This is a genomic window from Eubacterium segne, from assembly GCF_014287775.1.
Taxonomy (GTDB): Bacteria; Bacillota; Clostridia; order Lachnospirales; family Lachnospiraceae; genus Eubacterium_G; species Eubacterium_G segne.
This window is the reverse complement of sequence record NZ_JACOOZ010000006.1, coordinates 173,015-230,685: the sequence shown is the minus strand read 5'-3', so window position 1 is coordinate 230,685 and position 57,671 is coordinate 173,015. Positions and strand designations below refer to the sequence as shown.

General features: G+C 35.5%; 45 protein-coding genes and 1 tRNA gene (2 of these 46 running past the window's edge). 6 read left to right on the top strand and 40 right to left on the bottom strand.

Annotation, left to right across the window (positions count from 1 at the left end):
• From rnr to gap, 8 genes are all read right to left on the bottom strand, one after another.
• On the bottom strand, nt 1-904 hold the beginning of the coding sequence (rnr, locus tag H8S00_RS09930; RefSeq protein WP_186840492.1) for a ribonuclease R. Its footprint begins 1,223 nt before the window's first position; the window shows 904 of its 2,127 coding nt (coding positions 1-904); the start codon lies at nt 902-904; its stop codon lies off the left edge, out of view.
• A gap of 76 nt (nt 905-980) precedes the next feature.
• Nucleotides 981-1,235, bottom strand: a complete 255-nt coding sequence (gene secG / locus H8S00_RS09925; protein WP_366459764.1) for a preprotein translocase subunit SecG — start codon at nt 1,233-1,235, stop codon at nt 981-983.
• Between the two features lie 249 nt (nt 1,236-1,484).
• Nucleotides 1,485-2,756: a phosphopyruvate hydratase gene (eno, locus tag H8S00_RS09920; protein WP_118590046.1), complete on the bottom strand. Its 1,272-nt coding sequence runs from the start codon at nt 2,754-2,756 to the stop codon at nt 1,485-1,487.
• Nucleotides 2,757-2,836: 80 nt separating this feature from the next.
• Nucleotides 2,837-4,147, bottom strand: coding sequence for a CapA family protein (locus H8S00_RS09915; protein ID WP_021953903.1), 1,311 nt, complete (start codon nt 4,145-4,147; stop codon nt 2,837-2,839).
• A gap of 70 nt (nt 4,148-4,217) precedes the next feature.
• Nucleotides 4,218-5,762: a 2,3-bisphosphoglycerate-independent phosphoglycerate mutase gene (gene gpmI, locus H8S00_RS09910; RefSeq protein ID WP_118590048.1), complete on the bottom strand. Its 1,545-nt coding sequence runs from the start codon at nt 5,760-5,762 to the stop codon at nt 4,218-4,220.
• A 78-nt stretch (nt 5,763-5,840) separates the two neighbouring features.
• Complete coding sequence (gene tpiA, locus H8S00_RS09905; protein WP_118590050.1) at nt 5,841-6,590, bottom strand: triose-phosphate isomerase; 750 nt, start codon at nt 6,588-6,590, stop codon at nt 5,841-5,843.
• A 170-nt stretch (nt 6,591-6,760) separates the two neighbouring features.
• Nucleotides 6,761-7,966, bottom strand: a complete 1,206-nt coding sequence (locus H8S00_RS09900) for a phosphoglycerate kinase (protein WP_021953900.1) — start codon at nt 7,964-7,966, stop codon at nt 6,761-6,763.
• Nucleotides 7,967-8,062: 96 nt separating this feature from the next.
• A complete protein-coding gene (gene gap, locus H8S00_RS09895) occupies nt 8,063-9,079 on the bottom strand; it encodes a type I glyceraldehyde-3-phosphate dehydrogenase (protein WP_118590052.1) in 1,017 nt (338 codons plus the stop codon).
• A gap of 321 nt (nt 9,080-9,400) precedes the next feature.
• On the opposite strand from gap, the gene H8S00_RS09890 reads away from it, so the two are divergent.
• A complete protein-coding gene (locus H8S00_RS09890; protein ID WP_021953898.1) occupies nt 9,401-10,168 on the top strand; it encodes a histidinol-phosphatase HisJ family protein in 768 nt (255 codons plus the stop codon).
• A gap of 61 nt (nt 10,169-10,229) precedes the next feature.
• Here the strand turns inward: H8S00_RS09890 and H8S00_RS09885 are convergent, their stop codons facing one another.
• Nucleotides 10,230-11,354 (bottom strand): cysteine desulfurase family protein, encoded by a 1,125-nt coding sequence (locus H8S00_RS09885; protein ID WP_118590056.1) that lies wholly within the window; start codon nt 11,352-11,354, stop codon nt 10,230-10,232.
• A gap of 87 nt (nt 11,355-11,441) precedes the next feature.
• On the opposite strand from H8S00_RS09885, the gene H8S00_RS09880 reads away from it, so the two are divergent.
• Complete coding sequence (locus tag H8S00_RS09880) at nt 11,442-12,962, top strand: putative polysaccharide biosynthesis protein (RefSeq protein WP_186840491.1); 1,521 nt, start codon at nt 11,442-11,444, stop codon at nt 12,960-12,962.
• On the opposite strand, the gene H8S00_RS09875 is transcribed toward H8S00_RS09880, so the two are convergent.
• Nucleotides 12,959-14,704 carry an ABC transporter ATP-binding protein gene (locus tag H8S00_RS09875; RefSeq protein WP_118590060.1) on the bottom strand — a complete coding sequence of 582 codons (1,746 nt, stop codon included), beginning with the start codon at nt 14,702-14,704 and terminating at the stop codon, nt 12,959-12,961. The genes H8S00_RS09880 and H8S00_RS09875 overlap by 4 nt on opposite strands.
• Nucleotides 14,705-16,432, bottom strand: a complete 1,728-nt coding sequence (locus H8S00_RS09870; protein ID WP_118590062.1) for an ABC transporter ATP-binding protein — start codon at nt 16,430-16,432, stop codon at nt 14,705-14,707.
• 217 nt (nt 16,433-16,649) lie between these two features.
• Between H8S00_RS09870 and ptb the strand changes: the two genes are divergently transcribed.
• From ptb to H8S00_RS09855, 3 genes are read left to right on the top strand one after another with little or no spacing between them, the layout of a single operon-like run.
• On the top strand, nt 16,650-17,561 hold the full coding sequence (gene ptb / locus H8S00_RS09865; protein WP_021953893.1) for a phosphate butyryltransferase: 912 nt from the start codon (nt 16,650-16,652) through the stop codon (nt 17,559-17,561).
• A gap of 11 nt (nt 17,562-17,572) precedes the next feature.
• Nucleotides 17,573-18,637 (top strand): butyrate kinase, encoded by a 1,065-nt coding sequence (gene buk / locus H8S00_RS09860; protein WP_021953892.1) that lies wholly within the window; start codon nt 17,573-17,575, stop codon nt 18,635-18,637.
• A gap of 18 nt (nt 18,638-18,655) precedes the next feature.
• A complete protein-coding gene (locus H8S00_RS09855) occupies nt 18,656-18,853 on the top strand; it encodes a PspC domain-containing protein (RefSeq protein WP_021953891.1) in 198 nt (65 codons plus the stop codon).
• A 76-nt stretch (nt 18,854-18,929) separates the two neighbouring features.
• On the opposite strand, the gene H8S00_RS09850 is transcribed toward H8S00_RS09855, so the two are convergent.
• From H8S00_RS09850 to H8S00_RS09715, 28 genes are all read right to left on the bottom strand, one after another.
• On the bottom strand, nt 18,930-20,294 hold the full coding sequence (locus tag H8S00_RS09850) for an NCS2 family permease (RefSeq protein ID WP_118590064.1): 1,365 nt from the start codon (nt 20,292-20,294) through the stop codon (nt 18,930-18,932).
• A 169-nt stretch (nt 20,295-20,463) separates the two neighbouring features.
• A complete protein-coding gene (locus tag H8S00_RS09845) occupies nt 20,464-20,853 on the bottom strand; it encodes a hypothetical protein (RefSeq protein WP_186840490.1) in 390 nt (129 codons plus the stop codon).
• Between the two features lie 93 nt (nt 20,854-20,946).
• Complete coding sequence (locus H8S00_RS09840; RefSeq protein WP_436233077.1) at nt 20,947-21,990, bottom strand: electron transfer flavoprotein subunit alpha/FixB family protein; 1,044 nt, start codon at nt 21,988-21,990, stop codon at nt 20,947-20,949.
• A 28-nt stretch (nt 21,991-22,018) separates the two neighbouring features.
• Nucleotides 22,019-22,807 (bottom strand): electron transfer flavoprotein subunit beta/FixA family protein, encoded by a 789-nt coding sequence (locus H8S00_RS09835; protein WP_021953887.1) that lies wholly within the window; start codon nt 22,805-22,807, stop codon nt 22,019-22,021.
• A 15-nt stretch (nt 22,808-22,822) separates the two neighbouring features.
• Nucleotides 22,823-23,980, bottom strand: a complete 1,158-nt coding sequence (locus tag H8S00_RS09830) for an acyl-CoA dehydrogenase (protein WP_021953886.1) — start codon at nt 23,978-23,980, stop codon at nt 22,823-22,825.
• A gap of 33 nt (nt 23,981-24,013) precedes the next feature.
• Nucleotides 24,014-24,886 (bottom strand): 3-hydroxyacyl-CoA dehydrogenase family protein, encoded by an 873-nt coding sequence (locus tag H8S00_RS09825; RefSeq protein WP_118590068.1) that lies wholly within the window; start codon nt 24,884-24,886, stop codon nt 24,014-24,016.
• 88 nt (nt 24,887-24,974) lie between these two features.
• Entirely contained in the window at nt 24,975-25,766 is a 792-nt protein-coding gene (locus H8S00_RS09820) for an enoyl-CoA hydratase-related protein (protein ID WP_186840489.1), read from the bottom strand.
• Between the two features lie 83 nt (nt 25,767-25,849).
• Nucleotides 25,850-27,034: an acetyl-CoA C-acetyltransferase gene (locus tag H8S00_RS09815; RefSeq protein WP_118590070.1), complete on the bottom strand. Its 1,185-nt coding sequence runs from the start codon at nt 27,032-27,034 to the stop codon at nt 25,850-25,852.
• 278 nt (nt 27,035-27,312) lie between these two features.
• Nucleotides 27,313-29,592: a transglutaminase-like domain-containing protein gene (locus H8S00_RS09810; RefSeq protein ID WP_118590072.1), complete on the bottom strand. Its 2,280-nt coding sequence runs from the start codon at nt 29,590-29,592 to the stop codon at nt 27,313-27,315.
• 11 nt (nt 29,593-29,603) lie between these two features.
• The gene (locus tag H8S00_RS09805; protein WP_186840488.1) at nt 29,604-30,728 is read right to left on the bottom strand and encodes a DUF58 domain-containing protein; all 1,125 of its coding nucleotides are present in this window, start codon (nt 30,726-30,728) and stop codon (nt 29,604-29,606) included.
• 2 nt (nt 30,729-30,730) lie between these two features.
• Entirely contained in the window at nt 30,731-31,672 is a 942-nt protein-coding gene (locus H8S00_RS09800) for an AAA family ATPase (RefSeq protein WP_118590075.1), read from the bottom strand.
• A 21-nt stretch (nt 31,673-31,693) separates the two neighbouring features.
• Nucleotides 31,694-32,539: a DUF975 family protein gene (locus tag H8S00_RS09795; protein ID WP_021953879.1), complete on the bottom strand. Its 846-nt coding sequence runs from the start codon at nt 32,537-32,539 to the stop codon at nt 31,694-31,696.
• Between the two features lie 88 nt (nt 32,540-32,627).
• On the bottom strand, nt 32,628-33,653 hold the full coding sequence (locus H8S00_RS09790) for a branched-chain amino acid aminotransferase (RefSeq protein ID WP_118590077.1): 1,026 nt from the start codon (nt 33,651-33,653) through the stop codon (nt 32,628-32,630).
• A gap of 93 nt (nt 33,654-33,746) precedes the next feature.
• Nucleotides 33,747-36,050: an ABC transporter permease gene (locus tag H8S00_RS09785; RefSeq protein ID WP_118590079.1), complete on the bottom strand. Its 2,304-nt coding sequence runs from the start codon at nt 36,048-36,050 to the stop codon at nt 33,747-33,749.
• Entirely contained in the window at nt 36,040-36,924 is an 885-nt protein-coding gene (locus H8S00_RS09780; protein ID WP_118590081.1) for an ABC transporter ATP-binding protein, read from the bottom strand. The genes H8S00_RS09785 and H8S00_RS09780 overlap by 11 nt, the downstream gene beginning before the upstream one ends.
• Nucleotides 36,921-37,295 (bottom strand): GntR family transcriptional regulator, encoded by a 375-nt coding sequence (locus H8S00_RS09775; protein WP_021953875.1) that lies wholly within the window; start codon nt 37,293-37,295, stop codon nt 36,921-36,923. The genes H8S00_RS09780 and H8S00_RS09775 overlap by 4 nt, the downstream gene beginning before the upstream one ends.
• A 265-nt stretch (nt 37,296-37,560) precedes the next feature.
• Nucleotides 37,561-37,782 (bottom strand): phosphopantetheine-binding protein, encoded by a 222-nt coding sequence (locus H8S00_RS09770; protein WP_021953874.1) that lies wholly within the window; start codon nt 37,780-37,782, stop codon nt 37,561-37,563.
• A gap of 134 nt (nt 37,783-37,916) precedes the next feature.
• A complete protein-coding gene (gene ligA, locus H8S00_RS09765; RefSeq protein ID WP_118590085.1) occupies nt 37,917-39,869 on the bottom strand; it encodes an NAD-dependent DNA ligase LigA in 1,953 nt (650 codons plus the stop codon).
• 11 nt (nt 39,870-39,880) lie between these two features.
• A complete protein-coding gene (locus H8S00_RS09760; RefSeq protein ID WP_118590087.1) occupies nt 39,881-40,648 on the bottom strand; it encodes a pseudouridine synthase in 768 nt (255 codons plus the stop codon).
• A 24-nt stretch (nt 40,649-40,672) separates the two neighbouring features.
• Nucleotides 40,673-41,299: a thiamine diphosphokinase gene (locus H8S00_RS09755; protein ID WP_158576904.1), complete on the bottom strand. Its 627-nt coding sequence runs from the start codon at nt 41,297-41,299 to the stop codon at nt 40,673-40,675.
• A 125-nt stretch (nt 41,300-41,424) separates the two neighbouring features.
• On the bottom strand, nt 41,425-42,249 hold the full coding sequence (locus H8S00_RS09750) for a hypothetical protein (RefSeq protein ID WP_118595014.1): 825 nt from the start codon (nt 42,247-42,249) through the stop codon (nt 41,425-41,427).
• A gap of 48 nt (nt 42,250-42,297) precedes the next feature.
• Nucleotides 42,298-42,369: transfer RNA gene (locus tag H8S00_RS09745), tRNA-Arg, on the bottom strand.
• A 68-nt stretch (nt 42,370-42,437) separates the two neighbouring features.
• On the bottom strand, nt 42,438-43,448 hold the full coding sequence (locus tag H8S00_RS09740; RefSeq protein ID WP_186840487.1) for a DUF5688 family protein: 1,011 nt from the start codon (nt 43,446-43,448) through the stop codon (nt 42,438-42,440).
• A 152-nt stretch (nt 43,449-43,600) separates the two neighbouring features.
• Nucleotides 43,601-46,282 carry an ABC transporter ATP-binding protein/permease gene (locus H8S00_RS09735; RefSeq protein WP_186840486.1) on the bottom strand — a complete coding sequence of 894 codons (2,682 nt, stop codon included), beginning with the start codon at nt 46,280-46,282 and terminating at the stop codon, nt 43,601-43,603.
• Nucleotides 46,283-46,521: 239 nt separating this feature from the next.
• Nucleotides 46,522-50,496: a glycosyl hydrolase family 18 protein gene (locus H8S00_RS09730; protein WP_186840485.1), complete on the bottom strand. Its 3,975-nt coding sequence runs from the start codon at nt 50,494-50,496 to the stop codon at nt 46,522-46,524.
• A gap of 242 nt (nt 50,497-50,738) precedes the next feature.
• On the bottom strand, nt 50,739-51,383 hold the full coding sequence (deoC, locus tag H8S00_RS09725) for a deoxyribose-phosphate aldolase (protein WP_118589315.1): 645 nt from the start codon (nt 51,381-51,383) through the stop codon (nt 50,739-50,741).
• Nucleotides 51,373-53,208, bottom strand: coding sequence for a translational GTPase TypA (typA, locus tag H8S00_RS09720; RefSeq protein ID WP_021953864.1), 1,836 nt, complete (start codon nt 53,206-53,208; stop codon nt 51,373-51,375). Before typA ends, deoC begins: the two co-directional genes overlap by 11 nt.
• A 126-nt stretch (nt 53,209-53,334) precedes the next feature.
• Complete coding sequence (locus tag H8S00_RS09715) at nt 53,335-53,964, bottom strand: YigZ family protein (RefSeq protein ID WP_021953863.1); 630 nt, start codon at nt 53,962-53,964, stop codon at nt 53,335-53,337.
• A gap of 185 nt (nt 53,965-54,149) precedes the next feature.
• Between H8S00_RS09715 and H8S00_RS09710 the strand changes: the two genes are divergently transcribed.
• Nucleotides 54,150-56,702: a transglycosylase domain-containing protein gene (locus tag H8S00_RS09710; RefSeq protein ID WP_186840484.1), complete on the top strand. Its 2,553-nt coding sequence runs from the start codon at nt 54,150-54,152 to the stop codon at nt 56,700-56,702.
• 72 nt (nt 56,703-56,774) lie between these two features.
• Here the strand turns inward: H8S00_RS09710 and H8S00_RS09705 are convergent, their stop codons facing one another.
• Nucleotides 56,775-57,671, bottom strand: the 3' portion of a protein-coding gene (locus tag H8S00_RS09705; protein WP_186840483.1) for a sodium-dependent transporter. 474 nt of this gene lie beyond the right edge of the window; the window shows 897 of its 1,371 coding nt (coding positions 475-1,371); its start codon lies beyond the right edge, outside the window — the gene reads right to left on this strand; its stop codon occupies nt 56,775-56,777.

Genomic DNA, 57,671 nt, shown 5'->3' with positions numbered 1-57,671 from the left:
CAAGAGGAGAATTTTCTACTACATAATGAGACACGTCAGCAATATGAACTCCTAAAGTATAAATACCATCTTCCTTTTTAAGGGTTATGGCATCGTCTAAATCCTTTGCATCCTCTCCATCAATTGTAACCGTCTGCCAGTCCCTGATATCAAGTCTGTCTTCTTTATCCTTTTCCTGTACCTCTTCAGGAATATTTTCAATTTGTTCCATCACCTCTTTAGGATATTCACATGGTATGTTATATCCCTTTACAATTGAAAGAATGTCAACTCCCGGGTCGTTTACATGTCCTAAAATTTCTATGACTTTTCCTTCCGGTTTTCTATCCTTTGAACCATAATCAGTGATTTTCACCACTACTTTATGTCCCTGTACAGCCCCCATGGTGTACTTTCCCGGAATATAAATATCACTTGATATTCTATTGTTATCAGGAAGCACATATCCAAAAGATTTATTTTTCTGGAAATATCCCACCACTTCACTTATTTCGTGAGATAAAACTTTTATAACCTTTCCTTCTTTTCTCTTTCCTGTAGAAAAAGGCTCTACCGCCACTAAAACAGTGTCATGATGAAAGGCTCCTCCAATATTTTTTTCCGGTATGAAATAATCTTCCTCTTCACCTTCTACCTCCACAAAACCAAAACCTTTTTCATTACTTATAAAAATTCCTTTTACATAGGTTTCTTTTGGCAGGCTATATTTTCCCCTTTTGGATATGGTTATTTTTCCTTCGTTAACCAGCTCAGACAATACAAAATCCAACAGTTTTCTGTCTTCTTTTTTTACATTTAATATTACTGCTAACTCTTTAAACTTCATTGGTACATAATGCTTATCATTCATAAGACTCATAAGCACCTTTTTCTTTTCTTCTATTATGTCTTTATATTCTGCCATTCAATATCCTTTCTCAATATATAGAAAAAAGGTGTAGAAATCTACACCTTCATCAGTCAGTCATTTTTAATTAATCTTAATAATTGATAAATCCCATATTAAGAATTATAGAAATTACAAAGAATAAAACTACGCAAACCTTAGTAGCTTTTTCAAGCTTACCTTCCATTGAACGTCCTTTGTTCTTTCCCCAATATGATTCAGCAGCGCCACTAATAGCTCCTGTAAGACCTGCCTGCTTTCCTTCCTGAAGTAAGATAACTACTGTTATAATTAAACAAATTATCATAAACACTACTGTTAATACTCTTAATAATGTCAATGTCCACACCTCCTCTATATTTCTTTATGGAAAACACCACACGCTTCCCCTCTAATTCGTATCAAACATTGATTATCTTAACATATTAAGGTACTAAAATCAAGTATAAATTGTGGAAGGATCAATCCATGAATTGGACAACATTTACGAATATATCGCAAATGAGAAATTAGCTCCTGAAAATGCCCAAGGACAAAATCTGTAAAACAACTCCTGTTTCCAGGAGTTGCCTTCTCAGCGGACAATTGATATATTTTTCTAAATACCCATCTGCTCTTCAATTCTTAATAACCTGTTATATTTAGCCGTCCTCTCTCCCCTGCAAGGTGCTCCGGTTTTTATATACCCTGTATTTAATCCTACTGCCAAATCAGCTATTGTTGTATCTTCACTTTCCCCGGAACGATGGGACATAATGGCAATATATCCCATATTTTGAGCCATCTTTACTGCATTTAAGGTTTCCGTTACTGTTCCTATCTGATTTGGTTTAATTAATATTGCATTGGCACATTTATTTTTTAATCCCCTTTTAAGTCTTTTAACATTAGTAACAAACAAATCATCTCCAACTAAACGGATTTTATCTCCTAATTTTTCCGTGATTTTCTCCCAGCCTTTCCAGTCTTCCTCATCTAAGGGATCTTCAATGGAAAAAATAGGATACTTATCTGAAATTTCTTCCCACATTTCTATTAATTCATCTGTATTCATCTGCTTGTTTTTCTTTGGCATAAGATACTCTCCCACCTGATTTGTTTTCCACTCGGAAGCTGCCACATCAAGGGATATTTTAAAATCTTCATTAGCCTTGTATCCTGCATTTTCTATAGCTTTTACAATAATATCAAGGGCTTCTTCTTCCCCTGACAAATCAGGGGCAAATCCTCCTTCATCTCCTACTGCCACTGATAATCCCTTGGATTTCAGTATTTTTTTCAGACTGTCATAAACTTCTGCACACCATCTAAGCCCTTCCCTGAAACTGTCAGCTCCAACAGGCAAAATCATAAATTCCTGTACATCAATATTATTTGATGCGTGGGCACCACCATTTAATATGTTCATCATTGGAACCGGCAGAGTTTTGGCACTTATTCCTCCCACATATTTATATTCAGGAATATTTAAAGCTAAAGCACAGGCCTTCGCATTTGCCATTGATACTGCAAGTATTGCATTAGCCCCTAATTCTCCCTTATTTTCAGATTTGTCCAGATTCATTATAATATGGTCTATTTTATTTTGATTTAAGGCATTTTCTCCTTCTAAAGCAGGATATATTTCCTCATTAATGTTTTTTACTGCTTTTAATACACCTTTTCCACCATACCTTTTTTCTCCATCTCTTAATTCCACCGCCTCAAATATACCTGTAGATGCTCCTGATGGAACAATGGCACATCCTGTATATATTTCTCCCGGCATTCCCAAAGCCTTTACGGTAACTTCCGCTTCCACTGTAGGATTTCCCCTTGAATCCATGACTTCCCTGCCCTTTACATTTACTATTTTCAAATATTTATACATAAAAACCTCCCATTGCGTTAAATAATTACCAGTAATTATTTTGTACATATGAGAGGTTTTTATCCAATTTATTATTTTTTTTATTCTATCACCCAGTCTCCAAAAACTTCCTGGGAAAGTTTTGTTAAATCCGTGTATGTCACAGGATTTGACCACTGTATACTGTGTCCCTGCAACATGTCCTGTGAATATTCAGACAGTCTATATGTATATTGCTGTCTTATCACTCCCTGAGACTTCCCCCACACATAGTGATTAACTGTAGGAACGACTCCTGCCTTCTTTTTTAATATTCGTATACCTTTCTCATCTTTTCTAATGGTTAGCTTTGCCATTCCTCCTAACAGCGTTTTCCAGTTTTCCTGTCCGGAGGTGTAATTTCCAAGGGAATAATAGCATAATGCCGAATTTCCGTTATCAGATTTAATCCATTGAATTTTTTCAACTACATGAGGATGGGTTCCTATTATTAAATCTGCTCCTGCTTCAACCATCATCTTCGCCCACTTTTCCTGCTCCGGTATTGGGTCCGGCTGAACATATTCCTGCCCCCAATGGGGAAGTACAATGGTAAAGTCTGCTATCTGTTCAGCTTTTTCTATATCTGACTTTACCTTATCCCAGTGGGCATCATCTAAAAGATTTACAAGATATCCTTTATCCTCAGGCAATTTAAAGCCATTTAAGCCATATGTATAATTAAGAATGGCAAACTTTATACCCTTACACTTAAATATGGGAATGGTATTGTATTCTTCTTCATTTTCATTAAGTCCCACCATAAGAACTTTCTTTTTATGTTTTTTCCAATATTTAATACAATGTTCTATTCCTTCTACTCCCGTATCATAGGAATGATTTGATGCCTGCTGCACAATGTTAAACCCTGCATCCATAATGGCTTTTCCCATGCTGTCAGGGGTGTTAAAGCATGGATAACCTTTATATTCAAACTTGTCTCCACCAAGTATTGTTTCCTGATTTATAATAGCTATGTCTGCTTTTTTAAAATCCGGCTTCATTTTTTCATACACACTTGAAAAATCATAGGTTCCATCGCTTCTTTTAGCTGTATATAAAACCGAATCACTTACCAAATCGTCTCCAACCGCAATAAGGGTAACATCTGTCTTTTCTGCCTTTACTTTTTTTGTGGTTTCTTTTTCCTTATTATCTGTAGTTTCATTTTTTGTGTATGCAGGAGTAGCCATTGCCTCTTTTACATTATTATTTTTCTTTTTCCCTGCAATACCGGCTGTTACAGCTGCTGTTATTACAAGGCATATACTTAATATGCATATAGCAACTCTTTTTGTGTTTAATTTTTTCCTTCTTATATACCTGGAACGATACCGGGTATAATTCATTTTTGCTTTTTTTCTTTTTTTCATTGCATTCCTTTTAATATTAAAGGCGTGGCAATTTTATAAACTGTCACGCCTCAAATCATATATAATTTAATTATTTTTCAATTAAAAGTGATTTTCCTGTCATTTCCTTTGGCTGTTTCATTCCCATAAGTTCAATTAATGTAGGAACAATATCAGCTAACACACCATTTTCTCTTAATGTGTATTTAGGATCTGCATTAACCAAAATAAATGGTACAGGATTAGTTGTATGTGCTGTATATGGTTCTCCTGTTTCGTAGTCAATTAACTGCTCTGCATTACCATGGTCTGCGCAGATAAATAACTGTCCGTCAACTTCTTTGATAAATTCAACCACTTCACCAACACACTCATCAATAACTTCTATTGCCTTAACCGCAGCTTCCATAACTCCTGTATGACCTACCATGTCAGGGTTAGCAAAGTTTGTTATAATCACATCGTATTTTCCACCTGTAATCGCCTTACAAACTTCATCACAAACTGTATATGCGCTCATTCTAGGCTTCTTGTCGTATGTTGGAACATACTTAGGAGATTCAACTAATATTCTGTCCTCTCCTTCGTTTGGTTCTTCCACACCACCGTTAAAGAAGAATGTTACATGGGCATATTTTTCTGTTTCAGCTATTCTTGCCTGTTTTAATCCATTAGCTGCGAGGAATTCACCAAATGTGTTTGTTACTTCTACCTTCTTAAATGCAATTAACTTATTTGGAATAGTAACATCGTATTCTGTAAAGCATACAAATACTAAATCAAGCTTCTTTTCTCTGTTAAATCCTGTAAAGTCATCTGCGCAGAAAGCTCTTGTAATCTGACGTGCTCTATCAGGTCTAAAGTTGCAAAATACCACCGAGTCACCGTCTTTAATAGTTGCTACAGGCTGTCCGTCTTTAGTAATAACTGTTGGAAGCATAAATTCATCTGTTACATCCTTTGCATAAGAATCCTTTATAGCTGCAACCGGGTCAGTTTCCTGTACCCCTTCACCCTTTGTCATTGCCACATATGCCTTTTCTTCTCTATCCCAGTTGTTATCTCTGTCCATTGCATAATAACGTCCTGAAACGGTAGCTACTTCACCAACACCGATTTCCTTCATCTTTTCAACTAACTGTTCCATATATTCAGCAGCTGATGATGGAGGTGTATCTCTTCCGTCTAAGAATGCATGAACATATACCTTGTCTAATCCGAATTTCTTTGCCATTTCAATTGTGCCATAAATATGTGTGTTATGACTATGCACACCACCGTCTGACAATAATCCGAAAATATGAAGTGCACTGTTGTTATTCTTGGCATTTTCCATTGCCTTTACAAGCTCTTCATTTTCAAAGAATGTTCCGTCTTCAATTTCTTTTGTGATTCTTGTAAGTTCCTGGTAAACAATACGTCCTGCACCCATGTTAAGATGTCCAACCTCTGAGTTACCCATCTGTCCATCAGGAAGACCTACTGCTAAACCACTGGCATAACCTTTAACGTATGGATACTCAGCCATAAGCTTATCCATATTAGGTGTATTTGCCTGTAAAACAGCATTTCCTTCTACTTTATCATTTAAACCGTAACCGTCTAATATCATCAATACCGTAGGTTTCTTGCTCATTCTATTTCTCCTTTATTCTCTATAAACCCATAACAGAACGCCGGTTACATCCGGCGTCCTGTATGTTTAGACAATTTATTATTTGTTATAGTTTACAATCTTTCCAAAATCCGGCTTAAGGCTTGCACCGCCTACTAAACCACCGTCAATGTCAGGTTTAGCTAATAACTCAGCTGCATTTCCGGCATTCATTGATCCGCCATACTGAATTCTGATTGCTTCAGCTGTAGCTTCATCATAAACTTCCTTAATGCATTCTCTGATTGCTGCACATACTTCTTCAGCCTGGTCAGATGTTGCTGTCTTACCTGTTCCAATAGCCCAGATTGGCTCATAAGCGATAACTGCTGTCTTAGCCTGATCTGCTGTTACATTTAAGAAAGCAATCTTAATCTGCTGACGAATCCAGTCAATTGTAATTCCCTGTTCTCTCTGTGTAAGAGATTCTCCACAACAAATGATTGGTGTAATACCATGTTCAAATGCCTTAAGAACTTTCTTATTAACTGTTTCATCTGTTTCAGCAAAGTATTCTCTTCTTTCTGAATGTCCGATAATAACGTATTTTACTCCAATATCTGTAAGCATGTTAGGAGCGATTTCTCCTGTATATGCTCCACTTTCTTCAAAGTACATATTTTCTGCACCAATGCTGATGTTAGTATCCTTTGCTGCTTCAATGGCAGGAACTAAATCAATAGCAGGTACGCAAAATACTACGTCTACTTCGTCATTTGCTACTAATGGCTTTAATTCATTTATTAATGCAACTGCCTCGCTAGGAGTTTTGTTCATTTTCCAGTTGCCTGCAATAATCTTCTTTCTCATGTTTATGTCTCCTTTATATGTTAACACTTTTTCCATTCCTTATTGACGTTCCACGTCAATAAGCACGCTGGCATTCGCCAGCTTCACAAAAATAAATCTATGAACAAATGAATGCAAGCATTCATTGTTCTTGATTTATTTTTGTGTAAATGGACTCATTTGCCTTAGCGTTATTTGTCGTTTGCTGCTACAACACCTGGTAAATCTTTTCCTTCAAGGAATTCAAGTGAAGCTCCACCACCTGTTGAAATGTGAGTCATCTTATCGCCGAATCCAAGGTTGTTTACTGCTGCTGCTGAATCACCACCACCGATGATTGTTGTTGCATCTGTGTCAGCTAATGCCTGAGCTACTGCTACAGTACCTGCTGCAAGACATGGGTTTTCTGAAACGCCCATAGGTCCGTTCCAAACTACTGTCTTAGCATTCTTTACAGCATCTGCAAAAAGTTCACGTGTCTTAGGTCCAATATCAAGTCCTTCCTTGTCATCAGGAATTGCATTAGTTGGAACTATCATTGTTTCAATTTCTGCGTCAATAGGATCAGGGAATCCGTCAGCTGCAACTGTATCAATAGGAAGTAATAATTTCTTTCCTAATTCTTCTGCCTTCTTAATCATATCAAGGCAGTAATCTAACTTAGTATCATCAACTAATGAAATACCAACGTTTCCTCCCTGTGCCTTAACAAATGTGTATGCCATACCACCACCAATAATAAGTGTATCGCATTTTTCAAGTAAGTTGTTAATAACATTTAACTTATCAGCAACCTTAGCGCCACCAAGAATAGCTACGAAAGGTCTTACAGGATTGTTTACTGCATTTCCAAGGAAATCGATTTCCTTCTGCATTAAATATCCAACTACTGCTGTATCAACATATTTTGTAACACCAACGTTTGAGCAGTGTGCTCTATGAGCTGTACCAAAAGCATCATTTACAAATACATCACAAAGTGAAGCTAATTCCTTTGAGAATTCGTCTCCGTTCTTTGTTTCTTCTGCTCTGTAACGTGTATTCTGAAGAAGAACTACGTCTCCATCCTTCATAGCTGCTACAGCTGCCTTAGCATTTTCACCTACTACATTGTCATCTGCTGCAAACTTAACTTCCTGTCCTAATAATTCTGAAAGTCTTACTGCTACAGGTGCAAGAGATAATTCAGGCTTTGGCTCTCCCTTTGGTTTTCCAAGATGTGAGCAAAGTATAACCTTTCCACCATCATTAATTAATTTCTTGATTGTAGGAAGTGCTGCAACAAGACGGTTTTCGTCTGTAATAACACCTTCCTTTAAAGGTACATTAAAGTCACAACGAACTAAAACTCTTAATCCTTTAACATTAATATCATCAACTGATTTCTTATTAAGCATATTTGTGCTCCTTTCATATAACAAAAGGTCCGGCCCTAAAGCCGGACCCATTTGGATCTAATTTAAATATTAGAGAACTTTTATAATACTTATTAATTAAGCAAGTTCTGAGAAGTATTTAATTGTTCTAACCATCTGGCTTGTGTATGAGTTTTCATTGTCATACCATGAAACAACCTGTACTTCATAAGTATCATCGTCAACCTTTGATACCATTGTCTGTGTTGCATCGAATAATGAACCATATCTCATTCCTACGATATCGCTTGATACGATTTCGTCTTCATTGTATCCGTAAGATTCATTTGAAGCTGCCTTCATTGCTTCGTTGATTCCTTCAACAGTAATGTCTTTTCCCTTAACTACAGCTGTAAGAACTGTTGTTGATCCTGTAGGAACTGGAACTCTCTGTGCAGAACCGATTAATTTTCCGTTTAATTCAGGAATAACTAATCCGATAGCCTTTGCAGCACCTGTTGAGTTAGGAACGATGTTAACTGCTGCTGCTCTTGATCTTCTTAAATCACCTTTTCTCTGTGGTCCGTCAAGAGTCATCTGATCACCTGTGTAAGCATGAATTGTTAACATGATACCACTCTGGATTGGAGCGTACTTGTTAAGTGCATCAGCCATAGGTGCTAAACAGTTTGTTGTACATGAAGCTGCTGAGATAATTGTATCTTCCGGCTTAAGTGTTGTATGGTTTGTATTGTAAACGATTGTAGGAAGATCATTTCCAGCTGGAGCTGAAATAACAACCTTACGAGCACCTGCATCGATATGAGCCTGAGCTTTTGCCTTAGATGTATAGAAACCTGTACACTCTAAAACTACGTCTACATTAAGCTCGCCCCAAGGACATTTTGAAGCATCTGCTTCAGCGTAAATCTTGATTTCCTTACCATCAACGATGATAGAGTCTTCTGTAGCTGAAACTGTATCAGCCTTTTCGTATTTACCCTGTGATGAATCATACTTTAATAAGTGAGCTAACATCTTAGGACTTGTTAAGTCGTTGATAGCTACTACTTCATAACCTTCTGCTCCAAACATCTGTCTGAATGCAAGACGTCCGATACGTCCAAATCCGTTAATTGCAACTTTAACTGCCATTTGATTTTTCCTCCTAAAAATAAGAATTTAAAAATTTTTTGTTAATCTTCATTAACCTAAAACTTATTTTACATAATTCATTTACAAATATCAAGGTGTTTTTGTGGTTTTTATTGGTTTTTTGTTAAAATTTTGTCAAGAAATCCATAATTGCACTTAAAAGTAGATTTTTATTGGTATTTTTGTTATATTTTTCTAGGTGTAAACAAAATATTTTCACCGGCTGTTTTTGTTATTAATGCAAAAGCCTGATTGTTTTAACAACTGATATTTTGCTTATTTTTTCATTTTTTATTCATGCACACTAATAAAGGAGTTTTTATGTATTCAGATTATCATGTTCACAGCAGTTTTTCTTTTGACAGCGAGGAAACTTTAGATAATATTATAAAAAAAGCAGTTTCTTTAAATATGAAACAAATTGCCATAACAGACCATCAGGATTTTAACTGGCCTGTTAAAGGAGAGTCACCTTATATTGATTTTAACAGGTATTTTGACACATTAAACCATTATGCAGACAAGTATAAAAACAAAATTCAGATTCTAAAAGGTGTGGAACTTGGCATTACAATGGATAATGTCCAATTATGCAGGAAGCTTTTACATAATGTAAACTTTGATTTTGTTATAGGCTCCTGCCATGTGGTTGACAATATGGACCCTTATTATTACAGTTTTTGGGAATCCCACACCGACAGGGAGGCTTTTGAATTGTACTTTTCCACCCTCCTTGATGCTTTGCATAGTTTTAATTCCGTTGATACCTTAGGTCATTTGGATTACATAGTGCGATACAGCCCAAATAAAGATGCTAATTACTGTGTTTTTGATTACATGGATGTAATTGATGAAATATTAAAGTTTATTATTACTCACTATATAAAGTTGGAAATTAACACAGCAGGACTTGCTAAGGGTCTTGATTTTCCAAATCCTCACACAGACATTATAAAACGTTACACTGAACTTGGTGGAAAATATGTGACGATAGGTTCTGATGCCCACAAGGCTTGTGATATAGGTTTTGGTTTCAACAAAATAGAGGATATAGCTAACAGATATAATTTAAAGATTTATGAGAAATAATTTATGTAAAGCTACGTGGCTGTATGGATTTGTTCCTATGGCACACGTAGTTTTTCTTTTTTTACCTGCTTCTTAACATTTTTATGTTTTCCTTTAATCTGTGAATGGTGTAATCAATTTCTTCCTTTGTGTTATCACTGCACAATGTTATTCTTACAGTTCCATAAGCAAATTTCTCCGGTACACCTATTGCAGATATTACATGGGATGGTGCATCTGAACCTGAGGAACAGGCCGAGCCTGATGAAATACATATGCCGTCATTATCCATTAATACTACTAACGAGGTACCATCCACTCCTGCAATGGTAAAATTGGCATTTCCCGGAAGCCTTCTTGCCATACTGCCGTTTAATTTTATATACGGTATTTCACTTAAAACTCTGTTTATAAGATAATTTCTTAAATTAGTTTCCTTTTGCACTCTATCATTAAAGTTAGACATCACTTCCTGTAACGCCCCGTTCATTCCAGCAATGCCAATTACATTTTCCGTTCCTGAACGTTTTCCTCTTTCCTGTCCCCCTCCATAAATAAGGGGGATCATTTTTTCAGGATTTCTCACATATAAAAATCCCACTCCCTTTGGTCCATGAAACTTATGGCTGCTGGCACTCATCATGTCAAGATTCATTTTCTCCACGTCTATGGATACATGCCCAAAAGCCTGAACTGCATCTGTATGAAAAATTATATTATGCTCCTTAGCAATCTTACCTATTTCTTTTACAGGCTCTATTGTTCCAATTTCATTGTTGGCAAACATAATTGAAATAATTGCCGTGTCATTCCTTATATTTCGTTCCACATCATCAGCATTTACCACTCCCTGACTGTCTACGTTTAGGTAAGTTGCTTTCATTTTATCCTTTTCTAACTGCTGACACTTATTTAAAATTGCGTGATGTTCGATTTTTGATGTTATTATGTGTTTTCCGTTATTTTTTGAGTTTTCTAATGCCCAGTTATCGGATTCAGTTCCTCCGGAGGTAAAGAAAATATTTTCCGGTTTGGCATTTATAAAATCTGCTATGTTTTTTCTGGTTTCTTCAATAAGTTCCTTGGACATTTTTGAAAAAGCATACACTCCTGACGGATTAGAATACACTTCATTTATATAAGGCTCCATTGCCTTTATTGCCCCATCGCTTATTTTTGTAGTTGCTGCATTATCCAGATATATCATGGCCTACTCCTTTATTTATTTTATGTTAATAGCATTTTTTCCCATTTTGTGAATAAATTGTATAAATAATTATTGCTATGTGTTGCTATGTCAGTAAAAAATCAAATTATCAAAGGTACAATTATTCTTACCCTTGCCAGTGTTTTAAGCAGGGTAATAGGTTTCTTATATAGAATATTCCTGTCAAACTTAATAGGTGCAAGAGGTATGGGAATTTTTCAATTAATCTTTCCGGTTTTAGGCTTTTGTGTTGCCTTAAGCTGTGGTGGAATACAAATTGCCGTATCCAGATTTGTTGCAGAAAGCCGTAATAACAAAGATAAATTTCTTGTATTTGTAAGTAGCATTATAATGTCATTATTTCTGTCTGTTACAACAGCACTTCTGCTTTTTTATTTTGCAGACAGTATTTCTTTACACATAATAAAAAACAATGAATGTGAAAAACTTTTAAAATATGCAGCCATAACCATTCCCCTTACCACCTTTCATGCCTGTGTATCGGGATATTATTTAGGTCTGAAGAAAACCTTTGTTCCGGCTGTTTCCTCTATTTTTGAGCAGATTGTTAAGGTTATTTCCCTATACATATTAGGACTGGTCTGGGTGGAAAAAGCCATAGAAATCACTCCTCTTATTGCAGTATATTCAATGGTAATATCAGAATTAGGAGGGGTTATTTTCTGTGTAATTGCAATAAGCACTGAAAAAATCTACAAATTTAAAATTAACCAGCTTTTCTTTCAGATTAAAAATCTTTTTTCAGTTTCATACATACTTACAATTAACAAGATAATGATTACATTTCTTCAATGTATAGAAGCTATATTAGTACCTATTGTTCTGGTAAAAAGCGGAATGACTTCTAATGATGCCTTAAGTGTTTATGGAATACTTACCGGAATGGCACTTCCAGTGGTCACTTTTCCATCAGCCATTAATACATCTGTTTCTACCATGATTTTACCTGCCATTGCAGGAGAAAATGCCGGTGGCAAGTCTCAAAACGTAATAAAAACCACAGAGGTATCTGTATGGTTCTCCTTTGTCACGGGAATATTTTGCATAGGTATTTTCCTATGTTATGGTGATTTTATAGGAACTACAATTTTCGGTCATAGTGAAGCAGGTGAATATATCAAAATATTGGCATGGCTTTGCCCTTTTATGTATTTATCCATTACTTTAGGCTCCGTACTTCATGGTCTTGGAAAAACCAACACTGCCTTTGTCCATAATGTAATAGGTACCATTATAAGGCTTGTCTGTCTTTGGTTTATAGTTCCCCTTATTGGTATAACAGGCTATTTATGGGGACTTTTAATAAGTAATCTGTTAACAACCCTTCTCCACGGATTATATATTTATAAAGAAATACATTTCTCCTTCTCCGCTACAGATAACATTATAAAACCCACTGCCTGGCTATTTTGCAGTCTGGTAGCGGGTAAACTGATAAAATTTATATTTAGTTTTTCTTCTTTCTCCGGCAAAATGTTTGACATAGTTTCTGCCGGAATAAGTGCCCTTGCTATTATGCTTGTATTTCTATACTTTATAAAAAACGAAATTGATTTTAAGAAGTCAAACTGTGGCACAGCCTTTTAGCTGTTCCACAGTTTATAATAAAATCCTTTTTTGGCAAGAAGCTCCTCATGATTTCCCTGCTCAATAATCTTTCCTGCATTCATAACCAAAATACAGTCTGCTTCTTTTATGGTTGAAAGTCTGTGGGCAACAATAAAGGTTGTTCTTCCTTTCATCATTTTGTTAAATGCCCTTTGTATCCTGATTTCCGTTCTTGTATCAATGGATGAAGTAGCTTCATCTAAAATAAGCATTGGTGGCAATGCCAGCATTACCCTTGTTATACAAAGAAGCTGTTTTTGCCCCTGGGAAAGATTTCCTCCATCTTCTCCTATAACAGTATCGTATCCCTCCGAAAGACGCTTTATAAAACTATGAGCATGACTTGACTTTGCAGCACTTATTATTTCTTCTCTTGAGGCGTCAGGCTTTGCCATGGCAATATTTTCAGCTACAGTTGCATTTCTAAGCCATGTTTCCTGCAACACCATTCCGTAAGAATTTCTAAGGCTTTTTCTTGTTACATCTCTTATATCTTTTTCTTCTACTGATATTTTTCCCGAATTAACATCGTAAAATCTCATAAGAAGATTTATTATTGTAGTCTTACCGCAACCTGTAGGCCCTACTATGGCAACACGTTCTCCCGGTGCCACATGAAGATTCAGGTTTTCTATAAGCTTTTTGTCAGGTACATAGGAAAAATCAACATTTTCAATATCGACCTTTCCTGATATGTTATCAAGTACCGTATCTTCATTTTTTTCAACATCTTTTACCGGTTCTTCATTTATCAGTGTAAATACTCTTGCACTACATGCAATTGCATTTTGAAGTTCCGTAACAACACCTGATATTTCATTAAAAGGCTTTGTGTACTGATTTGCATAGCTTAATATACATGTCAGACCACCTACTGTAATTCCTCCGGTTAAAACCGCTTCTAAACCACCACTTATGGTAACCCCTGCATAAACTAAATTGTTTACAAATCTGGTAGATGGGTTAGTTATAGAGGAATAGAAAGTTGCCTTCATATTAACATCACATAATCTGTCATTTACTTCATCAAACCTTTTAACAGTGTTTTCTTCCTGTCCAAAGGCTTTTACAACTTTAATACCACTAATTGTTTCATCTATTAATGCCGTCTGCTCACCTCTTATTTCTGACTGCTTTCTAAACATAGAATAGGTGCGCTTTGCAATAAAGCCTGCCACAAAGAAAGAAACCGGTGTAATTAAAATTACAACTAAGGCTATTTTCCAGTTAGTCTGCAACATAAATATAAGGGTTAAAACAATGGTTACAACTCCCGTAAAGAGATTTGAAAATCCCATAAGCAAACCGTCTGCTAACTGGTCAACATCTGTAATTACATTATTTACTATGTCGCCACTTGACCTTGAATCAATGTAGCTTACAGGAAGTCGCTGCGTCTTTGCAAATGCTTCCTCTCTTATATCTCTTATTACATTAAATGTAATTCTGTTGTTACATAGTCCCATAATCCACTGGGCAATTCCTGCCACTATGGCACAAATCACTATGGTAAAAATCACATTCTTAAGTCCCGAAAAATCTACCTTTTTAGCATCAATAATTTTATCTGTTCCATAACCTATAAGCTTTGGAATATACAATGATAGTACAACATACACCACAGCAAAGACCATGGAGCCTGCCAACATGTACCAATATTTTTTTATTCTTTTTCCCAGTTCTATGAGAGCCTCTTTTTGTGAAATCATATTATCTTTCATTTATTTGCCCTCCTCTTGTGATTTTTTAAACTGTGAATCATATATTTCTTTATATACATGACAATTTTCCAGCAATTCCTCATGTTTTCCCACTCCTGCTACTTTTCCGTCATCTAACACTAAAATGTTATCTGCATCCATTATGGCAGCAGTTCTTTGGGAAACCACAAAAACCGTGGTATCCTTTAATTCCTTTATGGCTGCCCTAAGCTTTGCATCTGTAACAAAATCCAGTGCTGAAGAACTGTCATCTAATATAAGGATTTCCGGATTTCTTACAAGAGCTCTTGCAATACTAAGACGCTGTTTTTGTCCTCCGGAAAAGTTCTTTCCGTTTTGTGCCACATCAGCATCTAAGCCGTTATCCTTTTCCATAACAAAATCATAGCTTTGGGAACGTTTTAACGCCATTATCATATCTTCTTCCGTGGCATTTTCATTCCCCCACAAAAGATTGCTTCTAATAGTTCCCTTAAACAACAATGCCTTTTGAGGTACTATACCAACCTTCATTCCCAGTTCTTCCTTATTAAACTCCTTTACATCTACACCTTCTATTTTAACGGTGCCTTCCGTGGCATCATAAAATCTTGGTATAAGATTTACAAGGGTGGTTTTTCCAGAGCCTGTTCCACCTATGATTCCAATAGTCTGACCTTTTTTAACTTTAAGATTTACTCCTTCTATGGATGGCTCCTTTGATAATTCATAGGTTAAGGATACATTGTCAAATTCCACAATATTTTCCTTATCACTACCCTGCTTTAAAGTTCCCTGCTCTATATTGCATGGTATATCAAATATGTCCTGTATTCTTTTCGCGGAAGCAAATGCCTTTGTAAGATTAATAATAAGACTTGCCAATTTAACTAATTCAACTAAAACCTGAGACATATAGTTAACTAAGGCAACAACCTTTCCCTGAGTCAGTATGCCTGTATCAACCCTTTCCCCACCTATCCACAAAATTGCAATAATAGCAACGTTTATAACTATATAGGTCATAGGATTCATTATTGTGGAAATTTTTCCGGCAAAAATCTGAAATTTATTTAATAGTTCATTTTCACTATTATATCTGTCAATTTCTTCATCTTCCTTATTAAAAGCCCTGATAACTCTTGTACCGCTTAAATTTTCTCTGGTACTTCCCATTACCTTGTCAAGAGCTCCCTGAACCTTTTTGTAAAGAGGAATTGTTATAAGCATTATTCCATATACTATAACTGACAAAACCGGTATGGAAACAGCAAATACCAATGCGGTTTTAAAATCAACAAAAAATGCCATAATCATGGCACCGAAAACAATAAAAGGTGAACGAAGTAACAGTCTGAGAGCCATGTTTACCTGAGACTGAACAAGGTTCGCGTCTGCTGTCATTCTTGTAATAAATGTAGATGCGCCGTATTTATCTACATTGGTATAGGAAAGCTTTTGAATATGACTAAATAACTCATGTCTTAATTCCTGTCCGAAACCGGCTGATGCTTTTGCAGCAAAATACTGGGCTGTAATGGAAAATGCCAGTCCCACAAAAGCTAATAATACAAGAACTCCTCCCATTTTTAACACATATGATGTGTCATTTGTCTTTATACCATTGTCAATAATTGCTGATACTACTAACGGTACAATTAAATCAAAACATGCTTCAAGCATTTTAAACAATGGTGCGCAAAATGATTCCTTCTTATAATTTTTTAAATACTTTAGTAAACTCTTCATGAATACGTCCTCAAATTAATTTTTTACTAAACAAGTATACCCTTTATGGTTAAAGTTAGCAATTAGAAAATATTTATACTTTTTATGGAACATCTTTTCCCTATAAACAGCGTTTTTCCTTGACCGAATGTGGTGCTGGTGCTATTATTTAAGGTGGTTTATCCCAAATATTGCAGGGCAATATTTGAAGAAAATAAAATTTAAGAGGTACATGAATATGAGTAAAAGTTTTGATGATTTACTAAAACAGGTTGCAGATTGTCCTAAAAAGACTGTTGCTGTAGCATGCGCACACGATGATGCTGTTTTGGAGGCTGTAAAGGCTGCAAAAGAAAGAGGCATTGCCGATGCTATTTTAGTTGGTGATGAATCTAAAATAAGAACAATTGCACAGGTTCTTAAAATGCATTTAAATGATTATAAAATAATCGATGTTGCCGATCCTATTGAAGCAGCAAGAACTGCTGTTAAATTAGTTCATGACGGCGAAGCTGATATGTACATGAAGGGACTTATTGATACAAAATCATTCCTTAAGAGTGTATTAGATAAGGAAGTTGGTTTAAGAACAGACAAAACATTATCACATGTTTGCGTATTTGAAATAAAGGGTATTGATCATCTTTTATTCTTATCAGACGTTGCTTTTGTTCCTTATCCTAATCTCGAAACAAAGGCAAACATTATTAGAAACACAGTTGAAATTGCTCATGCCTGTGGCATTGAGTGTCCTAAGGTTGCACCACTTGCAGCAGTTGAAGTTGTAAACCCTAAGATGCCTTGCACAGTTGATGCTGACGAACTTACAAAAATGAATGAAAATGGTGAAATTGAAGGATGTATCGTTGACGGACCTCTTTCCCTTGACCTTGCTATTGAGCCTCAGGCTGCATTCCACAAAGGAACAACTAACAGAAAAATTGTTGGTGATGCTGATGTATTATTATTCCCTGATATTCACGCAGGTAACATTACATATAAGGCATTAGTTCACACTGCTGAATGTAAAAACGGTAATATTTTAACAGGTACAAAAGCTCCTGTTATTCTTACATCCCGTTCAGATGAATTTGAAGTTAAAGTTAACTCTATTGCTCTTGCAGCAATCGTTGCAGAGAAATTAAAATAAAGGAGGCAGTTATGTCATATAAAATTTTAATTATTAATCCGGGTTCTACTTCTACTAAAATTGGTGTTTATGAAGATGAAACCCAGTTAATGGAAGAAACTCTCAGACATTCTACAGAAGAGATTGCACAGTATGCTACTATTTATGATCAGAAGGATTTCAGAAAAGAAGTTATTCTTGATGTTTTAAAGGAAAAAGGTGTAGACCTTAATGATATTGATGTTGTTGTAGGTCGTGGTGGTCTTCTTAAACCAATACCAGGTGGTACATATGAAACAACACCTGAATTATTAGAGGATTTAAAGATTGGAAAACAGGGACAGCATGCTTCTAACTTAGGCGGTATTCTTGCTAAAGAGATTGCATCTGAAATCAATGTTCCATCATATATTGTTGACCCTGTAGTTGTTGATGAATTACAGGACGTTGCAAGACTTTCAGGTCACCCTGAAATGCCAAGAATTTCAATTTTCCATGCATTAAACCAGAAGGCTGTTGCTAAGAGATATGCGAAAGAAGTTGGAAAAGCATATGAAGACCTTAACTTAATCGTTGTTCATATGGGTGGCGGTGTTTCAGTTGGAGCTCATAAGAACGGCAAGGTTATTGATGTTGCCAATGCTTTAGATGGTGACGGTCCTTTCTCTCCTGAAAGATCAGGTGGACTTCCATCAGGTGCTTTAATGAAGCTTTGCTTTAGCGGAAAATATACTCAGGCTGAAGTTTCAAAGATGATTAACGGTAACGGTGGTTTCAATGCTTATGTTGGAACTAACGATATGAGAGACCTTGTAAAAATGGCTAAGGATGATGAAAAAGCCCAGTTAGTAATGGATGCTTTCCATTATCAGTTAGCAAAAGAAATCGGTGCTATGGCTGTTGTTCTTGGTGGTAAGATTGACCAGATTATCTTAACAGGTGGTATTGCTTACAATGCTATCACTCAGGAATACTTCAAGAACGCTGTAAGTTTCCTTGCTCCTATAACAATTTATCCTGGTGAAGATGAATTATTAGCTTTAGCACAGGGTGCATTAAGGGTTATGAGTGGCGAAGAAAAGGCTATGACTTATTAATAAGATAAGGAGTTTTTTATGAAGAAAAGACTATGTAAATCCGGTACTGACAGAAAGTTATGCGGTGTATGTGGCGGTTTAGGTGTTTATTTAAACATTGATTCTACTGTTGTAAGACTTATTTGGTGTCTTGTTACATTGTGTTCATGTGGTACGGGTATTGTTGCTTACATCATAGCAGCATTGGTTATGCCTGATGATGAAATAATACAATAACAAAATAATGATAGACAAACAAAACAAAACCGGGCTTTGAAGCCCGGTTTTGTTTTGTTTATTGGTTTTAAACTTTTTATAAGAATATATATTTCAAAACGAATAATACAGCTAAAACATATAATAATGGTTTAACCTTCTTAGCCTTTCCACAAACAAGGTTAAGTAATACATATGAAATAATACCTACTGAAATACCTTCTGAAATGCTATAGAATAATGGCATTGCAATAATACAAAGGTAAGCAGGAATTGCTTCTGTTAAATTTTCATCTGTAAACTTAATGTCTGTAATTGCACCAAACATAAGGAATCCAACCATAATAAGTGCCGGAGCTGTAGCGAATGATGGAATTGTTATAAATAAAGGTGAGAAAATTACAGCTACTAAGAATAACACACCTGTAATAACTGCTGTAAGACCTGTACGTCCACCTTCTGCTACACCTGCTGATGACTCAACGAATGTTGTTGTTGTTGATGTACCAAGTATGGCACCTGCTGATGTTGCAATAGCATCTGATAAAAGTGCAGGTTTGATGTTTGGTAACTTTCCATTTTCATCAAGCATACCTGCCTTTGTACTTACACCGATGATTGTTCCCAATGTATCAAATAAGTCAACAAAAAGGAATGCAAATACAACAATAATAAAGTTTACAATACCTACAGCCTTGAAATCAAGATTAAAGCACTGTCCAAATGTTTTTCCTAATGCTGAAAAATCAAAGCTTACAAATCTTGTAGGAATAACTGAGAAAAAGCTCTCGTTATCAGGAACATAGATTTTTGTAAGTTCACATATAATTCCAAGAACCCATGTTGATACGATACCAATAAGAATTGAGCCTTTAACTCTCTTAATATAAAGTATAGCTGTAATAAATACACCAATAACAGCTAATAATGCTGTGATTCCGGCTGTGTGGAAATTCTTTGTGAAATCAGTAATAGTAACAAGTGTTGATGAATCTACAACAAGACCTGCATTCTGTAATCCGATAAATGCAATAAATAAACCGATACCAACTGATACTGCTTTCTTAAGATTAAGTGGAATTGCATCAAAGATAGCTTCACGTACATTTGTTAATGAAAGTACAATAAAGATAATACCTTCAACAAATACTGCAAATAACGCTACCTGCCATGAATATCCCATTTCACCACAAACTGTGTATGCAAAATACGCATTAAGTCCAAGACCTGCTGATAAAGCAAATGGAAGATTTGCCATAAAAGCCATACACATAGTACCGATAAATGATGCTAAACATGTTGCAATAAGGATAGCTTCCTTATCCATGCCTGTGCCATCACTTAAGATGTTCGGGTTTACAGCCAAAATATATGCCATAGTCATAAATGTTGTAAGACCCGCAATTACTTCTGTTTTTACAGAAGTGTTGTTCTGTTTGAGTTTGAAAATTTTTTCTAACATTTTCCTCTCCGTACAGTCCTCTGACCATACATTTCCTTTCTTTAGAATATATTTATTCGTGCAAAAACACCATTTAATTATACCACAAATTCAGTTTATATCTACCTAATTTTTCAACAAATTAGTGCAAAAAGTAATTTTTGACATTTTTACAAATTAATATATTCTTCTATGTGTCAGCATTTATTTTAGGGCAGTCAAAATCCACCCTCATATAATTAGGGTCAACTAATTTAATCAGATTGTCATAAAGAAGATTATGGGATTTTTCATTGTTCATTAAATTATTATCATATATTTTTTTTGCCACATCGAACACATTATATCCCTGAATGGCACCATAAACCACACTTCCATCCCTCAATACAACATAAGGTCTAATTTTATAGCTTTTACAATATCCTTTATCAACATTCATAGTCATAACATAGTAATCTGCTGTACCTGAATTTCCCAACTTTATATTGGATTTTCCTTCTTCGGTTGATGGGACACTTACCACATATTTATTATCACTGCCAAGTACCATATCTCCAACAGATATATTTCCTTCGTCCAATGCAATTATAAAAAGAATGCCTCCTGCAACCATAGTTGCAAGGGACATTCTCTTTATATCTCTTATTTATTCGCTATGCTTAATGCTTCACGATTATTTATTTGCAAGTTCTGCCTTAATAGCTTCTGTAAGCTGTGGAACTACCTTGTTTAAATCACCTACAATACCATAATCAGCTACGTCAAAGATTGGAGCATCTTCGTCTTTGTTGATTGCGATGATTAAGTCTGATTCTTCCATTCCGGCAACGTGCTGAATAGCACCTGAAATACCAATTGCAAAGTAAACCTGTGGACGAACTGTCTTACCTGTCTGTCCTACCTGTCTGTCAACCGGTAACCAGCCATTATCTGTAACAGCTCTTGAACATGAAACTTCACCACCAAGAACCTTTGCAAGGTCTTCAAGAATCTTGAAGTTCTCTGCTGAACCAACTCCACGTCCACCGGATACTAAAATCTTAGCATCCATAATATCTACTGTTTCAGCTACTGACTTAACTACTTCAAGAATTTCAACATACTTGTTGTTCTTCTCAAATCCAGGGTTAAATTCAATAACTTCTGCCTTTGCTCCAGGCTTAGGATCAGCCTTCTGCATAACACCTGCACGAACAGTTGCCATCTGTGGTCTATTGTCAGGACAAGCGATTGTAGCAATTGTGTTTCCACCAAATGCAGGACGAGTCATAAGTAACTGATTGTGCTTCTGCTCCTTTCCCGGAATTGGGTTAATTGGAAAATCACCAATTTCAAGTAATGTACAGTCTGCTGTAAGACCTGTAGCTACTCTGGCTGAAACTGTAGGACCTAAATCTCTACCGATAGCTGTTGCACCTACTAACATTATTTCAGGCTTGTATTCTTCAATAACTGAAGCTAATGCATGTGCATATGGCTCAGTTCTGTATGTTTCAAGTTCAGGATCATCAACTACGATTACCTTATCAGCACCATATTCTGCTAATTTGTCAACCAAGTTTCCAACTTTTGATCCAAGAAGTACTGCTGTAACTTCTGTATTTAAAGGTTTTGCAAGTCTTCCTGCTTCTCCAAGTAATTCGAATGCGATTGGGCTTAATTCGTTATCTACCTGCTGAGCGAAGACAAATACGCCTTTATAATCTTCTAAATTAATGTTCTGCATAATTATAATCTCCTCTCTATTAAATAACGTGCTTTGTTATTAATTTGTCCATGATGTATTCAACTGCTTCTTCCGGTGAATCAGGTGTAACCTTTTCGCCTGCACCCTTACGAACCTTATCTGAAGCCTTAGCAATCTTTGTAGGTGAGCCCTTAAGTCCAAGATCTCCATCTTCTACATCAACAAGATTTGCTCTTCCCCAAGTTGTAATTTCTGCATCACAAGCATCAAAAATTCCACCCGGAGTCATATATCTAGGATCATTTAATTCTGAAAGAGCTGTAATAAGAACCGGCATCTTTGCCTTAAGCATATGATGTCTGTCTTCGTACTGTCTCTTAACGATTACGCTGTCTCCGTCAACTTCAATGCCTTCAGCATATGAAATAACAGGGATTCCAAGATGTTCAGCAATCTGTGGTCCAACCTGAGCTGTATCACCGTCGATAGCCTGACGTCCTGTAATAATAATATCATAATCTTTAATGTTTCTGATAGCACCGGCAATTGTTGTAGATGTAGCCCAAGTATCAGCACCACCTAAAACTCTGTCTGTTACTAAGATTCCGTTGTCAGCACCCATAGCTATAGCTTCACGAAGAACATCTTCAGCTTTTGGAAGACCCATTGTAAGAACTGTAACTTCTGCTCCGTACTGATCTTTTAATCTAAGTGCTGCTTCAAGACCTGCTTTATCATCTGGATTCATGATTGTAAGCATTGCAGCTCTATTTAATGTACCATCCGGGTTAAACTGTACTCCACCCTTTGTATCAGGTACCTGTTTTACACATACGATAATTTTCACGATTAGTACCTCCTATTACTTTAATAAGTTAGCAGAGATTACCATACGCTGAACTTCTGAAGTACCTTCATAGATTTCTGTAATCTTAGCATCTCTCATCATTCTTTCAACGTCATATTCTCTGATATAACCATAACCACCGTGTAACTGAACAGCCTTAGTTGTAACTTCCATTGCAACTTCTGCTGCATATAATTTAGCCTTAGCAGCTTCTACAGAATATGTCTGCTGTGTAGCCTTAGCCATAGCAGCCTTGTATACTAATAACTTGGCAGCTTCTACCTTAGTAGCCATATCAGCTAACTGGAACTGTGTATTCTGGAACTGTCCGATTGATCTGCCAAACTGCTTTCTTTCCTTAACATAATCAATTGTTGTTTCAAGAGCACCTTCAGCAAGACCAAGAGCCTGAGCTGCAATACCGATACGTCCACCATCAAGTGTGTGCATAGCGATGTTGAAACCTTTACCCTTCTTACCAAGTAAGTTTTCAGCCGGGATACGACAATCTTCAAAGATTAATTCGTATGTTGCTGAACCACGGATACCCATCTTCTTTTCCTTTGTTCCAAATGTAAATCCAGGTGTTCCTTTTTCAACGATGAATGCTGAAATTTCTTTCATCATTCTACCACGTTTTTCAACTTTACCTGTTACAGCGATTACAATGTAAACATCTGCATACTTACCATTTGTGATAAAGCACTTAGAACCGTTTAATACCCATTCATTTGTAGCTTCATCGAAAACAGCCTTTGTCTGCTGCCCCTGTGCGTCTGTTCCTGCACCCGGCTCTGTAAGACCAAAAGCGCCTAACTTTTCACCTTTTGCAAGGGGAACTACATATTTCTTCTTCTGCTCTTCTGTACCAAATGTCATAATAGGATCGATACAAAGTGATGTATGAGCTGATACGATAACACCTGTTGTACCACAAACCTTTGATAATTCTTCAACACACATAACATATGTTAAAGGATCACATCCCTGTCCGCCGTATTCCTTTGGAACCGGAATACCAAGGAAACCATATTTTGCCATCTTTTCAACTGTCTCTACAGGAAACTGTTCATTTTCATCTGTTTCCTGAGCAAGAGGCTTAACTTCGTTTTCTGCAAATTCTTTGAAAAGTGTTCTAGCCATTTCATGTTTTTTGCTTAAAGTAAAATCCATTTATTTGTCCTCCAAATTTATAGTTTGCTCTAATTACTGAGCATCAACTGGTGTCTTAGTACGGTCTGCGTTATATACATAGAATCCCTTACCTGACTTAACACCAAGGTTTCCGCCTCTAACCATCTTACGGATTAATGGGCATGCACGATATTTGCTGTCCCCTGTTTCATTGTAAAGTACATCCATAATTGCAAGGCAGATATCTAAACCAACGAAATCTCCCAATTCAAGAGGTCCCATTGGATGGTTAGCACCAAGTTTCATTGCAGCATCAATACCGGCAATGTCTGAAACACCTTCCATCTTAATGAAAGCAGCTTCGTTAATCATTGGAATTAAAATTCTGTTTACAACAAATCCTGCAGCTTCATTTACCTGTACAGGTGTCTTTCCGATTTCTTCTGAAATCTTCTTGATTGTTGCAACTGTTTCATCAGGTGTATTAACCCCTGCGATAACTTCTACTAATTTCATTCTGTCAGCAGGATTGAAGAAATGCATACCAATCATAGGACGTGTAAGACCATTTCCAATTTCTGTGATAGAAAGTGATGATGTATTTGAAGCGAAAACACATTCAGGCTTGCAAATCTTATCTAATTCTGCAAATGTTGTTTTCTTAACTTCCATATTTTCAAAAGCAGCTTCAACGATCAAATCGCAGTCAGCACATAAATCTTCCTTAAGACCAGGTGTGATGCTGTTAAGAATACCATCAACCTTCTCCTGTGTCATTTTTCCTTTTTCAACAAGTCTTGCATAACCTTTAGCAATCTTGTCTTTTCCACCTTCAGCCCATTCCTGCTTGATATCACATAATGCAACTGTGTATCCTTCAACCTGAGCGAAAGCCTTTGCGATTCCCTGACCCATTGTTCCTGCGCCAATAACTCCAACCTTCATGATTATTCCTCCATAATATTTATGATAATTTTATTTTGTATCCACTTATGTCTCAAATCAATAATTATAAAAAACTAAGTGGCTTATATTACATATTCTTAAATGGTACAACCTTTAATTTCTTTTCTTTATCCTTTTCAAGGAAGTTACCCATACCTGCCTTCTGATCTTCTGTCTCAAAGCAGCTACCGAATAATTTTTCTTCAATAACGATTGCATCATCCATGTTTGCATCTAATCCATCATTAACTGCCTTCTTGCATGCTCTTACAGCAATAGGTGCGTTCTTTGCAATGCCTGCTGCCATTTTCTTTGCTGCATCCATAAGTTCTTCCTGTGGATATACTGCATTTACAAGACCGATTCTGTAAGCCTCATCAGCCTTAATGTTTCTTGCTGTATAAATCATCTGTTTAGCCATTCCAGGTCCAACGATTCTTGCAAGTCTCTGTGTTCCACCAAATCCCGGTGTAATTCCAAGACCTGTTTCAGGCTGTCCGAAAATAGCATTTTCAGAACAGATTCTAATATCACAACTCATTGATATTTCACATCCGCCACCTAAAGCGAATCCGTTTACTGCAGCAATAACAGGAACAGGTAATGTTTCAAGTTTTCTGAAAACATCATTTCCCTTCTTACCGAAAGCTTCGCCTTCAGCCTTTGTAAGTGTTGACATTTCTCCTATATCAGCGCCTGCAACAAATGACTTTTCTCCGGCACCTGTTAAAATCAATGCTCTTGTTTCATTAACATCAACTGCATCTAATGTAGCGTTTAATTCATCAAGGACCTGGCTGTTTAATGCGTTTAATGCCTTTGGACGGTTGATGGTAATAACTCCAACAAATCCTTCCTGTTCATAAGTAATAAATTCCATATCACTTCTCCTTTAAATTACCTTATTAAAAAACACATGAAAAGCTGGTAGTAAAATCTGCTACCAGCTTTTTATATATTTAATTAGTCTCTTTCAACGATTGTTGAGCAGCCCATTCCGCCACCGATACATAATGTTGCAAGACCCTTCTTAGCGTCTCTCTTCTGCATCTCGTGAAGTAATGTAACAAGTATTCTACAACCTGAAGCTCCAACAGGATGTCCAAGTGCAATAGCTCCACCGTTTACGTTAACCTTGCTCATATCAAATCCAAGGTCTCTTGCAACTGCAACTGACTGTGCTGCAAAAGCTTCGTTAGCTTCGATTAAATCCATATCGTCAACTGTTAAGCCTGTCTTTTCCATAACTTTTCTTGTTGAAGCAACAGGTCCAACACCCATGATTGAAGGATCAACTCCGCCAAGTGCTCCGCCAACAAATGTAGCCATAGGTGTAACGCCTAATTCCTTAGCCTTTTCTTCGCTCATAACTACTACTGCAGCTGCTCCATCATTAATACCTGAAGCATTACCTGCTGTAACAACACCATCAGGCTTTCCTGAACAGCATCTTAATTTACCAAGTGATTCAGCAGTTGTTCCTGCTCTTGGTCCTTCATCTGTATCTACAACGATATCGCCCTTTCTGTTCTTAACAACAACTGGAACGATTTCATCCTTAAACTTACCTTCAGCCATAGCCTTTTCACATTTCTGCTGTGAGTTAGCTGAGAATGCATCTAATTCTTCTCTTGTGATTCCCCACTGTTCAGCTACGTTTTCAGCTGTAATCATCATATGATAATTGTTGAAAGCATCTGTTAATGCATCATTTACCATTGTATCAACAAGTGTTCCGTTGTTCATTCTGTAACCAAATCTTGCTTTTGGAAGTGCAAAAGGTGCCATTGACATATTCTCCATACCACCTGCAACAACGATATCAGCATCTCCTGCCTTAATCATCTGAGCTGCCATATTTACACAGTTAAGACCTGAACCACAAACAACGTTTACTGTAACTGCCGGTGTTTCAATAGGAAGTCCTGCCTTAAGTGAAGCCTGACGTGCTACGTTCTGTCCAAGACCTGCCTGGATAACGCATCCCATATATACGTGATCAACTGCTTCCTTAGGAACGCCTGCTCTCTTAAGAGCTTCCTCAATAACGATAGATCCTAAAACCGGTGCCGGAGTTGTGCTTAATGCTCCGCCCATTTTTCCGATTGCTGTACGGCATGCGCCTGCAATAACTACTTTCTTTGACATAATATAATCCTCCATAAAAATTTAATTTAATATAATAAATTACATCAATTTTAAAAATTACTCACACTCTTAAATAATATCATCAATTGAATTTAACCGCAATAAACATTTGAAATAACTCTGTTAATGTTTTGTGAAAAATATGTAACATATCTGATATTTCCAAGATTGTTATAATTTTAACAAATTCTATTTCCTTTGTCTAGTATCTTCAATAAAAAAAATGGCGAATTAACGCCATTTTTTCACTAAAACCAGTTAAGTTTTATTATTTTTAATTACATTGCCTTTATGAATTTAAAAATAAACTTTTTAACGCCCTTTAAACTCTTTAACATATCGTTTCTAAATTTACGATAAAGCATGTACATTTTCCTCTTGTCCTCATCTGTAGCCCTGTCATTTGAAAACGCTGCTATAAGGGTTATGTCATATATCCATCGCCATTCTTCTTCTGAGAGCTGTGGAAACTGTTTTATCATTTTCTCTATTGCCTCTGTGGAATTGCCCTTATTTAAACCTGCTCCGAAGAAATTGCATATATTACAGATTTCCTTATAAGTGCTGCATATACTGTTTTTCCCTTTTATTTTCCGTATTTTACTGACTCTCTTAATTCTATGAGGCAAAACAAAAATAATGAATCCCGCCACCACACATATTATAAGTATGAAAATTACTTTTAACACCTTTATTACATGCTTTAAACTTACATTTTCACTGTGAGATGTATTCTTATGACTTTCACTGTTTACAGTTGCCTTTGTGTTATCCGCCGAAGCCGTTGTACTTTCATTTGCGTGGGTTGTAGCTACCGCTGCAACTGTAGTTGCTTCCTGCTTTGTAGTATTGTTTTCCTGTTTTGATATTCTCGACGTGCTGTATCCCGGTGTATGTTCCCTTACCTGCCAGCCTTTAATATCATTAAATACCTCACACCATGCATGAGCCCCTTCATCAGTAACCGTAGCTGCAAATGTACCGTCATTTTGTTTGGTAAAACTTGAGGGGTCAATAACGTATCCCTCCACATACCTTGCCGGTACGTCCTTCATTCTGTAAATCAACGTTGCCGCCGATGCAAAATGCACGCAAAATCCCGTTTTCCTGTTAAAAAGAAAATCCTCCACGAAATCCCTGCCATCTGTTGTTTTTCCCGGCGCTTTACTATATTGTAAATCACTAAACCATTCATTAATTGCCGTGGCAACACCTACTTCGTAATTACTGTCAATTTGATTACATCTATGTTTTAATTCATCAAGCCCCTTAGGTTTTCCGATATATCTTACTTTTGTAAATTCACTATATTTGTACCAATAGGAAGATACATTGCTTAAATAGTCAAAATTATTACTTAAATCATTTCCATCGAAATATAAATATATATGTTGTTTTTTTCCATCACCTAAGGCGCAGGTATCATAATCAGCACTTTCATCCTTTACTTCGGAAAAATACGGTGAATATCCATATTTGCCGGATGCCCCTAAAACATCAATAGTCATTTTCTGTTTTGCCAGGGATGTATAAGTTGAAAACTTATTATAGGGTTCATTTATTAACTTTTTAAACTGACTTTGTGTGTTATAAAATTCTTTTATATCCTTTACGGTATCTTTATCGGCACCTGTCCATTCCTTCCCGTTATAATCTATTCCTACAAAAGCTCTTAAATACACCGTTTTTGTAGGCTTCTTTGTAACCGTAACCTTTAATACCTTCTTCCCGGTAGCCCTGAATTCATTAATATTTTCTAACTTTCCTTTTCCAATTCCTGCTTTGGCATAGTTTCCGCTGCCTTCAAAAATGGAACTTAAGAAATCTCCCGGATTAATTTTATCAAAGTTCTTAATAGCCTCTGCTGTTTTCTTATAACTGTCCATTTTTTTATACTTTTCCAGCTTAGGTGAAATATTAAAAGCCAGAACCGACACCATCAGTAACACTGCCATGGTTGCTACAGCAGTGGTAATTACATTTTTTTCTCCCTGTTGACGGTATATTGTAAAATAAAATACTGCTGCAAAAATAAGTTCTAATGTACTTGAAACTGAAGGCAGATAACCTACTGCCGAATCTAAAATCACAGGTGCTAATACCAGTAGTAAAGCCACATACCGGCAATTTTTCCCTATGATAATACTGTATAAAATAACTGCTATTAATAATTCCACCAATAGCAATATCACCACATTGTAAAGATAAGATGACTTATACTTTAAGCCTACATAATTGGTCTCATAGTAAAAATTCCAAAGTTTCAGAATTTTGTTTATATAAATTCCACTTCCTGCCCTGAAAAAATACAATCCACAAAGATACAAAACACCTATTATCACCATAGCTTTTCTGCTTTTTATCATCAGCATAAATAAAGCATATCCACCTATTGCGGCTGCTCCGCTGACTGATATTGTAATTATGGGTTTTATATCAAATTTAAACACTGAGGAAATTGCATCAAAAGAACATAACAGCACAAAGAATACTGCCAAAAGATACATAATGAAATTACTATTCTTTTTTTCAAGTTTAACAAATTCTATTCCCGCCATTTTATCCTACGCTATACGATAATATATGTCTCTTCATAACATACTTTATCGCCCTTCTTCTTTACTTCTATTTCATTGCCATTTACAATCAGCCTTCCATCAGACTTTATTTCCACCATGGAGCTGAAATCATTTCTGTCGAAACGCTCATCAAACTGCATATCTGCTCTTTTTCTGTCATGATATGATTCTAAATAAAGCAGCCTGTTAAGAAGTTCGTATATATTTTCTTCATTTTCTACTCTCTTCCTAATAATTCTGTCATTTTTTTCCTCGTACCATGCAACCATATGAACACATTTTTGTTCTATTAATGAAAGAGATACCGAAGCAGCCATTTCAATGGCATTTACCGGCAGATTTTTTCTGCCATGTTTCTTTCCTCTTAGATGCTTTACGGTATTGTTTCTAAACAAGTCAATCCATATAAGAACCACACAGCCTAATGGTTTTCCGTGTTCCTTTATTAAAAGATTGTCAGTCTTGGCTGACAGTTTCCAGTGTATATCATGTATAGGATCACCTTCCACGTACTCCCTTACCTGATATATTTCAGATAAATCATCACCTTTTTCGCTATCAGAATATACCTCTGAATCTGTAATAAATTCTCTGGTGGTTCTTTGTATCTCTGTCATTAAAAGATGGGTTTCCGGCAATATTTCTATCTTCTTAACATCATTTGTTTTCTTTTTTAAATAAAGGCAGCCAATCCAGTCATATACATAATACTCCACTAAATATACGGAAATTTCACCACAGTCTGAGGATAAAAAGCTTTCACTGAAAGTTTCCTTTACTCCTCTTGTAACGGTATGATTAATTATTTCCTTTTTAACCTCACCGGTAAAATTATTTACCACCTTAATTTTAAAGTCACACCTTACACTTAACCACTTTGATTTATTTTTTACCTGAATTAATATTGGAATTTCACTGTTTTTTTCAGCAGAATACAAGCCTTTATCCAATTTAACCTGTATAAACCGTGATACAATACGAACATACACAATTGCCATAATATAATACATACATTCCATTAAAAGAACAATTCCTATTACCTTCTCTGTAAAAAGAAAAAACATGCAAAGGGTTATTAAGGTAACCAAACTATAAATTAAACTTCTTTTAATCATACCTACCTTCTCATTGCAGGTTCAGGTACCTGTCTTAAAATTTCACTTAAAACATCGTGTTTATTAATATGGCTTACCTTTGCCTTGGTACTCAGTCTCACTCTGTGAGTTGCAATACACTCAAATACATCTCTTACATCCTGTGGTACAACAAAGTTTCGCCCTTTCATCCATGCATATGCCCTGCTCATTGCCGCTAAAGCCACTGTTCCACGGGGACTCATTCCCCCTCCTAACATTTCATGGTTTCTTGTGCTTTCTGCCACCTGAACAATATATTTGTACACGCTGTCCTTAATGTACACTTCCTTTACTTCCTGTTCCATAAGGATAATGTCATTAGCACTTATTACATTATTTACATATTCTAAAGGATTTCCCATATGTCTTCTTTTAAGGATTTCCATTTCCTCTTCCACTGTAGGGTACCCCATATTTACACAAATCATAAATCGGTCTAACTGTGACTCCGGAAGCATCTGGGTTCCTGCTGAGCCTTCAGGATTTTCCGTTGCTATAACCACAAAAGGATTTCCCATCTCTCTTGTTATTCCGTCAACGGTAATTTGTCTTTCTTCCATAACCTCTAATAATGCTGACTGGGTTTTAGGGGATGTTCTGTTTATTTCATCTGCCAAAAACATATTGCACATAAGTGCTCCCGGTTTGTAAACAAACTGTCCCGTTTCCTTTTTGTATATGGAAAATCCCGTTAAATCTGACGGCATTATATCCGGTGTGAACTGTACTCGACTGTCTTTAATTCCCATAGCCTTTGAAAAAGCCTTAGCCATGGTAGTTTTTCCTACCCCCGGCATATCCTCTATAAGAATATGTCCCTGTGCAATAATTGCTGCCATTATTTTTTCAATAACGTCGTTTTTTCCAACTACTGCCTTTTGTACTTCATTAATAACTGCCAAAGCCTTATTTAATTCGCTCATTATTTTTGCCCCCTGTTTATTTTAATAATTATAATTTTCTCTGTTTGTACTTCCTAATGAACATAATTTAACATATAATTCTGCATCTGTAAGGAAAACATACGGATTAACGTAAAAAATATCCAATATATTTGCAGTAAGCGCAGATAAGAATCTCCAACCTATAAAAGAAATATCTAATACAAATGTATCAAACTTGTTTCCCATCATCATGTTTTTACTTCTTTCAAAAGCCTCATGCATATCCATGTCTGGATTTTCTGCCAATAAATAAGGCACCATCCTATACTCATATGACTTAATTATACCCGGAATAATAAACAATAAGCTCCAAAGTGCTGTAAAAAGATTCTTACAAAACATAATCTTTACTACATTTCCGTATCCCTTTCTAAAAGCATATGCTATTTCAGATGTTTCAGGCTTTTGGGTTCTATTCTTTAAAAACCATCTTTTACATCCGACTTCAAGTGGGGATAAAAGAAAACATCTAAGCAAAATAGATGCCAGCATAAAGAAACCTGCCACACTCATAATTGCATACAATTCAACTAAGGATATACCACTAAATATATTTTTAATATAATTTCTTACATTAAACATCTGAGAAGAGATATCAATGCTGCTGTCCGGTTTCATGTTTGTTATTCCACTACCATTTATTATCTGGTCAAAATAACTTCCGGAACTTCTTCCCATAAGACCCTTACTATAATTAGTAGATATTCCGTTAGTTCCTAAATTTACGTTTAAACGGATTCCCTGTCCTATTGCAATAGCCGTAATTACTGAAAGAAGTACAATCCACCAGTAATTTTTTCTCATAATCTGTTTTGCATTATTCTTTAGTTCTACTCTGTTCCACATATAATACTTTTACTCCTCTCAACACTTTTATTTTATAAGTGTAAAACAGCCCGCTTACAACTTGCAAGCGGGCTTACATTTAATCAAATTATTTAATTTCGTATAACCATCCCTTAGGTGGCTCAATTCTTCCCATCTGAATTCCTGTTAAAGTCTCATAAAGCTTCTTTGTTGTAGGTCCCATTTCTTCCATTCCGCTTGGGAAGCAGATTTCTTTTCCATGGTCAACAATCTTTCCTACAGGAGAGATAACTGCTGCTGTACCACAAAGACCACACTCTGCGAAATCTTTAACTTCATCAAAATATACTTCTCTCTCTTCAACTTCAAGTCCTAAGTAATCCTTAGCAACTGTCATAAGTGAACGACGTGTAATAGATGGTAAAATACTATTTGACTTAGGTGTAACAACCTTATTATCCTTTGTAACGAAAATGAAGTTTGCACCACCTGTTTCTTCTACCTTTGTTCTCGTAGCTGCATCAAGATACATATTCTCGTCAAAGCCTTCTTTATGTGCTGTAACAATGGCATGTAAGCTCATGGCATAGTTAAGACCTGCCTTAATATGACCTGTACCGTGAGGTGCTGCCCTGTCGAAATCACTTACCTTAATTGTAATAGGCTTTGCGCCACCCTTGAAGTAAGGTCCAACAGGTGTTGTAAGTACTCTGAACTGATATTCATCAGCAGGCTTTACACCAATAACAGGATTGCTTCCAAACATATAAGGTCTTACATAAAGTGTAGCTCCACTGCCATATGGTGGAACGTATCCTGCGTTAGCCTTGATTGTCTTTTCGATAGCTTCTACAAATTTATCTTCAGGATATACAGGCATCTCCAGTCTTCTGGCTGAATCTGCCATTCTCTTTGCATTTAAATCAGGACGGAATGTTACTATACGTCCATCCTCTGTGGTGTAAGCTTTCATTCCTTCGAAAACTGTCTGAGCATACTGTAAAACTCCGGCACATTCGTTTATGACTACATTAGCATCGTCTGTTAACTTTCCGTCATCCCACTTTCCATCTTTGAAATTAGATACAAATCTCTTGTCAGTCTGGATATATCCAAAACCAAGATTTGCCCAGTCAATATTTTTCTTGTCCATATTAAATTTCCTCCGTTTGTCTTAGTAGTTTTTAACTTATTTAAATATACTACTATTTTTTTTTACGGTCAATATTTAGCATGACATTATTAACTATTTATTGAACTTTGTCCAATTATACTCATACATATTTGAAAAGAAATTCTCATATTCTTTTTTCAGCTGTTTTCCAAGAGTAACCTGCTGCCCGTCATGTTTTTCAGGCAATGTGATTAACCCGGAAATATTCATATCTTTTTTCCCTATCTGATAAAATACCACTCCCTTAGTTACAAAATCTTCATCATTTTCTTCTTTGTACAACTGTGTATATTTATCATCATCCGGTATTTCATACATCCATACGGTGTCTGAAACTTTTTTACATTTTGTTAAAGTATTATCAATTTCTGTAAGCATAGTCTCATCATCACCTACAGCAACACACTGTACTTCCTTATTTTTATCCCACCCTTCAGGCAGGGTGAAATATATTTTTTTGCCGGATAAATACTTTCCTTTTTCATTGTATGTATATGTTTCGCACTCACTTACAAAGTTGTAGGCATCATTTAAATACCCCTTATCCTCAAGAATTTTCATAGTGTTAGTGTAAGCTTCCGGAATATAAATCAGTCCACCGGCGTAACCACCAGCATCATATCCGTCATCTGATGATATTCTATACGTAACTGAAATTCCCCATATTTTTTCGTAGCTTTTCGGAATATACATTCCATTAGCTTCCACATCCTTTTTAAGTGCCTCTACAAAGGAATTAATCAACTCCTTATTTTCAGGCTTTGATAAATAATCCACCTCATCCGTAACCTGACCTGCCTTAACAGCATAATCATCACCATATATTTCTTCTTCATCAGCATCACCATTTACAACATATTTAGAGATTTGCATATCTGTAATGTATTTATACGGTATTATGTAAAAAGGATGCTTTACCTGAGAATAATACTTAGTTGATGTTATATCAGACATTTTTTTCATAATATCTTTTGTATTTCTGGCAATGTAATAACCATCATATTTTCTTGAAATGGTTTTTCCATTTTTTAACACATACTTAATACTAATACTTTCCTGGTCACTACCACCATATCTGCTTTTAATCGGTAAAAATCCGTGATGCTTATCTAAGCTGTTTGTAATCAGCTTATGTACTTCACATACATCACTTATAATATTAGCATCATCTGTATAAGATGCCAAAACATCTTTCCCATCAATAACAAAACTTTGAGTGTTTCCCTGAACAATATTTACTTTCTGTACATCTTCCTTATCAGGTACTCTTTGCAGGTATCCCAATCCTCCTGATGTTGTAATCAGTAAAAATGCCATGATGCACACAAATACCACACCACATTCCATAAGGCTAGACTTAAACTTTGATAGTCCTCTGTGAAATACTAAATGCAATAACAAATTAGCCGTCATTACGGCAATTACAGTTCCCACAACAAACCATATATACTGTGCCTTACAACTATCATCTCCCAAAAATGAGCACATATATCCCACACCAAATCCTGTTGCAAAACATGTGAAGAATTTAATAATAATTTCCACTATGCTAAAGGCAAAGGCATTCTGGGCACTTTCTGCCTTTCTCTGTTTACAAAGTACAAAGGATGCTGCCATAAGAACCACTGAAAGACATATCCACCATGCAATTCCAAGGCCGCTTCCACTTCCGAATTTACATGTATAAAATGATGCTGCCGGAGATAAAAATGTAAGAATCGTACTTGGAATCTCTGATACAGCAAGTCCCGGAATAACAGATTGTGGAAACAATACCCCAATCAGGACACATATAGGATATATAGCGCTGATTACCACATATGATATAAGTACATCAGCCACTGTTCCGCAACATAATGAAATCATAGCTATAAAACTTACATTTCCAATAATTGTAACTGTCAGTATTCCTATTACCTTAAATGATTCAATTAATGCCACATCACTTAAACCTAAAATGGCACCAACAGAACCTATTATAATCATAGGAACTATACATAAAACCAATGTGGAAAAGTATCTTACAAAAAATAAGGTTCTTCTGCTTATTGGGTAACTGCCAAATAAGTCCACACTTCTTTTATTATGCATATATGAAAATGACATTATTGCCATGATTATTGAAAAGATTATGGCAAATGCCACAAAAAATATAGCCGGAAGATATTCACAAACTTCTTTCATATCTTTTATATAACTTTCCATTCCTAAATTTTGCTGCGTACCACAAACTATCATTGCAAATATTTCAATCATTGGAAATGATAAAAACAACAAAATCCAATATGCAATTGAAAACGGAAGATTTTTTCTTAATGACCATTTAAATAATGCAACTGCTTTTTTTCTGCCTGATAATCCTACATTATTTTCCATAACCTACACCCTCCATTTCGTTAATAAATACTTCTTCTAATGTTGATGGCATTACTTCTAAAAATGCCGGTTCTAATTTCTTTAGTTCTTCCATTACTTCATCTAAATCTCCCTTTACCATAAGCACATAATATCCACCTATCTGGCTTAATACTTGGGCATCTAAATGGTTAAAGGCATCTCCATCCGGCGGATTGTTAAATGCCATATGGATTTTATGCATCTTATTCTTAAGTTCGTCTGTTTCCTTATTTGTAACAAGACTTCCACTATGTAATAATACTATTCTGTCACATATATCATCAATTTCCCTTAAATTGTGGGATGCAATAATACATGTCATGTTATTCTCCGTAACGTCCTCGATTATAATGGTCTTTAATGTTTTTCTTATAACCGGGTCTAATCCGTCAAATATTTCATCTAAAAACAAATATTTCGGTCTTGTTGAAAAGGCAAGAATAAGGGATGCCTGTCTTTGCATACCTTTACTCATATTAATTATTCGTTTGTTTGTTTCTATAGGGAACATTTTACATAACTGTGTGTAACGTTCCTCATCCCAGCTTTTATAGAGACCTCTTAAAAGCTTTGCCATATTTTCCACTGTACTGTCATTAAAAAAATACGGATAATCGGAAATAAAATAGCAGCGTTCCTTTATTTCATGGTTATCAAAGGAATCCTGTCCGTCTATTATAACCTTTCCCCCATCAGGCTCATAAACTCCTGCAAGGGTTCTTAAAAGGGTACTTTTACCACTTCCGTTACTTCCTGCTAAGCCGAAAATTGTTCCTTCAGATATGACGCAGTTTAAATTATTAATGGCAACTGTTTTGTCAAATCTTTTCGTCAGATTATTTATTTCTATCATTCTGTCTTTCCTCCACTTATAGTTTCATCTATAATTTCTATCATCTCACCTCTGGTAATGCCTTTTTTGTAGGCTTCCCCGATAACACCGGTAAGTTTCTTTTTAATCTCTATTTTCTCAGCTTCATTTTGTCCTAATTTGTCTGAAATAAAGCTTCCCCTGCCTACAGTTGAATATATATATCCGTCTGTTTCTAACATCTTGTATGCTTTCTGTACCGTATTAGGATTAATGCCTAATTCTGTAGCCAGAGTTCTAACCGGCGGCAGTTTTGTGTGACTTTTAAGTATTCCAAGGGATGTAAGCCGTACTACATCATCATATAACTGCTGATAAACCGGCGTTCTTGAACCAAAGTTTACTGTGAACATATTATTCCCCTTTCATTTATTAATTGTACTACATCAATTAGTACAATTTAATAATACAATTTTCCTTTACATATGTCAAGAAAAACTATCCCTGTTTTCGGCATATTTTTTGACATTAAAAATTGCTATCTTAATAATATTTTCCCCAAGATTTATACATAAAATAAAAGATTGTCATTAAATTATCTTTCAGACATTTAACAACAATCTTTTATACTTTGCATTATACTGCATATTCTATTTTAGACCTATTAATTACAGCTTATTACTGAAGCTTTTCTAAAAGTTCAATAATAGTGTCAATATTTTCAAAATTATCTTCGTTTCTCTCATCATAAGGAATATCTACATCAAATTTATCCTCAAGTGCAACAATCAACTCCATAAGCTGTTTTGACTCTAAGAACTCCGCTATGCTCATATCCTCATCATCCGGATCCCATAATGGATTAATGTCGCATAAAATTTCTATAATATCGTCACGCATATCTTTTCCTCCCATAAATTATTCATTAGAAATTTAATACTGATATATATTTATCATAATATATGATATGGTTCAATGGTTTTAACCCATTTTATTAAAAAAAATATTGCACTATCTAAACATGACTTATTGCCCTAGCTCCATCTTTCAATAAACTGTTCCTCTGTAATGATTTCAATTCCCAATTCTTTAGCCTTTTTGTTCTTAGAAGAATTAGACATTATGTCATTATTGATAAGATAATTGGTTTTAGATGTTACGGAGCCTGTCACCTTACCGCCTCTTTGTTCAATATATTCCTTTACCTCATTTCTGTTGGCAAAATGATTAACACTACCTGTTACAACGAAGTTAAGTCCCTCCATATTCTGAGCGTTATGGTTTACTTCCGGATTCTTTATTGTTACTTCCTGAAGAAGCCTGTCTAATTTTTCAACGTTTTCCTTATCTGAAAAATATTCCGTGAATTTTTCTGCCATTTTGTCCCCAATTCCATCTATCTTAACCAGTTCCTCCACTGTAGCATGTCTGATTTTTTTCAGGTCATTATCAAAATATTTGCAGATAAGTTTTGCATTTGCAACACCTATGTTAGGGATTCCCAAACTGTATATAAGGGCGTGCAGTTCCACATTCCTTGACTTGTTAAGGGATGTTATTAAATTATCATAGGACTTTTCACCAAATCCCGATGTATTGGTAATCTCCTCCCTGTATCTGCTTATACGGTAAATATCTGCAAACTCTCTGATGTAACCTGCATCAATAAATTTTTCCAATGTTTCCTCTGATAATCCATCGATGTTCATTGCATTTCTTGATACAAACAAAGTAAATGCCTTAATATTTTTTGCAGGACATTGTTTATTGGGACAATAGAGAGTTTTTATTCCGTTATCATTTCTTATTTCCGTATTATGTCCACAGGCAGGGCATGTATCAGGAACCTCAATATTTCCGGTTTGGGTAAGATTTTCGGAAATCTGTGGAATAATCATATTTGCCTTGTAAACCTTTATCCTGTCTCCTGAGTGAAGGGCTAACTGTTCCACTATACTTACATTATGAACGCTTGCCCTGGTAACTGTGGTACCTTCTAATTCCACCGGTTCAAAAACTGCAACAGGATTTATAAGACCTGTTCTGCTGGGACTCCATTCTATATATTTCAAAGTTGTTTCAGCCTGTTCATCTTCCCATTTAAAGGCTATGCCGTTTCTTGGAAATTTAGCCGTTGACCCCAGAGAAATTCCATATGCAATATCATCATACATAAGTACAAGTCCATCTGAAGGATAATCATATGTTTTTATTTTCTCTGCAAAATATTCCACGGTTTCCTTCATATTATCCTGAGTTACCCTTTTATGTTCCACCACATCAAAACCCTGATTTTCAAGCCATATAAACTGATTTTCCATGGAATTTTGAAAATCCACATTTTCAGCATTAATTAAGGCAAATGCCATAAAATTAACATTTCTTTTAGCTGTTATTTCCGAATTTAACTGTCTCACTGAACCTGAGCATAAATTTCTTGGATTTTTATACTTTGCATCTATATCTTCTATTGACTTATTTATTTCCTCAAAATCAGAATATTTAATTACAGCCTCACCTCTTAAAGTTAACTCCCCTTTAAAAGGAATGGATACAGGGATATTTTTAAAGGTTCTTGCATTAGCAGTAATTACTTCCCCCACCTGTCCGTTTCCACGGGTAACTGCCTTTTGAAGACTTCCGTTGTTATATGTCAAAACTACCGTAAGTCCGTCTAACTTCCATGACAAAAGACATTTTCTCTCCCCTGCAAATGCAGCTAATGTCTCCACTTCCTTTGTCTTATCCAATGACAGCATAGGACTTCCATGCTGTTCCTTCGGCAGTTCACTTACTACCTCATATCCTACGTTCACCGTAGGGCTGTTAGCAAGAACAATTCCTGTTTCCTTTTCTAATGAAAGAAGTTCATCGTAAAGCTTATCATATTCAAAGTTAGACATTATTTCTTCTGCCTCCTGATAATAAGCTCTTCCTGCTTTATTTAAAAGTTCAACTAATTCTTTAATTCTCTCCGATTTCTCCATTTTATCCTCTCTTAAATACCACAGATTTTCTTTAATTTATTTAACTCTTCCTCTGTTACGTTTCTGTATGCACCAACAGGCATATTGCCCATTTCAATGTTAACTATTCTGATTCTTTTTAATTTCTGAACATTATAGCCTAGTGCCTCACACATTCTTCTTATTTGTCTGTTAAGTCCCTGAGTAAGAACAATATTAAAGGTATTATTACTTATTTTAGATACCCTACAGGGTCTTGTTTTCTGATTTAATATTTCTACTCCCTGTGACATTTTTTTAATAAAATCGTCAGTTATTTTTTTGTCTACAGTGACTATATATTCCTTTTCGTGGTAATTAGATGCTTTTAATATTCCATTTACAAAAGCACCGTCATTGGTAAGCAAAATAAGCCCCTGAGAGTTTTTGTCTAATCTGCCAATGGGATATATTCTCTTATGATAACCAACAAAATCTATTATATTATCAGGATTTTTCATATCTGAGGTACACTCAATTCCTACAGGCTTATTAAGGGCAATAAGTATCTGCTGCTTTTCCCTTATAATTACCTTATCCTCCACTTTTACTATGTCAGTACAAAGGATTTTCTGCCCCATAAGAGCCACTTCATCATTTACAAAAACCTTTCCCTGTTCCACTAATCTGTCTGCTTCACGCCTTGAACAAAATCCCGAATCGCTTAAATATTTATTAAGACGTATAGGAGTTAAGTCCCTGTTTTTTTCTCTTGATATTTCTTTGTTATCTATACAAAACGCCCTGGTTATTTTACTCATATTATTTCCTTACCTGTTAATAAATTAATGACTCATTTCATCAGTTATTATTAGCAGGCTTCCATCCTTAACTTCAATTTCCACTTCATTTCCAATAAATGAATTGCTCACTGATAATGTAGAATCCGGTTCAATGGTTACTTTTTCAGCGTGATACAATGCCCCCTTAATTGTAACCTCCTTAGCATCACCATCTATGGCAAATACCGACAAATTACCTTTTTCCTGCTTGGGAATGGTTATTTTCCTATTGGTAATCATATAGTAAGTATTAACATCATCAATCATTTTTATATTAACATCTCTTTTTGATGCATAAAGCATAACCTGAATATTGGCAAAGGTGTGGTCTATTCTTTTACCCTTGGTTCCGCCGTATATTACTATATTATTATAGCCTTTTTCCATTGCCAGTTCCACAGCCAGCATCATATCCGTGTCATCTTTCATTACCTTATATCTTATAACATTATCCCCTTTCGGTACATAGCCTAATGAATCAAAATCCCCTAATATATAATCAGGAGTAATGTTTAACTTTTCAAGAATTTTCACTCCACCATCTGCTGCTATGACACAATCCCCTTCATTTATTTTAAAATCAGTGCCTGTATTATCCCCGGCACCTGCTATATAACATGTTTTCTCCACACATAACTCCTTGGTAATATTTAAATTCTATTTCATTGGTTACTAAATACATCCATATTTGCAACATTTACTTCTGTTTTTTAGTATAAAAAGAAGTATCACAAATGCAATACTTCTTTTTATAATTATTTCTTTTTCTTTGTAGCCTTCTGTGTAGTTTCATCAGAAGCCTTTGTTGTACTGTTTTCTTTTGTAGAAGCTTCTTCCTTTTTCTCACTGACCTTTTCACTTATTTTATTAAAATAATCATCTAACTTCTTGTCAGACTTTCTTGCCTCTTCAAATTCCTGACTTACACTCTTTAACAGTTTTTGCACATCATCATCTTTCGTAAGGCTGTCCATGTACTTCTCAACTTCCTCACCGGGATCATTTTGAATATACACATTTCCTGTTTTCCCATCACGAACAACGTAAAAACGGGTTATGGACGGAGCCGGAGTATCAATATTCTTGTACTCTGTCTGATAATATGCATATACAACGTATGTGTTTTCATACTGTCCTTCTTTAGTGTAACACTCTATGTCACTATATGCTGAAACATAGTTGTTGTATTTAATTTTGTTAATGTCATACATATTTCCAACGTACTGGGCTAATACCTGAAGACGCTTCTGCTCATCCTCAATTAAAAATGCATTAAGGTAATTCTTAATAACATCGGAAATCTCAGGATACTTTTCATCTTCTAAAGGATTTGCTACTGTTTCCTTATTTGATGCTGAATTATTTTTTCCCACAAAATGTGATACTAAGAAAACAACGCCTCCTAAAATTACTACTGCCAAAAGTATGGCAATTATTATATCAAATCTGATTTTGGGTTTCTTTTTCTTATTTTCTTTTTTCTTTTTTATAATCTCACCGGACTTTTTGTGATCTTCTTCAACCTCTTTTAATAAGTCCTCTAATTCAGAACTTATAAATTGCTTTTTTTCAGTGCTCACAATGACACACTCCTTTATCAAAATTTGTATTCATAATAATGTGATAAATGCACCCGACGGGAATCGAACCCACATTACTGCCTCCGGAGGGCGGCGTTTTATCCATTAAACTACGGATGCATTTTTACATCACTGTCCATTTTACATTAGAAAAATGTATTAGGCAACTGTTATTTTAAATTACCTCTTTAATATCCTAATTCTTCTGTTTCTCTTTTGTATACATATACATGGTCAGAAAGTATTTCCACAGGATCTAACTGAGTTCTGTTTACCTCCCGTATCATTTCGTCTATTTCTTTTGTATCCCAACCCATGGCAGGAATCAATATCACCTCATGAATGGAACTGGGAATAATATATATATCCTGTCCAACCTTGTCAGCGAACTTTTTAAGTACCCCGGGATAAAGTATGCATGCTGCCCCATTTGACTTGTCTTCGTTAGTCATTACATACATCTCCATATTTCTGTCTAATTTAACTTTTTCCATCTCTTCCTTAACCATATCCTCAACTTGTGCATATGTATATCCCCCATAGCAGGTTTCCTCTTTTATTAAATCACCATCATCATTATCCTCATCCCTTTCATCCCCCACTATACTGTCAAGAATCATTTCAGAAATAATATCTTCCATTCTACGTATAACAGGATGATACTTTGTCCATGTATTCTCATAAGCCGTAACACATAACCGGGATAAATCTATTCCCCATTCTTTTATGTTACTATCTCTAATCATGGTAACTGCCTGGGCTCCCTCCCTGTATGATACCAAAATATAAAATACTATAGCTAAATCAAGAACTCTAACATGGGGTGTTGTTTTTAACATTTCTCTGTTCATATTATAATTAACCAGCTTATAAAAGATTCTTTTTTTGACCTTTGAAAAATTTCTTAAATCATTGATGTTAACTTCATTTATTAAACCCTTGGAACTATCTAAATAAACCTCAAAAATTTCTTTGCTTATATCATCAATATTCCTGCCTTTTTTAAACTGTGAGTAATAATCATTAAGATATATATTAGGGGTTGCCATGTCATTTTTTCTTTCTATACTTATGGCACGCATTCTTACATTATTATTCTTTATAATATCGTGAACAAATACTGTGCAATCTTCTAAATTTTCCTGAACTAACTCCTCCACTTTTTCTTTTATTTCCTTAATAAACGTTACATAATCCATTTTATTTCTCCTAACATTATGAATTTGTTCAGTTGCATAAGGTTTGTGTTCGATTTATAGTTTTATTATAATGCATAACATTATATTTTTCAACATATATTTTAAGTGACCATTTCTAGAAGAAATGGCCACTTATTAACTGCGGATACCTTTTATTTATTTCTTATTGCCTCTATAGGTCTTTTTGATGCTATCTTATAAACCGGTATAAAGCTTGCTACTGCTGCAACGCCTAAGCTTATTAATAGAAGTAATATAATCTGTCTTGGTCCGAAATTAAGTACAGTTATTAAAACTCCCATCTCTTTTCTTATAGCACTGTTTATCCATACTGTAACGCTTCCGGCAGCTATTGTTGCTAAAACAAAGTTTATAACAGCTATAATAAAGCTCTCTGAGAAGAATATTCTAAATACGTCATTACTTCTTGCACCTATTGCCCTAAGTATTCCGATTTCCTGCTTTTTGTAAGCTATACTTGTGGCAATAAAGTTTGATAACATAATTGCCGCAAATAATGCAAATCCCAATCCCACATACAGGAATACCTTTGATAATACATTTAATATTTCATCTACTGAATCTAACTCAAAGGTAACTGAATTTTGCATTTTAAATTTTACATTATCTTTTTCCGTATAACAATACTTTACAAGTTTTTGTATGTCTGCCTTGTTATCAGGCATTGATGACACTGCAAAACTATAAGTTCCAATTGCTCCAACCCAGTCTTTTTCGTAGAATTTATCAGGAACAACATATACTGCCTTACCTTCTCCTTTTATTACTCCTACTATCTTCCAGTTTTTATCTGTTTTTTCCTCTTCACTGGCTAATGAATAGCTTATGTTGAAAAATGGTTCATTCTTAAGATATTCAACGAAATCCTTAGCATCTGCATTTTCACCGTTTTTGTATATTTGTCCTTCAGGAACAATTATTTCATTATCTGCTAATTTACTCTTTTCACCATCAACCCATGTAATTTTTGACTTGTCAGCATCTGATAATTTTATCATTCCATCAGATGAACAATCGTAGCTGCTATTGCTTACATCCATATAAATGGACTTAGTATTTACATTAATAACCTTTCCGTCACCATTGACTAAACTTTCAACATATCCGTCACCGGTCATGGCTACACATGATAAGCTGTATTCCTTTATCCCATCCAATTCTCTGCTTAAGGCATACATGGCAAGAGTTTCTGCATTACTTTTTCCTGTCATGCTGTCACCTATTGTTTTATATCTGTTAAAATCAACCTTTGTGTCAATTACGGCAGTAACAGTAAATTTATCCCCGTTTAACTCAATTGTTTTTCCTATAATATCTTTATAATCTGAAATCTTTTCAATGCTTTTGCCTTCTAAATATCCTGTTTTTTCGTAGGTTTTATATACATATTCACTAATAGCTATTTCTTTCTTACTTCCGTCAGGCAGTTTTCCAGCCAATACCTTGTATCCCATTTCATCAATTATTTTCTGATTAATGTCAGCAAATCCTGTTATTGATGTTGCATATGGACAATAGACTTCATTTCCTGACAGATTTGATGTGTCTTTTATGTTTGTCATTTCCATTCCTTCATCGCTAGGCATATAAACACCTCTGAAATCATGGCCTGTTTCTTTACTTATCTTTGCTACATCTTCATCTGTAAGTTTGTATGACCAGTCATCCCACCATGTAGCTCCATCGTTATCCATTTTTTTAGCTTTTAATACAGACGCATATTTTATATTTGAATCTGATATTGAATTAGTACATGTTTTAATATGGTCATATGTTCCAAATGTATCTGCCAGTGCAAACATTCCAAATGCCACAAATGACAATAAAATAGTAATCACCAGTCTGAATTTCTTGTGTTTTAAACCACTTGCTCCAATTTTAAAGGAATTTTTAACAGGAAGCTTTGATTTAATTAATTTAAACTCTCCATCCACATAATCAATTGCATCCTGATTTGTTTTTTTGAAATTGCCGCTAACATGCTGCTTAGCTTTTATTGTTGCCTTAACATCTTTTTTGGCAGAATCCATATACTCATTTATTGCAATTCTGTCTTCCTCTGTAAGATGATATCCTTCAGATATAATAAAACCGTCCTCTTCAAAGGAAATTCCCTGGGAGAAATCAATTTCACCACCGTCTGTTTTTTCTACATCTGAAATAACTTTTCCATCTGCCAGTTCTATAATTCTGTCTCCATACTGCTCTGCAAACTCCCTATCGTGGGAAACTACAATTACAAGCTTCTCCTCTGACAGCTTTTTCAGTGTATCAAAGACCTGTTTTCCTGTATTAGAATCCAAGGCTCCTGTAGGCTCATCTGCCATAATTATCTGAGGATTTTTTACTAAAGCTCTTGCAATTGCAACTCTTTGCTTCTGACCTCCTGAAAGTTCATTTGGCTTTCTGTCACCAAATCCGTCTAAATCTACCTGTCTTAATATTTTACTTATTTCCTCATCTGTGGCTTTTCTTCCCTGAAGTTCAATTGCCAATGCTATATTAGCTCCCACAGTAAATTCTTCTAAAACATTGTACTCCTGAAAAATAAATCCAACATATGTATTTCTGTATGAATCAAAATGATTCTGTTTAAAGTTTTTAGAAGAAACACCTTTTATAATTATTTCTCCATCATCATATTTATCTAATCCTCCTAAGAGATTAAGTAATGTTGACTTGCCGCTTCCGGACTTTCCCAACAGGAAAATCATTCCTTTTTCAGGAAATCTTAATGATATACCTTTTAATGCTTCAACAGAAACACCTTTTTTGGTTTTATATACTTTTCGTAAATTTTTCGTTTCTAACATTTTACTACCTTTTCCTTTCATATTGTATTGCTCTAGAACTAATTGTACTATATCAATTAATACAATTGTATTATAGTAACCCCATTTTAATCTGTCAACCCCCTTTTTATTTAAATATTTTATTCTTTATATTTACGGTATGGAATAATACCTAATAACACAAAACGACCTTTAACTACCGGTTTAAAACCCGATAGCTAAAGGCCGCCTTTAAATTATAGGAAATAGGTTATAAGTATTTATGCTCCCACGATTATATTTCCCCAGTCATAGTCCACAATCTTATATGCCGGATTTACCGGTAAAAGTATTTTCTCATATAAAAAATTATGTCCTGCTACTGTATTCATTTTTCTGTTCTGATACAAAATATCAGCAATGGAATAAATTGTATAGTTTTCAACATTGCTATATACATATGTTCCATCCTTTAATTGTGCATATGCTCTTACCATAAATTTATCACTGTAATATTTAACGGAATCCACAAACTGCATTGTCATAGTGTAGCTTTGTGCATCTTCCATATCACTGTATGCCACAGAGCATTTTCCTATATCTGTAGACTGATAGTTCATTACTCCCTTACTTGAACTTCCTACTACCATATCTTCTGCTGTTGCATAATTCGCCACACCATATACAAGACCTGAACTTACAATTTCCTTATTAGGATCAGAAACTGAATATACAACTCTATGTCCCTTTACTGTTGTGCTAATCTGGTATCCGTTTATTTCAATTCCTGCCTTCTTTGGAGCTGTTGTAGGTGCTTCTGTTGGTGCCACTGTGGTTTCTTCCTTATAGTTTTCAACGGAGAAATCCGCCACATTGCATGCTCCGCCTTCTGCCATAATTGTTAATGTATGCTTACCTGTCTGACTAAGATTAATTTTTGCACTGTGATCCACAAAAGTTGTCCATGTGCTGCTTGCCTGAACAGGTATAGTTGCTATGGTATTTCCGTCTAATTTTACAATCATATTTTTAGCATTATACTGAGCATCCCCTGCTGCAAGTTTTAGATTAATAGTATAATCTCCCGCCTTAGCAACAGAAACCATATAGCTAAGATACAATCCATCATTAAGATTTCCTGCATATGTTACATTGTTATCAGTATTCATGGTTATGGCTGATGACTTGTCTGAGTATGTATTTACCGGTATTGTTCCCGGAATATCTGATACTGTTACAACTGTCTCCTTCTGCATTACATCTTTAATTGCCGCCAAAAGAGAATTACTTCCAAAGGAATCCTGTCCTAATTCCCAAATCATGATTCCACCGTAATCTTTACTAAGTTCAGCCTTCTCACGGATAGTCTTTTCACCGTTATAATAAATGCCATTATAGTAATCAAGATTTTTGTTATTAGCATCCATAGCTATAATCTGTGAATATGTGTAATCCTTTGCCCCTGAACTATATCCATAGAAAGGCACACCGATAGTCATTCTTTCTTTGCTGATTCCTCTATTGCCATAATAATTAACCATATTTGTTATCTGACTCATAGGTGCAACAGGTCCATCCCCAAAAGCTGCATCATATGTCATAAGATTTACAAAATCAAAATAGTTATATGTACTGTTTTGTATAGGGTCTGTAAACCAGGAACTTACTGCCATTGTAAGGAGTTTTCCTTCTGCCTTTAATCTTCCTGAAAGCTCTGAACACATAGCATCAAAATTGCTCCACGTATTGCTGTCCGTTACCTCAATGTCAATATCAACCCCATCTAAATTTAATCTGTCCACATATGTCATTATCTGATTAACAAATGATGTTCTCTTAGCTGCCGTTCCAAATGGATTATCACTGGTATTAAAACCACTTCCTCCACCAATTGCAATTAATGCCTTAACATTATTTGCATGGCATTTATTTACTATAGTCTGAACTGTGCTATCAGAAAATCCCGATGTTAATGTACCATTTGCGTATGTCATAAATGAGAGACAGCAATGGGTCAGGGCTGAAAAATCAATTGAATTAATGGCACTTGTTCTATATGATGGCAAATACCCTACTACTCTCTTATTTCCCTTTGACACAACGGTTGTTGGCTGTTCAGTAGGTTTTGCCGTTGTTACTTCTTTAGTTGTTTCCACAGTGCTGTCATCTACCTTTGTAAATACAATATCAGAAATATTTACCGAACCTGTAGACGTAAGCTTTATTGTCTGCTCTCCTGCGCTGTCAAAATTAACAATAGCAGAAACCTTCTGAAAATCCTCCCAATCTGTTTTATTAATTACATTTAAGGTTGTAAGTAATGTTGAACCTGCATAAAGAGACAGTTGTCTGTTAGAATTGCTGTTCCCTGATACAGCACTTACCTCAACTTTGTATTTTCCTTTTTGTGCTACTTTAACCTTATATTCAAGGGCTGAACCTCCTACAAGATTTCCCACATACTTAACACCCGCTGATGTGGTATTGGTAGTAATTCCACTGGTTACAATAGTATAATCAGTAGCATTAATTGTTCCCGGAACATCCTTTGCCGTTACGTTTTCTGAGCTTTTTCCATTAAGTCTTCTTTCTAACTGGTCATAATACAATGACTGTGGAGACAAGGTGCTTCCGCTTCCAATTCCCTCCTTATAATCCTCCGGTGCCGTATTAACAGTTCCATACTGGGAAGACATTGTGGTTGGAGTTGTTTTAACTGCCGTGGCAGCTCCCTGAGTTCCTATTATGTAGCCATATCCAAACTGACGTGAATCAATTATGTAATTTGTTCCTGATTTATAATAATTTCCCTTTGTATTCCAGAAAACCGTCTGGGTAGAAGTATAACCGTGTCTGTTTCCTGCCGTTCCACCATATGGTCTTACATTTGTTTCCACAAAGTCACCATTTAACTCCTCGTTGTCAATAAGATTTGACATACTTAAATACATATGAAAATCACTTCCGTATTTAGGGTCTGTCGACTTGTAATGATATACTACATTTCCACTGGCATAAGAATATTTAAAAGCAAAACTATGTCTTGCACTGGTAGAAGAACAGTTTTTAATCAATGTTTCCTGACCACATACATTCATTCCATAGCCGTTTCCACCGCCACCTTCATACTGCGGATAACTGAAATCACAATTTTCAACTGTTAAGTTTCTTGTCTGATTTATATCAAGACCATTAGAACTCATATGTATCTGACTTGCATTTCCTGCCTGATATGTTGAAATGTTTTTTGCAAAACAGTTTACATTCAGTGAAAATTTAATAAGAAAAGCATTGTTTACATTATAAGAACCGTTTCCGCTGGTTTTGTAATCTTCTTCTCCCCATCCGTTTCCATTGCTGTTTGCCTTGTTTCCTATGGAGAAATCACAAAGTCCCACATTAGTCTGCTTTGGAGATACTTTATAGATTCTTGCATTATCTCTGGTCTTCATATAGTACCTTGTAGGAATATCGATTTCTACTGTTTTAGCAGAAGTATTAACACCTGTTATTTTTCTATAGAATGTAGTTCCCATAGTTGTAGGATTAACACTTGCTGACCAAAAACCTGACATGCTATGTTCATTAATCCAGTCTGCTGTTCTGTTACCTCTGATAATAACCCAGTCACCTGCTTTAAAATTACTTACATCATTTACATGAATGGTAGTTGTTGGTGTAGAAGGAATATCCTGAGATAAATAATATGTTTTTCCGTCATCAGCGCTGTTCCATGTTCCACCATTTGGAGAAATATTTATAACCTGACAAAATCTCATATTTTCTGCGTAACATCTTATAAATGTCTTTCCAACACCTGCACCCTTAAAAAGAATGTTGCTTCCCTTAATACGCAAAGCTGCTGAGTTTTCTGAAGATGTTGGTTTAACCTTAAATGTACCTTCCGGGAGATACACCGTTCCCCCTCCTGCTGCTTCAACTGCATTAATTGCACTCTGAATGGCACCGGTAGAATCATTAGCTCCTGTAGCATCTGCGCCGTAATCCACTACATTAGCATATAATCCTGACATTTGTGTAGGTATGTCTTTCTCTCCCCTTTCATAACCTGCATATGAAAAGTCATGTAAAAACTGTCCACTGCTGTTAGTATAACCCGGTGTCCAATTTTCCGGGTATAATACGCTACGCCATGTAGACGCTGCCTTCGTCTGCTGTGGTGCTATGGCACTTGGAAGCAACGATACAACCATCATGCATGACATTAAAACTGATAAAAACTTCTTTTTAAACATAGAAGCCCCCCTCCTAAAAAAATAATAGAATAGTGTGATTTGTATGTATTTTTTTAGTATACATACTTTTCATTAACAATAATATATACTTTTGTGTGTTAAGTCAACAGATTTTTGTACATTATTTACAAAAACTATTTTTATTTTATTGTTTTTTTGTGCTATTTATATTAAAATTTTGGTAAAAAAAGAGAAGAATTAAGTAATTGTCTTATCTAATTCTTCTCTTCAAAAAAATATTTTTATTTAATTAATCCGATAATTTTACTGGTTCCTAACCTGTCTGCCCCTAAATTAAGGAATTTTTCGGCATCTTCTAATGAAGCTATTCCTCCTGCAGCTTTTATATGGGTATTATTAGAAATATTTTTATTTAAAATTTCCACATCTTCAAAAGATGCACCCCTAATTGAAAATCCTGTAGAAGTTTTTATAAAGTCTGCCTTAGACATTGACACCACTTCTGTCATTTTAACTTTTTCTTCATCAGTTAAAAGAGCCGTTTCAACAATTACTTTAAGTAATCTTCCATCACATGCATCTTTAACTTTATTTATTTCGCTAAATATTGCATCGTAATTTTTTTCCTTAACCCATCCTAAATTAATAACCATATCAATTTCAGATGCACCATTTTTTACGGCATCCATGGCTTCAGCACACTTTATGTCTGTTGTGTTATATCCGTTAGGAAATCCGATTACCGTACATACGGGTATTTTCCCTTCAACATATTCTGCCGCTTTTTTAACAAAAGAAGGTGGAATACACACAGACGCTGTGGAATACTCTATTCCCTCGTCGCAAATCTGCTTAATCTGTTCCCATGTTGCATCCTGCTTTAATAAAGTATGGTCAACCTTTTTTAATATCTCTTTAATTTCCATTCTGCTTCCTTATGTTTGCTCTCTTTCTCAATGTAGGATCTAATATCTTCTTTCTTATTCTAAGACTTTCAGGTGTTATTTCCAACAATTCGTCTGTGTCAATAAACTCCAACGCCTGCTCTAAGCTTAAAACTTTCTTTGGAACAAGTCTTAATGCTTCATCAGAACTTGACGTTCTTGTATTTGAAAGATGTTTGGTTTTACAAACATTAACTTCAATATCTTCTGCCCTGCCTGTCTGTCCTACAACCATTCCTGAGTAAACCTTTTCTCCCGGTCCGATAAATAATGTTCCACGCTCCTGGGCATTGAAAAGACCATATGTTATGGCTTCACCTGCTTCAAAAGCAATAAGTGAGCCCTGTTTTCTGTACTGAATGTCCCCTTTATATGGACCATAATCATCAAATACAGTATTTATGACACCATTTCCCTTAGTATCTGTCATAAATTCTCCTCTGTATCCAATAAGTCCACGGGAAGGAATTGAGAATTCTAATCTTGTATAACCGTCTCCTGTAGGAGCCATTCCCTGAAGTTCACCTTTTCTGTTGCTTAATTTCTGTATAATTGCACCTGAAAATTCATCAGGAACATCAATATAGCAGATTTCCATAGGTTCTAACTTCTTACCACGTTCATCTTCCTTATAAATAACCTCTGCTTTACTTACGGCAAATTCATAACCTTCTCTTCTCATGTTTTCAATAAGAACCGATAAATGAAGTTCTCCACGTCCTGAAACCTTGAATGTATTCATATCTTCAGTTTCTTCTACTCTAAGAGATACGTCAGTATTTAATTCACGCATAAGTCTGTCTCTTATGTGACGTGATGTTACAAACTTACCTTCCTGACCTGCAAGCGGGCTGTCATTTACCATAAAATTCATGGAAATGGTTGGTTCTGATATTTTCTGGAATGGTATAGGCTGTGGGTTGTCTAATGAACAAATTGTATCTCCTATACTTATATCTGCAATACCTGAAATTGCCACTATAGCACCAACTGTAGCTTCCTTTACTTCTTTTTTCTGTAATCCCTCAAATTCATAAAGTTTACTGATTTTTACTCTCTTTGTATTTGAAGGGTCATGATAGTTTACTAATGTTACATCCTGATTTACCTTAATTGTACCATTATCCACTTTACCAACGCCGATACGTCCAACGTATTCATTATAGTCAATTGTACTGATAAGTACCTGAGTATCTGCCTCCGGGTCTCCTTCCGGTGCAGGAATATAATCAATAATTGTCTCAAACAAAGGTTTCATATCAACGCCTTCATCTTCCATATTTAGCTTAGCAATTCCCTGCTTAGCTGATGCAAACACAAAAGGACATTCTAACTGGTCTTCATTAGCATCTAATTCAATAAATAATTCTAATACTTCATCTATAACTGCCTCAGGTCTTGCCTCAGGTCTGTCAATTTTATTAATGCAGACAATTACAGGAAGACTAAGCTCTAAAGCCTTTTTAAGAACAAATCTTGTTTGAGGCATAGCACCTTCAAAAGCATCTACAACTAAAATAACACCATTTACCATTTTAAGTACACGCTCAACTTCTCCTCCGAAATCAGCATGTCCCGGTGTATCAATAATGTTTATTTTTGTGTTCTTATAAGTAACCGCAGTATTTTTTGACAGAATAGTGATTCCTCTTTCTCTTTCAATATCATTAGAATCCATTACTCTTTCAGCTACTTCCTGATTTTCTCTAAATACACCACTCTGTTTTAACAATTCATCAACCAATGTAGTTTTTCCATGGTCAACGTGAGCAATTATGGCAATATTTCTTATATCTTCTCTAATCATTTTTTAATATTTCTCCTTTGATTATTCACATACATCTTTTCGATTGTATCACACTGAAAATTTTTTTCAATAAAAACAGTTTATATTAAGTCCCCAACGCACTATTTTTCACTAATGACGTCCTTTTTATGGCATCTCCATATAAAATGGTGCCTCTTTAATTTCGCTCCACACTGCCTTATCACTGGTAGTATCTACAACCTTTTTTTTAAAATTTTCAAAATCACTTTTTCCCATAACAATGTTAATGGTTACATCTGCCCCATATTCCTCTGTTTCTTCCATATCAAACTGACTCATAATATATTTTATTTTTCCAATGGAATTATAATCTGTTGTAACTGAGAAATTCACTCCCGGACAAACTTCTTTTATAACCGAGTTTTTAAGCCCTTCTTTAGATGATAAGCCATAGGCTCTTACCAGCCCTCCTGTTCCAAGAAGGGTTCCTCCAAAATACCTAGTTACCACTATCAGGGTATTCCTTAAGTTTTCTCCCATAAGCACCTCAAGTATAGGCTTTCCTGCTGTTCCCTGAGGTTCACCATCATCACTAAATCTTTGTATTTCGTTGTTCTTTCCCATTATAAATGCAAAGCAGTTATGTCTTGCATCCCAATATTTTTTCTTAATGTTTTCTATTTGTAAAAGTGCTTCCTCTTCACTTTCCACAGGCAAAACATGAGCAATAAACCGGGATTTTTTTTCAGTTATTTCCCCTTCTCCGCCTTTACTTACAATATAATATTTATCCATTTAACGCCACCTCATTTCTACTATATCATATTTAATGCCCATTATGAAGAATGAACTTTCTATGCTGCGACATTTTTCCCCTTTATTAAATTCCATCCTTTTGTTATAATTGCTTGAGGAGGAAGGTATTCCGACGATTTGCCACCCACTGCTAGGAGGGGGCATTACATTTAGGAGGACATAAAATGAATTTCGGATATAAAGAAACAATCAACAAGCAAAAAGACTTAGTTTCCGTACAACGGAAAGTAATGTCTAAATCACTTGTTTCACTATTGAAAATTTTTCTATATATTATATTACTTCTTATCATAACGGTGGGATTTCTGCTTTTAGGAATTGTTCACGGCATTATTAAAAGTGCACCTTCAATAGATGATGTTTCAATTGTTCCGTCATCTTATTCCACTACTGTGTATAATTCAGATAATAAAGAAATTGCCAAATTAATAACCAGTGGTTCTAACCGTATTAAGGTTTCTTTAGATCAGGTTCCTACCTATTTAAGATGGGCATTTATTGATACTGAAGATGCAAGATTTTATGAGCACAACGGTATTGACATTCAGGGTATAGGACGAGCTGCCTTAATTGCAGTGACTACCCTTAACCCATCAGAAGGTGCCAGCACCATAACTCAGCAGGTACTTAAAAATAATGTTTTTACCGACTGGACATCTGAAAGTGCATTTCTTTCATCCTTAAAACGTAAGATTCAGGAACAGTATCTTGCTGTTCAGCTTGAAAAGGTTACGTCAAAGGAAACTATTTTGGAAACATACTTAAATACCATTAACCTTGGGGCAAATACCCTTGGTGTACAGGCAGCTTCCTTAAGGTATTTTAACAAGGATGTAAGTAAGCTGACAGTATCGGAAGCAGCTGTTTTGGCAGCTACAACTTCCAGTCCTGAGGTTTATAACCCAATTACTAATCCTGAAAAAAATCAGACTAAGCGTGAAATTATTTTAAAGAATATGTTTGATGCAGGACATCTTACTGAAAATGAATATAATGAAGCATTAAAGGATGATGTATATTCACGTATTCAGAAAGTAAATAACAAAATTGAAAAGAAAAATGACAAAGTATACTCCTACTTTGTTGATGAAGTTGTAAAACAGGTTATGAGTGACCTTCAAAAAACTAAAGGTTACACATACAATCAGGCATATAACGCGGTATACAGTGGTGGTTTGAAGATTTACACTACTCAGGATTCCCAGATACAGAAAATCTGTGACACTGAATTATCTAATGATGAAAACTACCCATATGCAATACAATACGCAATAAACTGGGCATGGTCAGTACAAAATCCTGATGGTACAGTGGATAATTATGATGAAAGCGATATTCAGACCTACCATAAAAAGGTTTTAGGTGAAACTAATTTTAAACTTTTATTTAATTCTAAAGAAGAAGCTAAACAATGCGTTAAAGATTACAAGAGGCATTTAAGAGAGAAATATTATAAAAAAGGTCTAAAGGAAAAGGACGGATATACCCAGTACGAAACATTGTACTACAATCCACAGCCTCAGGTGTCCTTTACCATATTAGACCAGTCTACGGGCTTTGTTAAGGCAATTGTAGGTGGCCGTGGAAAGAAAAATGTAAGTCTTTCCCTTGACAGGGCAACAGCTTCCACAAGACAGCCGGGTTCAACTTTTAAGATTTTATCTACTTATGCTCCAGCTATTGATACTATGGGTTACACTCTTTCCACTACTATTGTGGATGAGCCATTTAGTTATTCTAACGGACGTCCTGTAGAGAACTGGAACCACACTTATAAGGGTACCGTAACCGTAAAACAGGCTATTGCCCAATCTATGAATGTATGTGCCGTTAAAACATTAACTGCCATTACTCCTCAGTTAGGCTATGATTATCTGTTAAATTTCGGCATCTCTACTCTTGTAGATAACCGTGTGGAAAAGAACGGTTCGGTTTCTTCGGATATTCATCAGGCACTTGCTCTTGGTGGTATTACTGATGGTGTAACTAATCTGGAAATGACAGCTGCCTATGCTTCTATTGCCAATACAGGAAAATACATTCGTCCTGTATTCTACTCACAGGTTATAGACAGCAATGGTCGTGTATTATTAGACAATACAGCACCTAAGGCCAAAACCATTTTAAAGGATTCCACCGCCTATCTTTTAACTCAGGCTATGATAAGCGTTGTTAAAGAAGGTACCGGTACTCCTTGTCAGTTAGAAGGTGGAATGCCTTCTGCCGGAAAGACAGGAACCACATCAAGTGCATACGATTTATGGTTCTGTGGATATACTCCATATCTTACAGCATCCATCTGGACAGGATACGATGAAAATACAGCCCTTACAGGTAGTAAAAACTACCACGAGAAGCTTTGGGCAAAAATCATGAATCAAATTGATACTGTAAAGAAATATAAGCCAAAGGATTTTGCTACAGGTCAAAGTGTTAAAGCTTACAATATATGCAATGCTTCAGGAAAGCTTGCCATAAAAGGTGTTTGTCCAAAAACCCATAAAGAATACTTTGTAAAGGGCAGTCAGCCTGATAAATGCAGCTGGCATTCAGCTTATATCAATTCAGATGATAATAACTATAATTCAGGAAACAAAGGCTCTACTTCCAAGGCTTCTGATGGATCAGGTGAAACATCTTCTTCAAAAGAAGATGCTACCATATCTACTAGAAATCAAACTACAAAGGATTCAGTAAAATCAAAAAAGACACCGTAAGGTTTTTATAAGGTAAACAAAAAAGGATTGCAAAAGCAATCCTTTTTTGTTTACCTGCTAATAAAGCATGACTTAGAAAAACTTATCGTATATTCCAAATCCAAATATAAATAATATTATCAGCGGTAATATATATGTGATATAAAACCTCATACTGCTACGAAGCTTTAATCCCTTTCCTGTATTAGCTTCAGCTATATAATTATCCCAGCCCCAGCCTTTATTTCTTGTACAAAACAACAGATAAACAAGGGAGCCTAATGGAAGTAAAATATTGCTTACTATAAAGTCCTCAAAGTCCAATACCGTTCCACCAAACACTTCAAATCCCTTCCACTTCAAAACACTATATCCCAAAGCACATGGTAGCGACAAAACCGTTATTGCCACTAAATTAAAAAGGCATGATTTCTTTCTGCTCCAGTTTTTCAGTTCCATGTCACAGCATATTATATTTTCAAACACTGCCAATACGGTGGAAAATGCCGCAAAGGACATAAATACAAAGAATAAACTTCCCCACAATCTTCCAAGAGGTATGTGGTTAAAAATATTAGGCAATGTTATAAATATAAGACTTGGTCCCTGGGTCTGATCTACTCCAAAAGTAAAACATGCCGGAAATATAATAAGTCCCGATGTTATTGCCACAAAGGTATCAAGGGCTGCTATATTAATAGACTCTGAAAGTAATGAATGATCCTTTTCAATATAGCTTCCAAATATTGCCATAGAGCCTATTCCCACACTTAAAGTAAAGAATGCCTGATTCATGGCATAAACTATTGTTTTTCCTATGCCTACGCTACTCATTCTGCCAAAATCCGGTATAAGAAAAAAGCTTAACCCTTCCTTTGCTCCATCCATAAAGAAACTGTTTACGGCAAGAACAAGCATTATAATAAGTAAAGATGTCATCATTGCCTTTGATACTTTTTCAAGACCATTCTGTACGCCAATTGAACAGAT

Excerpts from the sequence above, each read along its gene's own strand:
- H8S00_RS09825 (WP_118590068.1), bottom strand. The coding sequence starts at position 24,886 with ATGAAGGTTGGAGTTATTGGCGCAGGAACAATGGGTCAGGGAATCGCA.
- H8S00_RS09795 (WP_021953879.1), bottom strand. The coding sequence starts at position 32,539 with ATGTGGAACAGAGTAGAACTAAAGAATAATGCAAAACAGATTATGAGA.
- H8S00_RS09900 (WP_021953900.1), bottom strand. The coding sequence starts at position 7,966 with ATGCTTAATAAGAAATCAGTTGATGATATTAATGTTAAAGGATTAAGA.
- H8S00_RS09850 (WP_118590064.1), bottom strand. The coding sequence starts at position 20,294 with ATGTTAGAAAAAATTTTCAAACTCAAACAGAACAACACTTCTGTAAAA.
- eno (WP_118590046.1), bottom strand. The coding sequence starts at position 2,756 with ATGTATAAATATTTGAAAATAGTAAATGTAAAGGGCAGGGAAGTCATG.
- ligA (WP_118590085.1), bottom strand. The coding sequence starts at position 39,869 with ATGGAGAAATCGGAGAGAATTAAAGAATTAGTTGAACTTTTAAATAAA.
- H8S00_RS09870 (WP_118590062.1), bottom strand. The coding sequence starts at position 16,432 with ATGAAGAGTTTACTAAAGTATTTAAAAAATTATAAGAAGGAATCATTT.
- H8S00_RS09810 (WP_118590072.1), bottom strand. The coding sequence starts at position 29,592 with ATGGCGGGAATAGAATTTGTTAAACTTGAAAAAAAGAATAGTAATTTC.
- typA (WP_021953864.1), bottom strand. The coding sequence starts at position 53,208 with ATGATTAGAGAAGATATAAGAAATATTGCCATAATTGCTCACGTTGAC.
- H8S00_RS09830 (WP_021953886.1), bottom strand. The coding sequence starts at position 23,980 with ATGGATTTTACTTTAAGCAAAAAACATGAAATGGCTAGAACACTTTTC.
- H8S00_RS09740 (WP_186840487.1), bottom strand. The coding sequence starts at position 43,448 with ATGGATTATGTAACGTTTATTAAGGAAATAAAAGAAAAAGTGGAGGAG.
- H8S00_RS09715 (WP_021953863.1), bottom strand. The coding sequence starts at position 53,964 with ATGGATAAATATTATATTGTAAGTAAAGGCGGAGAAGGGGAAATAACT.
- H8S00_RS09785 (WP_118590079.1), bottom strand. The coding sequence starts at position 36,050 with ATGGAAAATAATGTAGGATTATCAGGCAGAAAAAAAGCAGTTGCATTA.
- H8S00_RS09735 (WP_186840486.1), bottom strand. The coding sequence starts at position 46,282 with ATGTTAGAAACGAAAAATTTACGAAAAGTATATAAAACCAAAAAAGGT.
- H8S00_RS09775 (WP_021953875.1), bottom strand. The coding sequence starts at position 37,295 with ATGTTCACAGTAAACTTTGGTTCAAGAACGCCGGTTTATCAGCAGTTA.
- ptb (WP_021953893.1), top strand. The coding sequence starts at position 16,650 with ATGAGTAAAAGTTTTGATGATTTACTAAAACAGGTTGCAGATTGTCCT.
- H8S00_RS09915 (WP_021953903.1), bottom strand. The coding sequence starts at position 4,147 with ATGAAAAAAAGAAAAAAAGCAAAAATGAATTATACCCGGTATCGTTCC.
- H8S00_RS09780 (WP_118590081.1), bottom strand. The coding sequence starts at position 36,924 with ATGATAGAAATAAATAATCTGACGAAAAGATTTGACAAAACAGTTGCC.
- H8S00_RS09890 (WP_021953898.1), top strand. The coding sequence starts at position 9,401 with ATGTATTCAGATTATCATGTTCACAGCAGTTTTTCTTTTGACAGCGAG.
- deoC (WP_118589315.1), bottom strand. The coding sequence starts at position 51,383 with ATGGAAATTAAAGAGATATTAAAAAAGGTTGACCATACTTTATTAAAG.
- H8S00_RS09790 (WP_118590077.1), bottom strand. The coding sequence starts at position 33,653 with ATGGACAAGAAAAATATTGACTGGGCAAATCTTGGTTTTGGATATATC.
- H8S00_RS09855 (WP_021953891.1), top strand. The coding sequence starts at position 18,656 with ATGAAGAAAAGACTATGTAAATCCGGTACTGACAGAAAGTTATGCGGT.
- H8S00_RS09815 (WP_118590070.1), bottom strand. The coding sequence starts at position 27,034 with ATGTCAAAGAAAGTAGTTATTGCAGGCGCATGCCGTACAGCAATCGGA.
- H8S00_RS09875 (WP_118590060.1), bottom strand. The coding sequence starts at position 14,704 with ATGAAAGATAATATGATTTCACAAAAAGAGGCTCTCATAGAACTGGGA.
- H8S00_RS09760 (WP_118590087.1), bottom strand. The coding sequence starts at position 40,648 with ATGAGTAAAATAACCAGGGCGTTTTGTATAGATAACAAAGAAATATCA.
- H8S00_RS09885 (WP_118590056.1), bottom strand. The coding sequence starts at position 11,354 with ATGATATATCTGGATAATGCAGCAACTACAAAAATAAGCGATGGGGCA.
- H8S00_RS09770 (WP_021953874.1), bottom strand. The coding sequence starts at position 37,782 with ATGCGTGACGATATTATAGAAATTTTATGCGACATTAATCCATTATGG.
- H8S00_RS09710 (WP_186840484.1), top strand. The coding sequence starts at position 54,150 with ATGAATTTCGGATATAAAGAAACAATCAACAAGCAAAAAGACTTAGTT.
- gpmI (WP_118590048.1), bottom strand. The coding sequence starts at position 5,762 with ATGAGCAAGAAACCTACGGTATTGATGATATTAGACGGTTACGGTTTA.
- gap (WP_118590052.1), bottom strand. The coding sequence starts at position 9,079 with ATGGCAGTTAAAGTTGCAATTAACGGATTTGGACGTATCGGACGTCTT.
- buk (WP_021953892.1), top strand. The coding sequence starts at position 17,573 with ATGTCATATAAAATTTTAATTATTAATCCGGGTTCTACTTCTACTAAA.
- H8S00_RS09880 (WP_186840491.1), top strand. The coding sequence starts at position 11,442 with ATGTCAGTAAAAAATCAAATTATCAAAGGTACAATTATTCTTACCCTT.
- tpiA (WP_118590050.1), bottom strand. The coding sequence starts at position 6,590 with ATGAGAAAGAAGATTATTGCAGGCAACTGGAAAATGAACAAAACTCCT.
- H8S00_RS09805 (WP_186840488.1), bottom strand. The coding sequence starts at position 30,728 with ATGATTAAAAGAAGTTTAATTTATAGTTTGGTTACCTTAATAACCCTT.
- H8S00_RS09820 (WP_186840489.1), bottom strand. The coding sequence starts at position 25,766 with ATGGAATTTATTACTTATGAACAGGAAGGATTTGTTGGAGTTATTACC.
- H8S00_RS09800 (WP_118590075.1), bottom strand. The coding sequence starts at position 31,672 with ATGAGCGAATTAAATAAGGCTTTGGCAGTTATTAATGAAGTACAAAAG.
- H8S00_RS09730 (WP_186840485.1), bottom strand. The coding sequence starts at position 50,496 with ATGTTTAAAAAGAAGTTTTTATCAGTTTTAATGTCATGCATGATGGTT.